56 protein-coding genes and 1 tRNA gene (2 of these 57 only partly in view) are annotated in these 54957 nt (G+C 65.4%); 28 read left to right on the plus strand and 29 right to left on the minus strand.

From position 1 onward, the window contains the following. From D1604_RS10185 to D1604_RS10195, 3 genes are all read left to right on the plus strand, one after another. On the plus strand, window positions 1-245 hold the final stretch of the coding sequence (locus tag D1604_RS10185; protein ID WP_119413190.1) for an NAD-glutamate dehydrogenase. It extends 4618 nt beyond the left edge of the window; 245 of the gene's 4863 nt are visible here — the last part of the coding sequence; its start codon lies off the left edge, out of view; it ends in the stop codon at window positions 243-245. A 311-nt stretch (window positions 246-556) separates the two neighbouring features. Then, window positions 557-1024, plus strand: coding sequence for a universal stress protein (locus D1604_RS10190; protein ID WP_024354341.1), 468 nt, complete (start codon window positions 557-559; stop codon window positions 1022-1024). 5 nt (window positions 1025-1029) lie between these two features. Continuing rightward, a complete protein-coding gene (locus tag D1604_RS10195; RefSeq protein WP_119413191.1) occupies window positions 1030-2331 on the plus strand; it encodes a PQQ-dependent sugar dehydrogenase in 1302 nt (433 codons plus the stop codon). A 22-nt stretch (window positions 2332-2353) separates the two neighbouring features. On the opposite strand, the gene D1604_RS10200 is transcribed toward D1604_RS10195, so the two are convergent. Beyond that, window positions 2354-3583 carry an argininosuccinate synthase gene (locus tag D1604_RS10200; protein ID WP_119413192.1) on the minus strand — a complete coding sequence of 410 codons (1230 nt, stop codon included), beginning with the start codon at window positions 3581-3583 and terminating at the stop codon, window positions 2354-2356. A 187-nt stretch (window positions 3584-3770) separates the two neighbouring features. Then, window positions 3771-4970 (minus strand): methionine adenosyltransferase, encoded by a 1200-nt coding sequence (metK, locus tag D1604_RS10205; RefSeq protein WP_119413193.1) that lies wholly within the window; start codon window positions 4968-4970, stop codon window positions 3771-3773. Between the two features lie 272 nt (window positions 4971-5242). On the opposite strand from metK, the gene D1604_RS10210 reads away from it, so the two are divergent. Together D1604_RS10210 and D1604_RS10215 are read left to right on the plus strand one after the other, a co-directional pair. Beyond that, entirely contained in the window at window positions 5243-6475 is a 1233-nt protein-coding gene (locus D1604_RS10210; RefSeq protein WP_233552032.1) for a Glu/Leu/Phe/Val family dehydrogenase, read from the plus strand. A 105-nt stretch (window positions 6476-6580) separates the two neighbouring features. After that, window positions 6581-6805, plus strand: a complete 225-nt coding sequence (locus D1604_RS10215; protein WP_024354336.1) for a hypothetical protein — start codon at window positions 6581-6583, stop codon at window positions 6803-6805. A gap of 419 nt (window positions 6806-7224) precedes the next feature. Here the strand turns inward: D1604_RS10215 and D1604_RS10220 are convergent, their stop codons facing one another. The 3 genes from D1604_RS10220 to D1604_RS10235 all read right to left on the minus strand — a co-directional run bounded on the left by D1604_RS10220 (window position 7225) and on the right by D1604_RS10235 (window position 9074). Beyond that, window positions 7225-7959 carry an NYN domain-containing protein gene (locus D1604_RS10220; RefSeq protein WP_119413195.1) on the minus strand — a complete coding sequence of 245 codons (735 nt, stop codon included), beginning with the start codon at window positions 7957-7959 and terminating at the stop codon, window positions 7225-7227. Continuing rightward, window positions 7949-8347 carry a hypothetical protein gene (locus tag D1604_RS10225; RefSeq protein ID WP_119413196.1) on the minus strand — a complete coding sequence of 133 codons (399 nt, stop codon included), beginning with the start codon at window positions 8345-8347 and terminating at the stop codon, window positions 7949-7951. The genes D1604_RS10220 and D1604_RS10225 overlap by 11 nt, the downstream gene beginning before the upstream one ends. Window positions 8348-8861: 514 nt before the next feature. Beyond that, a complete protein-coding gene (locus D1604_RS10235; RefSeq protein WP_024354331.1) occupies window positions 8862-9074 on the minus strand; it encodes a cold-shock protein in 213 nt (70 codons plus the stop codon). Between the two features lie 807 nt (window positions 9075-9881). Between D1604_RS10235 and D1604_RS10240 the strand changes: the two genes are divergently transcribed. After that, window positions 9882-11036: a tyrosine-type recombinase/integrase gene (locus D1604_RS10240; RefSeq protein WP_119413197.1), complete on the plus strand. Its 1155-nt coding sequence runs from the start codon at window positions 9882-9884 to the stop codon at window positions 11034-11036. A 2413-nt stretch (window positions 11037-13449) separates the two neighbouring features. Here D1604_RS10240 and D1604_RS10245 read toward each other — a convergent pair. Next, window positions 13450-14232, minus strand: coding sequence for a hypothetical protein (locus D1604_RS10245; protein ID WP_119413198.1), 783 nt, complete (start codon window positions 14230-14232; stop codon window positions 13450-13452). A 214-nt stretch (window positions 14233-14446) separates the two neighbouring features. Between D1604_RS10245 and D1604_RS10250 the strand changes: the two genes are divergently transcribed. Further along, entirely contained in the window at window positions 14447-15037 is a 591-nt protein-coding gene (locus tag D1604_RS10250) for a recombinase family protein (protein WP_233552033.1), read from the plus strand. 143 nt (window positions 15038-15180) lie between these two features. On the opposite strand, the gene D1604_RS10255 is transcribed toward D1604_RS10250, so the two are convergent. Beyond that, a complete protein-coding gene (locus D1604_RS10255; RefSeq protein ID WP_147399908.1) occupies window positions 15181-15627 on the minus strand; it encodes a hypothetical protein in 447 nt (148 codons plus the stop codon). Between the two features lie 223 nt (window positions 15628-15850). Here D1604_RS10255 and D1604_RS10260 point away from each other — a divergent pair, with 223 nt between their 5' ends. Further along, entirely contained in the window at window positions 15851-16294 is a 444-nt protein-coding gene (locus tag D1604_RS10260) for a helix-turn-helix domain-containing protein (RefSeq protein ID WP_119413200.1), read from the plus strand. A gap of 489 nt (window positions 16295-16783) precedes the next feature. Further along, window positions 16784-17977 carry a restriction endonuclease PLD domain-containing protein gene (locus D1604_RS10265; RefSeq protein WP_119413201.1) on the plus strand — a complete coding sequence of 398 codons (1194 nt, stop codon included), beginning with the start codon at window positions 16784-16786 and terminating at the stop codon, window positions 17975-17977. Here the strand turns inward: D1604_RS10265 and D1604_RS10270 are convergent. After that, window positions 17974-20883, minus strand: coding sequence for a DNA methyltransferase (locus D1604_RS10270; protein WP_158584924.1), 2910 nt, complete (start codon window positions 20881-20883; stop codon window positions 17974-17976). The genes D1604_RS10265 and D1604_RS10270 overlap by 4 nt on opposite strands. A 510-nt stretch (window positions 20884-21393) precedes the next feature. Between D1604_RS10270 and D1604_RS16090 the strand changes: the two genes are divergently transcribed. Beyond that, on the plus strand, window positions 21394-21579 hold the full coding sequence (locus D1604_RS16090) for a helix-turn-helix transcriptional regulator (protein ID WP_255413959.1): 186 nt from the start codon (window positions 21394-21396) through the stop codon (window positions 21577-21579). 114 nt (window positions 21580-21693) lie between these two features. Here the strand turns inward: D1604_RS16090 and D1604_RS10280 are convergent. The 3 genes from D1604_RS10280 to hemC form a co-directional block, all read right to left on the minus strand. Next, window positions 21694-21769 (minus strand) — tRNA-Thr (locus D1604_RS10280). 48 nt (window positions 21770-21817) lie between these two features. Continuing rightward, window positions 21818-22525, minus strand: a complete 708-nt coding sequence (locus tag D1604_RS10285; RefSeq protein WP_119413204.1) for a uroporphyrinogen-III synthase — start codon at window positions 22523-22525, stop codon at window positions 21818-21820. A 4-nt stretch (window positions 22526-22529) separates the two neighbouring features. Then, on the minus strand, window positions 22530-23474 hold the full coding sequence (hemC, locus tag D1604_RS10290) for a hydroxymethylbilane synthase (RefSeq protein WP_255413958.1): 945 nt from the start codon (window positions 23472-23474) through the stop codon (window positions 22530-22532). A gap of 47 nt (window positions 23475-23521) precedes the next feature. On the opposite strand from hemC, the gene tsaD reads away from it, so the two are divergent. The 3 genes from tsaD to D1604_RS10305 are packed head-to-tail and all read left to right on the plus strand — an operon-like array spanning window position 23522 to window position 26184. Continuing rightward, a complete protein-coding gene (tsaD, locus tag D1604_RS10295; RefSeq protein ID WP_119413205.1) occupies window positions 23522-24754 on the plus strand; it encodes a tRNA (adenosine(37)-N6)-threonylcarbamoyltransferase complex transferase subunit TsaD in 1233 nt (410 codons plus the stop codon). 42 nt (window positions 24755-24796) lie between these two features. After that, window positions 24797-25795: an NAD(P)H-dependent glycerol-3-phosphate dehydrogenase gene (locus tag D1604_RS10300; RefSeq protein ID WP_119413206.1), complete on the plus strand. Its 999-nt coding sequence runs from the start codon at window positions 24797-24799 to the stop codon at window positions 25793-25795. Then, a complete protein-coding gene (locus D1604_RS10305) occupies window positions 25795-26184 on the plus strand; it encodes a Rieske (2Fe-2S) protein (protein WP_024354326.1) in 390 nt (129 codons plus the stop codon). The genes D1604_RS10300 and D1604_RS10305 overlap by 1 nt, the downstream gene beginning before the upstream one ends. A gap of 7 nt (window positions 26185-26191) precedes the next feature. Here D1604_RS10305 and D1604_RS15810 read toward each other — a convergent pair whose 3' ends face one another. The 7 genes from D1604_RS15810 to D1604_RS10335 form a co-directional block, all read right to left on the minus strand. Beyond that, a complete protein-coding gene (locus D1604_RS15810) occupies window positions 26192-26350 on the minus strand; it encodes a hypothetical protein (RefSeq protein WP_233552034.1) in 159 nt (52 codons plus the stop codon). A gap of 82 nt (window positions 26351-26432) precedes the next feature. Then, window positions 26433-26897, minus strand: a complete 465-nt coding sequence (locus D1604_RS10310) for a phasin family protein (RefSeq protein WP_024354325.1) — start codon at window positions 26895-26897, stop codon at window positions 26433-26435. A 29-nt stretch (window positions 26898-26926) separates the two neighbouring features. Beyond that, window positions 26927-27706 (minus strand): creatininase family protein, encoded by a 780-nt coding sequence (locus D1604_RS10315; RefSeq protein WP_119413207.1) that lies wholly within the window; start codon window positions 27704-27706, stop codon window positions 26927-26929. A gap of 97 nt (window positions 27707-27803) precedes the next feature. Further along, window positions 27804-28403 carry a TetR/AcrR family transcriptional regulator gene (locus D1604_RS10320; RefSeq protein ID WP_119413208.1) on the minus strand — a complete coding sequence of 200 codons (600 nt, stop codon included), beginning with the start codon at window positions 28401-28403 and terminating at the stop codon, window positions 27804-27806. Beyond that, complete coding sequence (locus D1604_RS10325; protein WP_024354322.1) at window positions 28403-30004, minus strand: DHA2 family efflux MFS transporter permease subunit; 1602 nt, start codon at window positions 30002-30004, stop codon at window positions 28403-28405. Before D1604_RS10325 ends, D1604_RS10320 begins: the two co-directional genes overlap by 1 nt. After that, entirely contained in the window at window positions 30001-31092 is a 1092-nt protein-coding gene (locus D1604_RS10330) for an HlyD family secretion protein (protein WP_119413209.1), read from the minus strand. Before D1604_RS10330 ends, D1604_RS10325 begins: the two co-directional genes overlap by 4 nt. Before the next feature lie 95 nt (window positions 31093-31187). After that, a complete protein-coding gene (locus D1604_RS10335; protein WP_119413210.1) occupies window positions 31188-32531 on the minus strand; it encodes an amidohydrolase family protein in 1344 nt (447 codons plus the stop codon). Window positions 32532-32637: 106 nt separating this feature from the next. On the opposite strand from D1604_RS10335, the gene nth reads away from it, so the two are divergent. Continuing rightward, window positions 32638-33423, plus strand: a complete 786-nt coding sequence (gene nth / locus D1604_RS10340; RefSeq protein WP_119413211.1) for an endonuclease III — start codon at window positions 32638-32640, stop codon at window positions 33421-33423. Window positions 33424-33601: 178 nt separating this feature from the next. Here the strand turns inward: nth and D1604_RS10345 are convergent, their stop codons facing one another. Beyond that, window positions 33602-34492: an ATP-grasp domain-containing protein gene (locus D1604_RS10345; protein WP_119413212.1), complete on the minus strand. Its 891-nt coding sequence runs from the start codon at window positions 34490-34492 to the stop codon at window positions 33602-33604. Between the two features lie 124 nt (window positions 34493-34616). Here D1604_RS10345 and D1604_RS10350 point away from each other — a divergent pair, with 124 nt between their 5' ends. The 5 genes from D1604_RS10350 to D1604_RS10370 all read left to right on the plus strand — a co-directional run bounded on the left by D1604_RS10350 (window position 34617) and on the right by D1604_RS10370 (window position 37465). Next, window positions 34617-35651, plus strand: coding sequence for an adenosine kinase (locus tag D1604_RS10350; RefSeq protein ID WP_119413306.1), 1035 nt, complete (start codon window positions 34617-34619; stop codon window positions 35649-35651). 68 nt (window positions 35652-35719) lie between these two features. Continuing rightward, entirely contained in the window at window positions 35720-36439 is a 720-nt protein-coding gene (gene ccmC, locus D1604_RS10355; RefSeq protein ID WP_119413213.1) for a heme ABC transporter permease CcmC, read from the plus strand. A 10-nt stretch (window positions 36440-36449) separates the two neighbouring features. Next, window positions 36450-36602, plus strand: coding sequence for a heme exporter protein CcmD (ccmD, locus tag D1604_RS10360; protein ID WP_119413214.1), 153 nt, complete (start codon window positions 36450-36452; stop codon window positions 36600-36602). After that, window positions 36599-37162 carry a DsbE family thiol:disulfide interchange protein gene (locus D1604_RS10365; RefSeq protein ID WP_119413215.1) on the plus strand — a complete coding sequence of 188 codons (564 nt, stop codon included), beginning with the start codon at window positions 36599-36601 and terminating at the stop codon, window positions 37160-37162. Before ccmD ends, D1604_RS10365 begins: the two co-directional genes overlap by 4 nt. Window positions 37163-37231: 69 nt before the next feature. After that, window positions 37232-37465, plus strand: coding sequence for a hypothetical protein (locus D1604_RS10370; protein ID WP_119413216.1), 234 nt, complete (start codon window positions 37232-37234; stop codon window positions 37463-37465). Window positions 37466-37599: 134 nt separating this feature from the next. Here D1604_RS10370 and D1604_RS10375 read toward each other — a convergent pair whose 3' ends face one another. From D1604_RS10375 to ftsY, 3 genes are all read right to left on the minus strand, one after another. Then, entirely contained in the window at window positions 37600-38262 is a 663-nt protein-coding gene (locus D1604_RS10375; RefSeq protein WP_024354312.1) for a MarR family winged helix-turn-helix transcriptional regulator, read from the minus strand. Window positions 38263-38531: 269 nt separating this feature from the next. Next, the gene (locus D1604_RS10380) at window positions 38532-39176 is read right to left on the minus strand and encodes an inner membrane-spanning protein YciB (protein WP_024354311.1); all 645 of its coding nucleotides are present in this window, start codon (window positions 39174-39176) and stop codon (window positions 38532-38534) included. A 3-nt stretch (window positions 39177-39179) separates the two neighbouring features. Further along, window positions 39180-40115: a signal recognition particle-docking protein FtsY gene (ftsY, locus tag D1604_RS10385; protein ID WP_119413217.1), complete on the minus strand. Its 936-nt coding sequence runs from the start codon at window positions 40113-40115 to the stop codon at window positions 39180-39182. 154 nt (window positions 40116-40269) lie between these two features. Between ftsY and D1604_RS10390 the strand changes: the two genes are divergently transcribed. The 3 genes from D1604_RS10390 (at window position 40270) to D1604_RS10400 (ending at window position 43371) form a co-directional block, all read left to right on the plus strand. Beyond that, entirely contained in the window at window positions 40270-42321 is a 2052-nt protein-coding gene (locus D1604_RS10390) for an NAD(+) synthase (protein WP_119413218.1), read from the plus strand. Window positions 42322-42478: 157 nt separating this feature from the next. After that, on the plus strand, window positions 42479-43084 hold the full coding sequence (locus tag D1604_RS10395; protein WP_119413219.1) for a DUF4168 domain-containing protein: 606 nt from the start codon (window positions 42479-42481) through the stop codon (window positions 43082-43084). Window positions 43085-43146: 62 nt separating this feature from the next. Further along, entirely contained in the window at window positions 43147-43371 is a 225-nt protein-coding gene (locus D1604_RS10400; protein ID WP_024354307.1) for an alkylphosphonate utilization protein, read from the plus strand. A gap of 166 nt (window positions 43372-43537) precedes the next feature. Here the strand turns inward: D1604_RS10400 and D1604_RS10405 are convergent, their stop codons facing one another. The 3 genes from D1604_RS10405 to D1604_RS10415 all read right to left on the minus strand — a co-directional run bounded on the left by D1604_RS10405 (window position 43538) and on the right by D1604_RS10415 (window position 46107). Next, window positions 43538-44431: an alpha/beta fold hydrolase gene (locus tag D1604_RS10405; RefSeq protein WP_119413220.1), complete on the minus strand. Its 894-nt coding sequence runs from the start codon at window positions 44429-44431 to the stop codon at window positions 43538-43540. 63 nt (window positions 44432-44494) lie between these two features. After that, entirely contained in the window at window positions 44495-45001 is a 507-nt protein-coding gene (locus tag D1604_RS10410; RefSeq protein ID WP_119413221.1) for a D-glycero-alpha-D-manno-heptose-1,7-bisphosphate 7-phosphatase, read from the minus strand. Next, window positions 44998-46107, minus strand: coding sequence for an AGE family epimerase/isomerase (locus D1604_RS10415; RefSeq protein ID WP_119413222.1), 1110 nt, complete (start codon window positions 46105-46107; stop codon window positions 44998-45000). The genes D1604_RS10410 and D1604_RS10415 overlap by 4 nt, the downstream gene beginning before the upstream one ends. A 200-nt stretch (window positions 46108-46307) precedes the next feature. Here D1604_RS10415 and D1604_RS10420 point away from each other — a divergent pair, with 200 nt between their 5' ends. Both D1604_RS10420 and D1604_RS10425 read left to right on the plus strand, forming a co-directional pair. Continuing rightward, complete coding sequence (locus tag D1604_RS10420) at window positions 46308-47468, plus strand: DegT/DnrJ/EryC1/StrS family aminotransferase (protein ID WP_119413223.1); 1161 nt, start codon at window positions 46308-46310, stop codon at window positions 47466-47468. Between the two features lie 5 nt (window positions 47469-47473). After that, window positions 47474-48406 carry a Gfo/Idh/MocA family protein gene (locus D1604_RS10425; RefSeq protein ID WP_119413224.1) on the plus strand — a complete coding sequence of 311 codons (933 nt, stop codon included), beginning with the start codon at window positions 47474-47476 and terminating at the stop codon, window positions 48404-48406. Window positions 48407-48520: 114 nt separating this feature from the next. Here the strand turns inward: D1604_RS10425 and D1604_RS10430 are convergent, their stop codons facing one another. Then, complete coding sequence (locus tag D1604_RS10430) at window positions 48521-48976, minus strand: MaoC family dehydratase (RefSeq protein ID WP_119413225.1); 456 nt, start codon at window positions 48974-48976, stop codon at window positions 48521-48523. A gap of 66 nt (window positions 48977-49042) precedes the next feature. Beyond that, window positions 49043-50017: a threonine ammonia-lyase gene (locus D1604_RS10435; protein ID WP_119413226.1), complete on the minus strand. Its 975-nt coding sequence runs from the start codon at window positions 50015-50017 to the stop codon at window positions 49043-49045. Window positions 50018-50074: 57 nt separating this feature from the next. On the opposite strand from D1604_RS10435, the gene glpK reads away from it, so the two are divergent. The 3 genes from glpK to D1604_RS10450 are packed head-to-tail and all read left to right on the plus strand — an operon-like array spanning window position 50075 to window position 52954. Then, window positions 50075-51661, plus strand: a complete 1587-nt coding sequence (gene glpK, locus D1604_RS10440) for a glycerol kinase GlpK (protein WP_233552036.1) — start codon at window positions 50075-50077, stop codon at window positions 51659-51661. Then, window positions 51661-52137 carry an Rrf2 family transcriptional regulator gene (locus tag D1604_RS10445; RefSeq protein ID WP_024354298.1) on the plus strand — a complete coding sequence of 159 codons (477 nt, stop codon included), beginning with the start codon at window positions 51661-51663 and terminating at the stop codon, window positions 52135-52137. The genes glpK and D1604_RS10445 overlap by 1 nt, the downstream gene beginning before the upstream one ends. 10 nt (window positions 52138-52147) lie before the next feature. Beyond that, complete coding sequence (locus tag D1604_RS10450; RefSeq protein WP_119413227.1) at window positions 52148-52954, plus strand: SDR family NAD(P)-dependent oxidoreductase; 807 nt, start codon at window positions 52148-52150, stop codon at window positions 52952-52954. A gap of 3 nt (window positions 52955-52957) precedes the next feature. Here the strand turns inward: D1604_RS10450 and D1604_RS10455 are convergent, their stop codons facing one another. After that, window positions 52958-53656 (minus strand): MarC family protein, encoded by a 699-nt coding sequence (locus D1604_RS10455; RefSeq protein ID WP_003167964.1) that lies wholly within the window; start codon window positions 53654-53656, stop codon window positions 52958-52960. A gap of 97 nt (window positions 53657-53753) precedes the next feature. Between D1604_RS10455 and pyrF the strand changes: the two genes are divergently transcribed. Next, entirely contained in the window at window positions 53754-54485 is a 732-nt protein-coding gene (pyrF, locus tag D1604_RS10460; RefSeq protein WP_119413228.1) for an orotidine-5'-phosphate decarboxylase, read from the plus strand. Window positions 54486-54569: 84 nt separating this feature from the next. Here the strand turns inward: pyrF and D1604_RS10465 are convergent, their stop codons facing one another. Continuing rightward, on the minus strand, window positions 54570-54957 hold the final stretch of the coding sequence (locus D1604_RS10465; RefSeq protein WP_119413229.1) for a hypothetical protein. Its footprint extends 443 nt past the window's final position; only the last 388 of its 831 coding nucleotides appear in the window; the start codon falls outside the window, past its right edge — the gene reads right to left on this strand; the stop codon is at window positions 54570-54572.

Consider the following 54957-nt stretch of genomic DNA (forward strand, 5'->3'; position numbering starts at 1 on the left):
AGGACCTGATGACCGAGCAGCAGCAGCTGGCCCGCGCCGTGGCCACCGCCTCGGCCCAGGCAGCCGGCGCCGGCGAGGACAGCGCGGAACAGGCGGTCGACGCCTGGATCGGCGCCCGCATGGATCAGGTGGAGGCCCTGCGCGGCTCGGTCGACGAGATCGAGACCTCGGGCTCCGGCTGGACCTTCGCCAAGCTGACCATCGCCAACGGCGCCATCCGCGAGGTGCTGGCTTCGGCTTCTTAAGCAAGGTGACGCCGGGCGAGAGCCCGGCGTCACGCGCTACGCTCGCGACGCGGTCGCTCGCTGCTTGAGCGCTTTTTGAGGCGCTATCGCTCGCCGCGCGGCGGCTTGCTGCTTGAGCGCTGTTTGTGCGCTATCGCTTGCCGCGCAGCGGCTCGCTGCTTGAGCGCATGAGGCGCTTGGACAGAGGCCGCGGCGGGGTGGACTGCAATCAGGGCCCGCTCGTTTCGTCGTCTGGCGAGGCGGGCGGGCCTTGGCGTTTGGGGCGGGGTCGGTTTAGGTGGCGCCTTGCTGTTCAGTGAACCGGAGGGCCCATGCCCAGGAAGTTCCTCGTCGTCGTAGACGACAGTCCCGAGCTGGGCGCCGCCCTGGCCTACGCCTCGCGGCGGGCGCGCTCGACCGGGGGCCATGTGGTGCTGCTGCGCGCCCTGCCCGGCGGATCGGACGAGCACTGGTCCGGCGTCCGTGATGAAATCCGCCGTCAGCAGCGCGAAGAGGCGGAAAGCCTGCTGACCCGGCTTGGCGAGAAGGTGGCCGAAACCTCGGGCGCCCCGCCCGTCTATCTGATTGAGGAGGGCGATCCCCAGGCCGCCATCCGCAAGGCTGTCGGCGACGACCCCGACATCAAGATCCTGATCCTGGCGGCCGGGGCCAATGGGCGCGGTCCCGGCCCGCTGATCTCGGCGGTGCTGAAACAGGGCGCGGCCTTCACCGGCCGCAAACTGCCCGTCACCATCGTGCCCGGCGAACTGACCGACGAAGAGATTCAGGACCTGGCCTGACCGTCATGAAAATCCGTCTGATCGCCGCCGCCCTTCTGTTGTCTCTGGCGGCGTTCGCGCCTGACGCCCGGGCGCAGTCGGGGGCGCGAAGCTATGCGGTCCAGGGCGACTGCGACGGCCGCCCGGCGACGCAGGTGCGGATGTCGCCGGGTTATTGTCTGGGGCTGGTCTGGCAGGGAGGCGGGCAGGACGGCCCGCGTATGCCGCGCGGCCTGATGCCGCTGGAGAACGGCGACTGGCTGGTCACCGATCTGGGCGCGTGGGAGGCGGGCAAGGGGGCGGTGTGGCGGCTGTCGTTCGCGGCGGACGGCGCGGCGCGCTGGCGACGGCTGGCGGGCGGGCTGTCCATGCCGCACACGGTGAAGCGCGGGCCGGACGGGCGCATCTATGTGTCCGAGATGAACCGCATCCTGACGCTGGACCCTGACGCCGCCGATGCGCAAGCGAGCGTCCGCACCGTCATCGGCGACCTGCCGGACAACCGGCTGCACGACAATCGCCACCCCCTGTCCAGCTTCGTCTTCGACGGGAACGGCGACCTGCTGGTCAATGTCGGGGCGCTCAGCGACCGCTGCCTCGACGCGGCGGGCAAGCCTAAGGTCGATGCGCGCGGCGCCTGCGTCGAGGACGCCGCGACGGCGCAGGTGCGGCGCCACGCCTATCTGGGGAACGGCCGCTGGGCTGAGGACAGCAGCGTCTTCGCCTCAGGCTTGAGGAACTCCATCGCCCTGGTGCGGCACCCGTCGGGCACGGTGCTTCAGGCCGAGAACTCGGTCGATCTGGAGACGCCGGATCATCCCTATGACGAGATCAACGTCCTGACGCAGGGGCGCCATTACGGCTGGCCCTATTGCGTCGATCTGGTCACGCCCCTGCCGGGCTGGCCTGCGCGTCAGGCGCGCTGCAATGAGCGCGAGAAGCCGATCGCCCTGCTGCCCCCGCACGCGGCGCCGCTGGATCTGATCTACTATGAGGGGGCGATGTTCCCTGAGCTTCAGGGGCGGCTGCTGATGACCTGGCACGGTTTTCGCCGGACAGCGGGCCGTATCGTGGCGGTCGAGACGGACGAGGCGGGACGGCCCCTGACCGATATCGGCGGGCGTTACGCCATCTATCCGCGCGGCGCCCTGCCCTACCCCGCTGGCGCGCCCAGCGTGAACGGCAAGGTGCTGACGCCGGGCTGGGACAGGATCGCCGGCCGCCACCCGCGCGGCTCTCCCGTGACGATGGCGACGGCGCCGGACGGCTCCATCTGGGTCACGGATGACAGAAGCCGGGCGATCCTGAGAATCGCCCGGCCCCGGTAGGCTTGGGTTTTAAGAGGGCGGCTCAGCCCTTCTGGCCGTCCCGCTTGGCCAGGACGCGCAGGCGCAGGGCGTTCAGCTTGATGAACCCTTCCGCGTCCTTGTGGTCATAGGCCTGAACGCCTTCCTCGAAGGTCACCAGATCCTGATCGTACAGGCTGTTGGGGCTCTCGCGGCCGATGATGGTGACGTTGCCCTTGTAGAGCTTGACGCGAACCACGCCCGAGACCTTCTGCTGGCTGTGGTCGATGGCGGCCTGCAGCATCTCGCGCTCCGGGCTGAACCAGAAGCCGTTGTAGATGAGCGAGGCGTATTTCGGCATCAGCTCGTCCTTCAGGTGCATGGCGCCGCGATCCAGCGTGATCGATTCCATGCCGCGGTGGGCGGCCAGCATGATCGTGCCGCCGGGGGTCTCATAGACGCCGCGCGACTTCATGCCGATGAAGCGGTTCTCGACCATGTCCAGACGGCCGACGCCGTTGTCGTGGCCCAGCTGGTTCAGCTTCGTCAGCAGGGCGGCGGGCGACAGAGCCTCGCCGTCGATGGCGACCGGATCGCCCTTTTCATAGGCGATGGTGATGATGGTCGGGGTGTCCGGCGCGTCTTCCGGCGCGATGGTGCGCTGGTGCACGAACTCGGGCGCCTCGACGGCCGGGTCTTCCAGCACCTTGCCCTCGGACGAGGAGTGCAGAAGGTTGGCGTCCACCGAGAAGGGGGCCTCGCCGCGCTTGTCCTTGGAGATCGGGATCTGGTGCTTCTCGGCGAAGTCCAGCAGGGCCTCGCGGGACTTGAAGTCCCATTCGCGCCACGGGGCGACGACGCGGATGTCGGGCTCCAGCGCATAATAGCCCAGCTCGAAGCGGACCTGATCGTTGCCCTTGCCGGTGGCCCCGTGACAGACGGCGTCGGCGCCGACCATGCGGGCGATCTCGATCTGGCGCTTTGAGATCAGCGGACGCGCGATCGAGGTGCCCAGCAGATACTGGCCTTCATAGACGGTGTTGGCGCGGAACATCGGGAAGACGAAGTCGCGCACGAACTCTTCGCGTAGGTCGTCGATGAAGATATTCTCGGGCTTGATGCCCAGCTTCAGCGCCTTTTCCTTGGCGGGGGCCAGCTCCTCGCCCTGCCCCAGATCGGCGGTAAAGGTCACCACCTCGGCGTTATATTCCGTCTGCAGCCACTTCAGGATGATCGACGTGTCCAGCCCGCCCGAATAGGCGAGGACGACTTTCTTGGGGGCGGGCTTGCTCATCGGTCGGGAATTCCTTTCAACAGGATGCGTATCGGCGCATTCGGCGCGCTTAAAGGACCAGACGCGCCGTGATGCAAGGGCATGATTGCGGCGCCGCGCCTCGAACTGCCGCTCTAAGCAGAAAGGGCGCCGCGAGCCAGCCCGCAACGCCCTTATTTCAGGCTGTTTTTTCAGCCGTTTAGCAAGTTCAGGCGGCCAGGGCTTTGAGCGCGTCCACCAGGTCGGTCTTTTCCCACGAGAAGCCGCCGTCGGCGTCCGGCGTCCGGCCGAAGTGGCCATAGGCGGCGCTGCGGCGATAGATGGGCTTGTTCAGGCCCAGATGCTCGCGGATGGCGCGCGGCGAGGCGCCGCCGATCAGCTTGGGCAGTTCGCGCTCCAGCACCGCCTCGTCGATCTTGCCCGTGCCGTGCAGGTCGACGTGGACCGACAGGGGCTTGGACACGCCGATGGCGTAGCTGATCTGGATGGTGCAGCGGTCTGCCAGACCCGCCGCGACGACGTTCTTGGCCAGGTAGCGGCAGGCATAGGCGGCCGAGCGGTCCACCTTGGTCGGGTCCTTGCCCGAGAAGGCGCCGCCGCCGTGCGGGGCCGCCCCGCCGTAGGTGTCGACGATGATCTTGCGCCCGGTCAGGCCCGCGTCGCCGTCCGGCCCGCCGATGACGAAGGTGCCGGTCGGATTGATGTGCCACTCGGTCTCGGCGGTGATGAAGCCGTCCGGCAGCACCTGTTCGACATAGGGCTTCACGATGGCTGCGACCTGATCCTGGCTCAGGTTCGCCTTGTGCTGGGTCGAGACGACGATGGAGGCCGCGCGCACCGGACGGCCGTTTTCGTAGTGCAGGGTCACCTGGCTCTTGGCGTCGGGCTCGAGGCCCGGCTCCTTGCCCGAGTGGCGGGCTTCGGCCAGGGCTTTCAGGATGTTGTGGCTGTAGGCCAGGGTGGCCGGCATCAGTTCAGGCGTCTCGTTCGAGGCGTAGCCGAACATGATGCCCTGATCGCCTGCGCCCTCGTCCTTGTCTTCGCCGGCGTCGACGCCCTGGGCGATGTGGGCCGACTGTGGGTGCAGGTGGTTCTGGAACTCCAGCGTCCGCCAGTGGAAGCCGTCCTGCTCATAGCCGATGTCGCGCACGACGCCGCGCACCGTATCTTCGATTTCCTGTTCGACGCCGGGGGCCCAATTGCCCTCCGTGTCCATGATGCCTTCGCCGCGGATCTCGCCGGCCAGCACCACCAGATTGGTCGTCGTCAGGGTTTCACAGGCCACCCGCGCCTCGGGGTCCTTGGACAGAAACAGGTCGACGATGGCGTCCGAAATCTGATCGGCGACCTTGTCAGGGTGGCCTTCCGAAACGCTCTCGGAGGTGAAGAGGAACGACGAACGGGCCAAGGCAGGCTCCTGGGGTGAGGGCAGGTCCGCCAGACATATAAAGATATGCTTATACCTGCAAGGCGACTTTAGCCTGTCGGATCGGCCTGTTCCAATCATCCTGAGGCTGACCTGGGATTTCGCAAGCGCACGCTTGCTATTGCGCTGCAGCATTTCATGTGGCAGCAAAATCCGCTCTTCCTTAGGAAGTAGACCTGTTCCGCCTTTGGGGCCGGGTTTATGCCTATACATTTGGAATAATCATGCCGAATCCAAACATCCTAGACGCGGCCTTGACCCGTCTCGACGAGGCCGCCCGCCACGTGCAGATCGATAGCGATGTGCTGGAGAAGCTGAAATATCCGCGCGAGACCATGAAGGTCCGATTGCTGATCCGTATGGACGACGGGTCGCGCAAATCCTTCCTGGCGTGGCGTTGCCGCTATGACGACACGCGCGGTCCGACCAAGGGCGGCATTCGTTTTCATCCCGACTCAACGGTCGAGGAGGTCGAGACCCTGGCCTTCTGGATGACGGTGAAGTGCGCCGTGACCAATCTGCCCTACGGCGGCGGCAAGGGGGCGGTGCAGGTCGACCCCAAGAGTCTGTCCAAGGCCGAGCTGGAACGGCTGTCGCGCGCCTATGTCCAGGCTTTCGCGGGCATCATCGGCCCGGATCGCGATATTCCGGCCCCCGACGTCTACACCAACGCCATGATCATGGGCTGGATGGCCGATGAGTACGCCTCCATCCAAGGGCAGGCGGCGCCCGCCGTCATCACGGGCAAGCCGATCGCCCTGGGCGGCTCGGTCGGGCGTGAGGACGCCACGGCGCGCGGCGGCTTTTACCTGACCTGTCATCTGACCGAGCGGCTGGGCCTGCCGACCGAAGGCCTGCGCGTGGCGGTTCAGGGCTTCGGCAATGCGGGCCAGCACGTGGCGCGCCTGTTCCGCAGCATCGGCGCCAAGATCGTCGCCGTGTCGGACTCGGGCGGCGCCGTTCATGCGGCCTCCGGCCTCGACGTGGACGCCCTGCTGGCGGCCAAGGCGGCTGGTCATTCGGTGGTTCAGGCTGAACACGGCGGCAAGGTCATTTCGCCGGATGAACTGATCGCTGTCGAATGCGATGTCCTGGCGCCCTCGGCGATGGAGGACATGATCCACGACGGCAACGCGGGCTCGGTCCGGGCCAAGGTCGTGCTGGAACTGGCCAACGGCCCGATCACGCCCGAGGGCGACCGCATTCTGGCCGAAAAGGGCGTGATCGTCCTGCCGGACATCCTGGCCAACGCCGGCGGCGTGACGGTGTCCTATTTCGAATGGGTCCAGAACCGCCAGGGCTATTACTGGACGCTGGACGAGGTGCAGTCGCGGCTCAAGTCCATCATCGAGACTGAGGGCGATGCGGTATGGTCCATCGCTGAGGACAAGGGCGTCACCTTGCGAACAGCGGCCTATATCCACGCGCTTGGCCGTCTGGCGGGCGCGATCGAGGCGCACGGCACCCAGCAGTTCTTCACCAGCTAGATAGTATCGTCGACCCTCAGACTTCGCCAAAGCGTCGCATTTCCAACGGCTTCTCCGTCATCTTCCTTCGGCAAGAGGGCGGCGAGCCATGGTTGGGGCCACGCGATGGATGTCTTCTACTGCCTGATCCACACGCCGGAGGCGATCACGCCCGAGCTGTGCGTGCTGCCCGGCGCCACCGAGGTCGAGGCCGTGCGCGGCCTGACCGAGGTTGCGCGCGACTGGCCCCGTCTCGAACGCATCGACCTGTATCGCGGCAATCACGAGGTCCGCAGCTTCGCGCCCAGCGACCTCGCCCCGGCCTGCCTCGTCCGCACCCTCGCAGCGTGATGTGCAGGCATGCGCCTGCGCTGTTCATCTAGCGTACGTTTCGACCTGAAACGCCGCCAGCAGCGTCGTTCACGTCTTTCTAGAATGGATGAACGGTCCAGGCGGCGCCTGCGAAGCAAGACACGCTCAGAAAGATGAGGAAGATCTCAAAGGGCGACAGCCTCCAGATAGAGGGCGCGTGACGGGCTTTTGCGGACATGGCGGCCTCATGGTTTCCAGAATAATCCTGAGTCCCGCCCCGGTTGCGCCCCTGACGGATAGCGGTTGGCCCTAGAGGCTGCGCCAATGCGCATCTGTCGGTTGGTCTTTTGTTCCCAAGGGCTCCATCCGCGACCCTTGCAGTGATGTCGGCCCCAGCCCCCCTCAACCGGCGCGCGGACATTGATCGGAACCCTGTCGCCGCGTCTCCGCCGCTCCGATCAGGCCAGATCGCGTATGCGCATGACGCCGCTGCTGCTGGTCTGGACCTCAAACCGTCCGGTCCCGCGAATGAGATCGGACAGTTTGGGGTAGCCGTATGTTCGCTGGTCGAAATCCGGGTAGGCGTTGCGGAGACGGTTGCCGAGACCGCCCACGGCGACCCACCCGTCTCCATCCTCGTCCATATCCGCGATCACGGTCGCGATCAGTCGCGCAGCTTCCGCCGGCCTCCGCTTGCTGTCGCTGGAGCGGCGCACGGTTTTCGATGGATCGACATCCCCGTCGCCGGGAAGGCTCAGATTTTCAGTATAGATGAAGCGAGTGCAGGCCTGACGGAAACTCTCGGGAGTCTTCTGTTCTCCGAATCCATAGACGTCGACGCCCTCTTCGCGAATGCGCGATGCAAGGCGGGTGAAATCAGCGTCCGACGAGACCAGGCAAAAACCGTCGAACCGGCCGGAATGCAGGAGATCCATGGCGTCGATGACCAGCGCGATGTCGCCCGAGTTCTTGCCCTTGGTGTTGGCGAAATTCTGCTGGGGCTGGATGGCGAACCGCGCGAGCACCTTCGTCCAGCCAGCAATCTGAGGACTGGCGAAATCGCCGTAGATGCGTCGCGCCGATGCTTCGCCTAAAGCGGCGATCTCGGTGAATAAGGCTTCAGCGATTTTCGGAGAGGCGTTTTCAGCGTCGATCAGCACAGCCAGCCGGGGAGCCCGGCCTTCAATCGCCATGGGGGGTATCCGCCTTTGCCTTGGAGCGCGGCTTCGCGTCGTCTGCCGCCCGTCGGGCGGAGAGGTGATCTGGCAAACGCGACGGCGGAGGCGCGTTCAAAGCCTCGGCGACGCCTGAGAGGAAACGGAGCCGCCGTTGGGCCGCCAGCGCTGGATCGTCCCCATAACGCATCGCGCGGCCGTCGACACGGCCCGCCTCGTCTCGAACTCGACGGACCAGGGCGGCGAGATGCCCCTTGCTTTTGCGGTCATCCATGACGACTGCATGGATCCGGGCCTCGGTCAGTCGTCGTTGCAAAGCAGCGTCAACATCCTGGCCCAGACCCGATCTCACGGCCATCTGGACAAAGTCCTGCGCGTACAGGCGCACGAAACTCTCTTCGATCATCCAGGGTCTTTCGAAAACGACGGCAAGGCCGTCTGGTGTCCTGACACAGGCGAGGTCGCCTTTCTTCTGGGCGCGCGGGCTGTCTTCACCGCAGCCGGTTTGGGACCAGCGGCGCGCCTGGCGGCCTCGGCGTCAATAAGCGGAAGAATGTCGGATGCAGCCGCGATCTGGGGCGGCAGACCATGCAGAACCAACCGTTGCGCATTGACGCGCAGAGCCGACAGATCCGTATCGCTCATTAAGGGAAGTTTCTCAGCCAGAGGCGACACAGGCGCCTCCTTCCGCCAGAGGCTCGGGGCGACGCGTCAAGCGCCACCCCTTCAACTGGTTGAAGCCGATCTCGACTCTGACTTCATCCCCCAGGACACTGGTCTTTAGCGGTCGATTAAGGCTGGGAAGAACGGTGATGGTATGGCCGTTTTCCAACCGGACCCGACGCGCTCCCAGCGGAAGCAGGCCAGTCACGACCCCGTCGAAGGCGATCCTGCCATCACGAAAAGTGACGATGTCGCCTCTAGGCCGCCACCACAAGGCGGGCTGCGGATTCCTTACCGCTGCGGGAGTCCAGTTCGACCTCGAAGTCGAGCTTCTGCCCCTCATTGAGAGAGGAAAACTCGGAGGCTTCTACCGCGGAAGCGTGCACGAAGACGTCCTTGCCTCCATCGTCAGGCGCGATAAAGCCGTAACCCTTGGTTGAATTATACCATTTTACTGTGCCGGTAGCCATTTTCAGACCTCCTATAGCGTTGGCGGCAGAGAGAGCCTCTGAAGCCTGTCGGGTCTGGATGGGATCGGCTTTTGAACCTCTATGCGTCGTGCAGAAAAGGGCAGCAGCGTTACGCAAGAAGATCGACATGTTTGATGTGGGGACGGATCACCATCAACGCAAGGTCGGGACGATAATAATCGAAACAGGCTCACGATGAGGGCCCGCCGTTGACCAGCGGGCCTCGAATTATTTTGACTGCTTTGATCCGACGGCTGCCTTGTCGACCAAGTTCTTCACGCTTGGATTGGAAACATTGGTCTTAGGTTTGGCCTTCTTCGGCTTTCCTTTGGATTCTTTCATCGTTCTTGGCCTCTCATGTGCCCGGAGACCCTAACAGGCCAAGCCCCGGCAAATGAGGCCGCAACCCGCTATCCGCGGAATATGACCGTCCTCGCCCTAGACGCGCTCCAGATACCGAAACGACCGCAGGACAGCAGCGTCGACGCCTGCATGATGGCGTGAGGATATCCACGCAACTCCCAAGCGGAAGCGCCTTCCGGCTTATCCCGGCCGGGCGTCAAAGCTAGCGGTGCTCTGGAAAGGTGGTGCCGCTTAGGTGACTCGAACACCTGACCCCCTCATTACGAAGACGAGGTCAACGCTACGTCCATGTACGGTCAGGTTCGGAAAATTCTTTCTAATCAAAGTGGTTATCGTTTCCGTCTACGGTGGTTTACGGCCTAGTTCGTCCCGCTACCGGTTCCGCTGCTTCCATATTGCTTCCACGGAAGCGTCAGAATAAGCGGGCTCCATAAGGAGTTACCGATGACCAAAAGAAAAGGTGTCCGACTAACCAAAACCAAGATCGATCAGGCCCCGCTTGGTGCGACGGTCTGGGACTCTGAGGTTCGTGGCTTTGGCGTGCGCACAACGCCTTCCGGAGTCCGTGCGTACATCCTTCAGTATCGCACCCATATGGGGGAACAGGGCAAGCTGACGTTGGGACGCTTCCCGACGATGACGGTAGATGAAGCCCGAAAGCTCGCGAGGGAGCATCGGGTAGCCATCGACAAGGGCGGTAACCCTAGCCGCGAACGCCGAGAAAGTCGCGAAAGCCCTACGTTGGCAGACTACGCGACCAACTACTGTGAGGTCTATGGACCGCAGAAAGGTCTGAAGCCGAACACTCTCAAGGAGGCGTCTCGCGTCCTCGCTTGGTACGCTCTCCCTCGCTACGGACGTAGAAAGATCGCCGAGCTGTCGAGCGCCGACGTGAGGGCCATGATCGGCGCTGCCCGGGAAAAATCTGGCGCTGGACAGGCAAATCGTTTGCGGGCCGTCCTAAGCAAGATTTTCAATCTGGCGATCGCCGATGACATACGCACCAGCAATCCCTGCAAAGGGGTTGAGAAATGTCCAGAGAATGCCCGGTGGGAATATCTTCCCCCTGAACACGTTCGTCGGCTTCTGAACGCATGTGATGCCTATCACGATCAAGAAGGGGCCAATGCGATCCGGATTTTGCTCTTCACGGGTGCCAGGAAGAGCGAGGTGCTGCGCGCGGAATGGTCTCAGTTCGACCTCGAAAAGGGATACTGGAACAAGCCATCGTCGCATACGAAAGTGAAACGCTTGCACCGTTTAGCGCTCGCGCCCGAGACGGTTGCGATCCTGCGCAATATGTACGCTGCGCGGCGATCAAGCTTCGTGTTTCCTGGAGTTGATGGCTGCAAGCCGAGGCATGACATTAAGCGTCCTTGGAAGGCGATCCTCGAGTCCGCTGGTGTAGGGCATTATAGGGTGCATGACCTTCGTCGAACGACGGCAAGCTTCATGCTGTCTACCCAGTCCGACCTAGCAACCGTGGGTAAGGCGCTGGGCCACACACAGGCGCAGACGACCATGCGTTACGCGACCCTCTTCCAGTCCGTTCAAAGAGATGGGTCGGAACGAGCCGTACAAGCGATGCTGCGCGACTGAACGCGTGGGGAAAACCGAAGTCTCAGGAATACAAGTGCCTATAGGACCGGGGTCCTCATCGTTCTCCGGACCGGATAGGCTGAACCCTTATACAAGGGGTAAGGGTTCGATGATGCCTCCAGAGCTTGTTCGGAAGCCTATACCAATCCGAACAAATCAACCCTCAAAAAACGGCTTCCCTAAAGGTTTGATCCGCCCGACATCGCCAAATGCCCGCCACGCCGAGAATTCTGTAAAGCGGGTGTATAAGGCAAGCTTCGGCTCAACCTAACAAATCATATACGCGACGTTCGGATGCCTTCGCGGTTATCCGGAGCCGACGTCGAGGTGATTGCGTCTAGCGATCCTTCGAAGGCCCGTTACTGGTTAGCGGGTAAGGGTTCTCTTTCTTATGATGGACGATTTTTTGCTTCAGGTCTGATGGACCACACACATACCCCCAGTGGAGTCAGAAAACTAAGCCCCGAAAGGAGCGATCCCTCCGCCTTCGTGGGCCGCGCCATCAAGCGCGCAAAGTTCTCAGGCGGCGCTAAGGCTGAAGCGGGGTATCGACGGGTGGCGTTAGACGCCGCAGTGGCGAGCAAGCATCCGCGTGGTCGGTCGGAAAAGTCGAGGGCGGCATGGCGCAACGATCCCCTCAGGGATGAAGAAATATTCAATGTTATCAATAAGTCATTGAGGGGGAGGCAGCCAATCCGGCTGACTAGAAGCTCTTCTGATCTAGTTTGCGCCGCGGAGAAAAATCTTAAAGAAGCTAAGCGAGCAGGAAGACGTATTATTGCGGAAGTCGGGGTCCCTCATTGGGATCACGCTAGCGAACTGCTGAAAATGCTTGGGTGGGGATTGGCCTCCCAGGATCTCGGCGCAACCCCCTTCACTCTTCGACTTTCAAGGGACGTGATTGCTGCAGGCATGGCTTCTCCCCGAGGGCTCGCCCGGTATTTGCAAGATAGGATCAGCAGGCACTTGCGTCATCGCCTGCCCCAGGAAGAACCAACCTTTTGGTTTGTGGTCGAGCAGGGTTTCGGGGACGAGCCGCACCTACACGGCGCCATTCTTATCCCCTCTGGTCGGGAAGATGTCGTTCGCAGTGCTTTGCGGGCGGCTGGTGGTTGCTGGCAAAATCCGGCCAGGCAATGTTCGTTCGGAATGCGGGGTAATCTGCCTAAGTGGGTCGGATATTGTACGAAATGGCTCTGGCGCTCCAAATGCATAATGGGCGGTAAAAATCTGATTGGGGCTACCCAAAGTATCCGTCGCGCTTCGAAGAAAAGCTATCAAGAATCCAGGGCTAATCGCGCCGTGCTCTATCCATAATAGTCGCCACCGAATGTTGCGGTTCGAGGAATATAGGATCGCATAGACCGTTCTTAATTTCTAGATATTGAATTGCCGGACGATAGCTAAATACTGCTTCTTTATTTGGGAGGCTAAGATGGCGCGTAGGGGGAATTGTGTGACGCCCGACCAGAAAGCGGCACTGGCGTTCGAATCGGCGAAGCGCCCCTGGATCAGGGCTGGCCCCAGCTGTTTGAGGTATGCGGTAGCAGGCGGGCTCCAAGCGAGCGTTGTCCGCAAAAAGGCAAGCGAACTGTCTCGAAAAACTGGGTGGGAGTCTGGCGTCTACGTCTTGGTACGTTGTCCTCCCAATATAGGAGATAGGGCGGTGGTTCGGGCCGCTCTCCGATTAGAAGCAGATATTCTGTACATAGGTCTATCAGAGACTAAGTGGCAAACGCGCCTAGCATTGTTGTCATCGGGGCTATCTGGAGGCTCAATGAGGCACGATGCCGCGAGGCGAATAGCTCGCGCCAACATCGATCCCGATGAGATCCGACTAATTTTGATCTCCTTCTCTCCTGCATTTTCCCTCGAATCTTTCCTGATCAATGAGTACGTCGGTCAGATGCAGGACTATCCTGTTTTTAACTTTGCGCGAGGGTGCAGAAGTCCGACAAAAGTACTGAAAACTGGCACGCGCATTAGATGGCCCTTATTATTCGCTTGTTTGCGGCTTAGGGCGTCGCCTGAGGATGAGATTAGCGCGCGGAATGCGGCTATCCTGCAATCTGAGCATTTAGTGGCGCAGCTCATAGCCGACAGGCGAAAAGGAGCGTCTCTTCGTGCAACCCGTTGATGCGGCAATATGTATTACTGCCGCGCTGCTCTTGATCGCGATCCTTGTCGCGTATCGCACGCACAAGGCCGATGAGCGGCGCAGACAGCAGTCAGGAAGGTCTATACGCGAACGTCATCGTTACCGAGGAAGGCTTAAGCTGCAAGTAAGTCGGCGCGGGCTGGCAAGGGGTGCGCGCTCAAGGGGCAGGCGATGAAACGGTCGGGCGATATTCGAGGCGGATCGAAAGCGAACCTTCGTCAGACGCTAGGTCTGCTTTGCTGGAGCCCTTCGGGTCTACCCAAACCAGCCATTTGATGTACCGGCGCGCGCCATCGGTTCGGACCAGTTATGTTTGCAGATGGCGTTGGGATCGAACTGCGCTGCCTCCAGCGTTGTTAGCAGCGATGGATGGTGCTCTTTGATGGCGGCCCAAGTGTTTAAGTATTTCTCTCTAACATATTGGTCGAGAGTCACATCGGTCATGTGATGGTGAATATTGCGGAGATAGATGACGTCGTAGGCTAGAAGCCAATCTAGGTCGGTTCCCTCGACAACGCAGGTGGGCAGCGGATACGTCGTGTCAGGCGAACTGATTTCGTCTAGCCGCTGCATTACGTGGACGAAGTGGCAGTCGTCATCAAACGGCGTTGTACGGAAAATATCGGAGTAGGCAACGAGGCGATTAGCCATGAACACGCCCATAGCCTTGATCGTCTTTTCCTTCTGGTAACACTCAACAAGAGCCTCTCCGTAGTAGGCCTCGAAATGCTCCTTCTTCGTGTGGGTGAAGTCACCCATCGTAAGGTAGGCTCGGAAATGCCGGTCGATGCCAACGAAGCGGTAGAAGAGGTCTTGGGCAAACTCGATCAACCACATCACAGCCTGCGACTTGGCGCTTAGCCATCCTTCACCAGCGTAGACCAGCATGGTGTCCGAGAAGACGATCACGCCGAAATCACGATCTTGGTGGACGTTTAGGTGGTCGATTCGGTCGAAGATGTCCGCCATCGCTTTGTCGTCGCGAACAAGGCCGCTGAAACCGAGGATGTCGACGTATAGAAAGAGCTTTTCTGACATTAAACTCGCCACTTTATCACCGCCGCTAACGAGACTTCGTTAGCCACGCCTCATCAACCGCCATGCATTCGGTGCCGTCAATGGGATAACCTATTCGACTTTCCAGGGGCTGTGGCTCGAAATCGATCGAAAACGATACAGATATGAAAGTTGTATCGAAATATAGCTAGACAGCAGTTTCGATACATCTTATTTACCGATACAGGTTTTCGATATGGAGTTGGTAGTGGCAAGGACGTTTGCGTATTGCCGAGTGAGCACCTCGGACCAAACCACCGACAACCAAATCAACGAGATTACGGGCGCTGGCTTCAGCGTCGAACCGAAGCGGATCATTACGGAGACCATTTCCGGCTCTGTGGCGTCTATGGAGCGCCCTGGATTTTCCAAACTCATTGACCGCCTGGAAGATGGCGACGTTCTGATCGTGACCAAGCTGGATCGCTTGGGCCGAAATGCGATGGATGTGCGAGCAACGGTTGAACGCCTAGCCGCTTCTGGCGTGAGGGTGCATTGTCTCGCTCTCGGTGGTGTGGACCTGACCAGCGCAGCAGGAAAAATGACGATGGGTGTCATTGCCGCTGTAAGCGAGTTTGAGCGCGATCTTCTGATTGAGCGGACGCAGGCTGGATTGAGCCGCGCCAGGGCTCAGGGACGCACCCTGGGGCGTCCACCGGCATTATCTGAGGCACAGCAAGCTGAGGTGCTCAAACTACGCTCAGAAAATCATAGCCTGGGTGCTCTTGCTGCCAAGTTCGGCGTGTCGCGCGCCGCCATCCAAAGGATTGAGAAGAAGCAAGCTTAGTCTAAGCGCTCTTGCCGCTAGGTTCAGCGCGCTTGGTGCCCGTTCTTCAAGGCAGTAAACAAGGCAGCAAACACCCCCGGCTCAATCATCCCGCCACCGCAATGGCGTGGGCTAAGCAGGGCCGGCAAGCCCTGCCAATCACGTTAGTTGAAGATAGTGGGCGGCTCTCCCTGAGGGGCTCCTCCGTGCCGCCCAATCAGTTCTTCGAGGGTCTGCCCTTCGAAGCCGCTGAACCACTCTTCGAGGTTTCCGCTACTTGGATTGAAACAGCAGTCCAACCCATACCAAAGGCGGCGCACGTCGTCGGCGCTCGGATCGCCTTTCCTTTCGAGATAGAGCACCCACCGCTCCACTCTGTCCCGCTCAGCCTTCAGAAGCTCTTGCTCGTTATCGTCGCCGTTCGACGAACCGACGTTTGATGTCCAGGCCCGCCATGACAGGGCTTGGAGGACATCGTCATCGGGATAGCTGTCTTCTAGATAGGTCAGCAGCTCATCTAACTGTGCCAGCCCGGTTTCCCGTACGCTCAAGCCGATGCAGGTCGCGACTTCATTCCTCAGTTCGGCCAAGGCGGCTTCAGGTTTATTCATACATGTAGGACCCCGCTCTCTCAGCGCCCACCATGGCCGCTTCCCGAAAGCCGCTAATCATTTAGGTCACAGGTCGCGAAAGATCGCATGGCCAATTTGCTCACTTAACTTATTGAAACTAATAGCTTTTGTTAAGCGGCCCTGATCCAATCAACGCCGTTGACGTGACCGAGCGAGAAATTTATACGTCAATGACGCACGTCACGGCTAAAAGTTTCTCGGAATGACGGACTTCAGCGGCAAACTCGCCAACCTCCCACAGGAAGAGCGAAGCACCATCCTCGCTGACATGGTGGAAAAAATGGCCCGCGAACGCGCCATGGAAATCGCTGGGCGGCTCCTAGATATTCACCCGGCGTTGGTCGAAAATTATTTCGTCAAAGCACGGCTTCGTGCAGCGCTGGAAGACCACGATCTGCGCGAGGATGTGGCCATTCCTGACCTCTCGCCCGATGATATCCGGGGCATCAGAAAAGCGATTTCTAGATCGCTCAAAGACTTTCAATCCAAGTTCGGCATCCCAGCACGAACTATGGAGGGATGGGAACAAGGTAGGCGCAAACCTGATGCGGTCGCGCTCATTCTGTTGCGGATCATTGAGGCAGACCCTAGCGCCGTTCGGAACGCTCTTACGGGCAGAATGGGGACATCGCCAATCGTTCGATAATCGATGGCTGCGCACTGATCCAGCGCTCACGGCACCGTCAGACCGCCGCCGCTGCGGCACTCGCAAGTTGTTGTGACGAATCAAACGGCGCAGTTGGCTGGGCGCTCGTGGTGCTGGTCATAGAACCGCGACCGGTGCTCAAGCTGTCGGCGAGGTGCGGAGCGTATGATTTCTGACATCGTTCCGGTCATCTGTCGGTCAGGAGGTCGCTGGTCGCGGGTCTGCGGGCCGGGGATTTCGATTAGCTTGGACTCCCAAACCTAAAAGATTTTGGGAGACTTGGAGCACTGGAAGCCAAGGGGCATCTGTGTGAGGCAGATTTGGGAATACGCGAGACCCTCACTAGACCACGGTCATGTGAGATCAAGCGCGAGCGTGAGCCCTAGCAAGCCAACAGCGATGCTTTTGCCACAATGACGCAGCTCAGCCGACCTTGAAGGGGGATGGCGCTTCGGTCGCCACAATAGTAGGCATCAACCGGGGGACGAAATGCCTACTATCAGATTGATCAAGCCACGCGACCAAGCCACCGGCAAAAATAGGCTTCTTCACGAGCTCAAGGCCGACCTTGCCGATCCCGGTTTCGAAGACCTCAAGATTGTTGTAGCTTACGCAAAATCGGGCCCAATCCTCCGCCTCCAACAAGCCTTCGCCGCGCTAAGAGGACGAGGAGGCAAGATAGAAGCGATCATTGGCATTGATCAACAAGGCACGAGTCGCCAAGCCTTGGAGTTAGGGCTTGCGCTGTTCGATGCGACTTATGTCACTCAAGAGAGAGGGATCACCTTCCACCCGAAGGCCTATATTTTCTCGGGAAGCGAAAAGGTTCGGATGTACATTGGGTCCAGCAACCTAACCGTTGGTGGAACCGAGACTAACTTCGAAGCATCAGCGGTCGTCGATTTGGACCCAGCGACTGAAGGGGCCACTGTAAATGAGCTCATGGAGCTCTGGACCGACCTCCTGCCTGTTAACTGCCCTGCGACGCGAAAACTCGACCTAGCTGCCCTCAATAGCTTGACCGCTCAAGGCTTTGTGCTTCCCGAGCGTGAAGTGCAACAGCGGACAGGCAAGGCAAAAAAAGGAACTCCCCTCGTCCCCAAGAGCGGCCTTCTGCTACAGCCTCCCACACCGCTTCCCAAGTCAGCGATGAAGCCTGGGCAACCGACTCCTGGCATAGCCACGAAAAGGGGAACGGCGTCCGCTCCTACGGGAACGGCAGTCGCGGGGATCGCGATGCAGATCACGCCACACCACAACGGCGAAATCTTTCTAAGCAAGATGGCCGCGAACGAGAACCCCTCGTTCTTCGCCTTCCCGTTCAAGGGCGTGACCGTTCCCAAAACAGCCACGGGCAAGCCATATCCTCAGCGCCTGCCCGATCCTGTAGTGAATATCGACGTGTACGGTGCCATGGGAGCGCTCACGTTGAGTTTGGCATCATACAGCCTCAACACCGTGTTCTATTCTCCTAAGAGCGAAATCAGAGTCACCGCATCCCCGCTGGTGCCGAAGGTCCCTCCATATTCCATCATGGTTATGAGGCCTGGAGCGACCGAGGGTGTGGACTACGATATTGAGATACACACGCCAGATAGTCCGGAGTATCCTAAATGGCGTAGCGTCTGCACAACGGCGATGCCTGGTGGGGGCAAGCCTCCTCGATGGTACGGGTGGTTCTAGACCTTCTCGAAGATTAGGACCTCATTCTTCGTAATCGCATTTTTCAGATGCAGCATTCGCTCGGTCGTTACATCGATCTCGATAGGCGTCAGAACCTTCAATCCGATATGTGCGGCCACCGCACTGACATGATCGCACGTGGCTATTTGCGTCCACGTCTCGCCAACCTTGGTGCGGCTGTCACCAACGACGTAGTAAGCGCGCGCGCCCACCTTAAGAACCCGCTTAACTTGTTTCAGTGTGTTTTGGATGTCGATGAAATACCTCCAGAGCAGCGCTGGCATATTGTCTCTTCGGAAACCGACACCTGCAACGCTATTTCCTTCAGATATATAACGCAAAGCTTTGATCATCTCGGCTGGAAGTTGAGCCTCAGCTGATTCTGAGTGAAGTATTTGCTCAAGGCGAACCTTATCTGATCGCTTGATCTCGCGTGATCCGGTGAGGCGCGCTTCGATAACAGATCGCTCGCTGGTCGGAACTCCCAGCACCGCAAGAATCGATAGGCGGTCAGTATCGATGTAAGGCAAGGCTGTAGCGTATGGCGGGCTAGTCACAACGCAATCGACGCTGTCGTCCACAAGCCCCATTTCGCGCAGACACGCTTCATCGCGAGAATCTCCCTCGCGAACGACTGGAGCAAACTGACGACCTGGAGCGCGAGCCTTCACCCTCCAGTATTTCTCTAGGCGGCGCGCTTGCAAAGACAGGCTCGAACGGAAGAGCTCCATCACTGGAGCATCTTCGAGCGGCTCCTTCCTCCTGCGTATCCGGAGATCAGACGGCTCCTGCTGGGAAATGTCCCGAATGATGCTGCTCACTACGACCTCGAGAAAATCGACCAACGTCGGCTCTCCGAAAAGCCGGATGTGGCCCAGCAGCCAATTGAGCTTGTCCAGAACCGGCGACGGGAACCAGCTTTCAAGCTCGACCAGATTGGCTTCAGAGAAATGGTCCCGGGCCGTAGGAAATACTCGTTGCTTCTCGGTCGCGATCATCAACGACGACATCGCGCCCCTTACGAGTTCCCGGTCCAACTGCAGCACGCCTGTTTTAGCGTGCGCGATCTTGGCGGCCAGCGGATTCATGTCCACGCCGTAGGACTTATAGCCGTTTAGAAAGCCCTCGAGTGGAACGGTGCCGCTTCCGCAGTACGGATCGAACACGACCGAGCCGATGCTGCACCCGCCCGCATTCAGGAGGCTTTTTGCAAGTTGGGGGTAGAACTTGCCCTTGTATGCATGGAGCCCGTGGGTGGCGTACTTGGGGTCCTTCCTAGTGGTCGGGTCGCTGTCCCCGTTCTCGAGAACGCTCTGCCACGTTTCCTGGGGGGACGCCTGACCGCCGCCGATCCGGTAGGTCTTCGAGAAAGCAGCTCTTCGCGCGTTCCAGAGGGCTGGCTGAGCAGCAGAAGAAACCAAGGTTTTAGCCGCACTTTCCGCCCCTACCGGAAGCCCGAGGGCTCGAAGTTCCGCGACTCGAAGATCAGCTTCATACGGCCACATTTTGTAAGCAGGCGGCTCGAAGACAATCTTCGCTGGCTCATTGGGCTTCCGCAAAATGAGGAGTTGCTCCGATCTCGCGCGTCGCGCCGCTGCGCTGAAAGACCGCTTCGTCTGATGGATGGGACGATCAATGATCCCTGCGACCTCGAAGCCAAGCGTCCGGCCCGCCTCAGCAAGCTCGGTGGCCGTAGAAAATGTTTCACCTTTGAAGACTGCATCACCGACGACGAGCACTGCGAAGCGGCCCGGCTGCAAAGCGCGGAAGCAACCTTTCAGCACCTTCGACATGTCGTCCCGGTATTCCGCGAAGTCGGTCCCCTTGCGTTGGTGCTTCAGGTGGGAACCTATCTCGAGCGCGCCGAAAGACCTTGGGTCGTGTCCCAGCCAAAAAAGGCGGAAGCGGTGGTAAAGGTGATAGTCCGTGGCATTGGGGTACGGGGGGGATGTCACGATCAAATCGACCGAACCCTCCGCCACGGAGGTGTCGAGTACGCTGCGGGAGTCCCCTTCCAAGAAGGTAGCTTGGGTTCCCAACAGCGAAGCACGTCCGGCCTCCAGCCGCTTAACTATGAGCTTAAGCGACTCTTGATACGCTTTAAGCACAAACGTTGGGGCGAGCTCTTTGTCATGCGCAACATACCGAGTTTCAGAATCTTGATTGGATACCCGGGTCACGATCCGCGACAGCGCAGCTAGAGCTACATCCCTCGCTTCCGCCTGCGTAATCTCGCCGATCAAATGTCGCAGCAACGCGAGCTCGCCAAGCGCCGCAATGCAAAACCATTTATGGAGGTTCGGAATGTCAGGTATGTGAGTGGAATGCTTCGCGATGAGACTTTCGCTCCAGCTCCGGCTCTTGCCGTGACCATTGGAACGATAGCCGTCCACAGCCGTCTGAAGCTCTGCCAAAGACGCTAGGGCTTCCTCGCGTAACGCAAGAGTTTTCACCCGGCCTACCATTGCGGAGAGAGGGTTCGCATCTACGGAAATGGCCCTTCTTCCCAGCCGAACGGCCTCGACCGCGGTGGTTCCGCTACCGCCGAAGGGATCCATCACGACGTCCCCTGGCAATGACAAAGCGCTGATTGCCTTTGCCGGGATTTGCGGGGGAAACTTCGCAGGATATGGATGCAGATCGTGGGTGAGGTACCGCGTATCCTCATCAGTGAAAGCCCAGTCGAGCGACTCCAAGCGCTTCAGAACGGCGGCGCTATCAAGAAGATCGTCTATCGATTTGGGCTCGTTCGGCGGTGCCGCCGCAAGATGGGCAGCGAGAGGCACCGCGTCATCGATCTGATTTTCGATCCAGCTGGAGAAGCTTTCGCCACTAATGTCTAGCTGCTCGGCCAGCGCCGCCTTCCGCACATCGGTTGTCTCAACGACAATACGCTCGCGAGCCATATCTGCATCCTTGTACATTTTTGCAGATTCTAACTCGCCGCGCCGCTGGAGCCAATGCCGCCTGTTACATTTTCCAAGCCTAGCGGTTGTTACGCGCACCTGTTACGCATAACCTCCAAATCGCTGCCAGACTCGGTATCGCGCCCTGATATTCCGTAAGGATTTGGCGACTTGGTAGAGCCTCCCTTTAGCTCAACCTCGCGCTAGGTGTGGAGATGGCCACGAGGCTGACCAGCTGGGCGTGATCTCCACTTTGTTTAATCCAAACTCGCTGGTCGTTGGCGGACGGATTGGTAATCGTGCAGGCCCCGATTGCCCATGTTTTTGCCTCAATCAGCGCTAAAAGCGTCGGTGCCAGGTAAAAGCTGGTTAACCAGAAGGCGGTGTCACCGAGCACCGTAGGCCCGCTCGATAAGCGCGCCGGACAGGGCGAACCTACGCTCTGTTGGACCTACCTAAATGTCTCTAACTTACCCTAATGTCGGCGGTGCCTTCGGCGCCCTTGAAACCATGTCCACGAAACAAGCTGGTCGCCTTCTCGGTCTCTCACACCGGACCCTTGAGGATTGGCGTCTCAAAGGCTTGGGGCCGCGTTTCCTAAAGTTGGGACGAAGGGTTCGATATCGGCTGGCTGATATCGCCGCGTATCAAGATGGTTGCACTTTCGCGAACACGGGCGAGGCTTTGGCAGCCTAAGTTCCTGTGGAAAACTGTGTCAGCGCGGTCTGCTTCCATCTTGCTTCCGCAAGTTGGGGCAACGCGCTGCCCACACATGCGCCTTCCTTAGCGCGTTGATATCAAAGGAAGAAATGGTGCCGCTTAGGTGACTCGAACACCTGACCCCCTCATTACGAATGAGGTGCTCTACCAGCTGAGCTAAAGCGGCTCCGGCGTCGCCCGCGTCATGGAGGCGCGAGCGAGCGAGGAGGGCTCTTTATACGGGCGCGGCGGGCTTGCCAAGAGCCGATAGCATCGCCGGTTCGTCGGGGGCGGCGGCGATGCGGATTTCGGCGAAATCGAACGGATGCAAGGGCGTGGCGGCGGCTTCGGAGATGCAGATGGCGATACGGCCGGAAGAGGCGGCGCGCGGCAGATTGGCCGCCAGGATTGTAGCAAGCGCGCGGGCGGCGCGGGGGGAGTGGAGCATCACAGCGTCGAAGGTTGCGGGCGCCGGGGCGTGGGTCTCGAAGGCGGCGTAGACGGGCAGGCGCTGGACCGGGCGGTCGGGCAGCAGGGCGGGCAGGTCGCCGGCCGGTTCGCGCGCGCCGGGGGCCAGCAGGGGACCGGGCGGGGCTTCGGCCGCGATCAGGCGGGCGAGGGCGTGGATGTCGCCTGCGGCCGAGCGCACGTCGGCGAAGCCTGCGGCGCGGGCGGCCTCGGCCGTCGCGTCGCCGACGGCGAAGACGGGGTGGTCGCGAAAACGCGGGGCCAACGGGGCGAAGGCCTCGACGCCGTTGGGGCTGGTCAGGGCGAGAACGGCGACGGCGGCCGGGTCAGGCGCGGCGTCGAGGGCGCCGGGCAGGGGCGCCAAGGTCAGCAGGGGGACGACGAGCGGGGTGAAGCCGAGGGCTGTCAGACGGTCCGCTGTGCGGGCGGCGCCCGGTTCGGCGCGCGTGACCCAGACGCGACGGATCGGCGTCATCGCTCTAAAGCGCGATCTTCTGGTCGCCGGCGACGGCCTGAATCTGGCCGCCGAGGTCGAGGCCGAGGGCGCGGGCGGCGGCGTGATCGGCGTCGGCGGCGATGTCGCCCGAGCGGGTCCAGCGGCCCGCGCCGTTGGGGCTGAGCATTTCGGTGCTGAGGTGCAGGCGGTCGTCCGCGATGTGGGCGTAGGCGCCGATGGCGGTGCGGCACGAGCCTTCCAGCGCGGCCATGGCGCCGCGCTCGGCGGCGACAGCGAGGGCGGTGGGGGCGTGGTTGAGGGCGCGGGTCCAGGCGGCGTTCACGTCGCCCTCGCGCGTCTGCAGGGCCAGGGCGCCCTGACCCGGCGCGGGCAGGAAGGCGTCCAGCGGCAGGCGCTGGCGGATGACGTCGTCGAGGCCCAGGCGGTTGAGGCCCGAACAGGCCAGCAGGATGGCGTCGAAGTCGCCGTCGCGCAGGCGCTTCAGCCGGGTGTCGACGTTGCCGCGCAGCATCTCGATGTTCAGGTCGGTGCGCAGGGCCAGGGCCTGCGCCTGACGACGCAGTGAAGCGGTGCCGAAACGGGCGCCCTGCGGCAGGTCGGCGAAGGTCGCGTAATGGTCGCTGATGAAGGCGTCGCGGGGGTCTTCGCGCTCTGGCACGGCGGCGATGGCCAGACCGGGAGGCTGTTCGGCAGGGACATCCTTCATCGAGTGGACGGCGACGTCGACGCGGCCGTCCAGCAGGGCCTCTTCGATCTCCTTGGTGAACAGGGCCTTGCCGCCGACTTCCAGCAGGCGGCGATCCTGGATGCGGTCGCCGGTGGTGACGATCTCGACCAGGGGGACAAGAGCTTCGATCTCGGGATCGGGCACGCCGAGCGCCCGGCCGATGGCGCGCTGCATCATGCCCGACTGGGCCAGAGCCAGGCGCGAACGCCGGGTGCCGATGCGCAGGAGAGGTTGAGTCACGTCGAGACGCCGTTGCGAAAGGGGGGGCGGGTCGCTAACTCCGCCCAATGAAGATGGACGCGGACTATAGCAGGGCGACGGACGGGGCAACCGGAGCGACCCTCACCGTGCTGGGCCTGGAGACCAGTTGCGACGAGACCGCCGCCTCGGTGGTGCGCCTGTCGGCGGCGGGCGCCGAAGTGCTGTCCAGCGTCATTCACAGCCAGATCGATGATCATGCGGCCTATGGCGGGGTGGTGCCGGAAATCGCCGCCCGCAGCCATGTGGAGATGATTGACGGGGTGACGCGCCGGGCCATGAGCGAGGCCGGGCTGGACTGGAGCGCGCTGGACGGCGTGGCGGCGACGGCGGGGCCGGGTCTGGTCGGCGGGGTCATGGTGGGCCTGTCCTACGGCAAGGCGGCGGCGCTGGCGCGGGGGCTGCCGCTGATCGCGGTCAACCATCTGGAAGGCCATGCGGTGTCGGCGCGGTTGGGGGCGGAGACGACCTATCCCTTTCTGCTGCTGCTGGTGTCCGGCGGGCACTGTCAGCTGCTGGAGGTGCGCGGCATCGGCGACATGAGCCGTCTGGGCACGACCATCGACGACGCGGCGGGCGAGGCCTTCGACAAGATCGCCAAGGCCATGGGGCTGGGCTATCCGGGCGGACCGGCGCTGGAGAGGCTGGCGGCGTCAGGCGATGGCTCGCGCTTCGAGCTGCCCAGGGCGCTGCTGGGGCGCAAGGACTGCGACTTCTCCTTCTCGGGGCTGAAGACGGCGGCCTCGCGACTGGCCCAGACCTGCGAGACGCAGCAGGATCGGGCCGATCTGGCCGATGCGGTGCAGAAGGCCATCGCGCGCCAGCTGGCGGAGCGGACCGAGCGGGCGATGAAGGTCTATGCCGAAGCGCATCCGGAACTCGCCAACGGCGCCCTCAAGCAGCCGAGCGCCGCGCGCGAGGGGGTAGGGCTTGACCAAGACGCCCTCAAGCAGCCGAGCGCCGCGCGCGAGGCGGTAGGGCGCAAGCTATTTGTGGTGGCTGGCGGGGTCGCGGCGAACAAGACGATCCGGCGGACGCTGGAGGATCTGGCGACGAAATACGGCTTCGCCTTCCTGGCGCCGCCGATGGCCTATTGCACCGACAATGCGGCGATGATCGCCCTGGCGGGGGCCGAGCGGCTGGAAAAAGGGCTGACGTCCGACATCGATGTCGCCGCCCGGCCGAGATGGCCTCTGGACGAGACGCGCGCCAGCGTTGATCCTGTGCACAAGAAAACGGGCCGCAAGGGCGCCAAGGCTTAAAGCGGCTTGGCTCCCGGCGGGGGTCGGGGGACCGGAGAAGACATGGAATTCCATACGGCAGGCGTAATTGGCGGCGGCGCCTGGGGCACGGCCCTGGCGCAGAGCGCGGCGGCAGCAGGGCTGGCGGTGGTGCTTCAGGCGCGTGAGGCCGAGGTGGTCGAGAGCATCCGCACGAGCCGGGTCAACGAGGCCTTCCTGCCGGGGGTCGAACTGGATTCGGCCATCAACGTGACTTCCGATCTGGCGGATCTGGCCGACTGCGACCTGATTCTGGCCGTGCCGCCCGCCCAGCATATGCGGGCGACGTTGCAGGCCTTCGCGCCTTATGCCCGGCCGGGCCTGCCCATCATCCTGTGCTCCAAGGGCATTGAGCGCGGCTCGTTGAAGCTGATGACCGATGTGCTGGCCGAGACGATCCCGTCAGCCACGGCCGCTGTGCTGTCGGGGCCGAGCTTCGCCGCCGAGGTGGCGCGCGGCCTGCCCAGCGCCGTGACCCTGGCCTGCGCCGATGCGGCGATGGCCGAGGCCCTGGCGGGCGCCCTGTCGGGGCCGGTCTTCCGGCCCTACTACGCCGACGACCTGATCGGGGCCGAGACCGGCGGGGCGCTGAAGAACGTCCTGGCCATCGCCTGCGGCATCGTCGAGGGCCGCGAACTGGGCCGAAGCGCCCACGCCGCCGTCATCACCCGCGGCTATGCCGAGATCGTGCGCGTGGCGACGGCGCTGGGCGGCAAGGCCGAGACGGTGGCGGGCCTGTGCGGCGTCGGCGATCTGGTGCTGACCTGCTCCAGCCCCCAGTCGCGCAACATGAGCCTGGGCCTGGCGCTGGGGCAAGGTTTGAGCGTTGAGCAGGCGCTGGCCGGTAAACGCTCGGTAGCCGAGGGCTATGAGAGCGCGCCCGCCGTGCGCGAGCTGACCCGCAAGCTGGGCGTCGACACGCCCATCTGCGAGGCGACGGCGGCGGTGCTGGCGGGAGAGCTGACGGTGGATCAGGCGATCGAGAGCCTGCTGACCCGCCCGCTGAAGCCCGAGCGCGAATAGTGACCGAAGAGGTTCCGGCGCCGGAGACGCAGGAGCGCAAGCGGGTCTGGAAGACGCCGCCGAACGTGGCCCTGTGTCTGGAGGCGGACATCGCCGATCCTGGCTCGCGCGGCTTCGTGCTGCAGATCGGCGAGGCCTTCTTTCACGGCTTCGTGGTGAGGAAGGACGGTCGGGTCGCGGGCTGGGTGGATCGCTGCCCGCACGCAGGCTTTCCCATCGCGGTGGAGCTGGATCGTTATCTGACGCCGGACGGGTCGCTGATCCTGTGCGGCTGGCACGGGGCGGCGTTCGAGCCGCTGTCGGGCGCCTGCGTCGCCGGGCCCTGCGCGGGCGGCAAGCTGGCGCCCTGGCCGGTCGAGGCCCGGGATGGGGTTATTCGGACCGCGTAAGCGCGGCCTATTCCTTCGGCACCAGCTTGGGGTCCTTGGTGAAGGCGTCGTCGACCTCGTCCTCGGTGATCCGCTTGGACGGATCGCCCGGCTGGTTGAGGTTCTGTTCCTCGGTGCCGTCGCCCATCATGCCGGGGTGAGGGTCCTTGGGGTCTTTCTCGGCCATCGTGATCTCCTTTGCATGGCTGCAAAAGCAATCCGGGGATGGAGCAGGGCGTTCCATCACGCCCGCGCGAGCTAGGAGATGCCTAGCGTTTCAGGCGTCGCGCGTTAGCCGTGGCCTTGGCGTGGACCGGCGCCAAGGCCTGTCCCTGCGCCTTCAGCGCCGCGCCGTAGAAGGCCCAGCCGTCGCTCATCGCCCGGCTCCACGCGCCCATCGCCCAGTCTGTCTGGGCGGCGGCGAAGGCGAAGGGGGTGTCGGCGCGCGCCAGTTTGGCCATGCAGTCGGCGGCCTCCGCCCCCTCGCGTGCGGCCACGCGGCCCGCCCGTTCGGCCAGATCCATCGCTCCGGCATAGGCGGCCCCGGCCGAGGCCGCCATGGCCTCGACCTTCTCGGTTCCCATGCGGCCCAGTTCGGCGTGGTCGGCGCGCAGCGGATTGGCCATCGCCTCGCCCATGATGCCTAGCCGCCGCGTGATCACGGCGGCCGAGGCCTCGGCCAGTTCCTGACCGGCCTGGGCGTTGCGCAGGGCGTTGCGGGCGGTCTTCTGCATGGGGCTCATGCAGCGACCCTGAGCCTGTTTCAGGCGACCGGCAAGACTTCCTGTGCGAAGTCGGTCAGATCGCGGATCAGGGCCGGGACGGCGGCGTCGATGATGCGCTGGCCTTTTTCCGGGGTCGCCTGCGCCGGGTCCGAGCCGATGCGGCCGTCGGGGAAGCGGGCGCGATAGTCGTTGGCGTCGCGGATCGGGCCGAACGGGGCGATCTTCGGCTCATAGTCGGCGGTCTTGATCCGGCCGGGATAGCCCGCCTGGGTCACAGCGATCTCGGACGGGGTGGCGTGGCTGCCGTGGCCCGTCGGGAAGATGTCCTCGCACAGCTTCTGCACGCCCGGCAGGTCCCACCAGTTGCGCAGCTTCAGCACGAAGGGCGGGCGCTCGGCCCAGGGCTCGGGCGTGAAGGACCAGTCGGCGTAGATTTCGGCGAAGGCGGCTTCGATGGTGGCGACGTTGCCGCCGTGGCCGTTCAGGAAATAGATGCGCTCGAAGCCGTGGCGGGTCAGCGACGACACCCAGTCGGCGATCGCCGCCATGAAGGTCGACGGGCGCAGGGTGATGGTGCCGGGAAAGGCCAGGTGGTGCTGGGCCATGCCGATGTTGAAGGTGGGCGTGACGACAAGGCTCTCGTCGCCCTTCTCGGCCGCGTGGGCGATGATCTCGGGGCACAGCCAGTCGGTGCCGAGAAGGCCCGTCGGGCCGTGCTGCTCATTGGAGCCGATCGGCACGATCACCGTCTTGGACAGCAGGGCGCCGGACTTCAGGCGCTCGTCGATCTCGGGCCAGGACGACAGGTGGATCAGCATGGGAAACGGCTCCGGCGGGCGCAAGGGAAAGGATTGAGGGCGGCTTTACGCTGATCCGCCTTCAGGGCCAACTTCAGGGCTAATCAGGCGCGGCCGTCTATTCCGGCGCGAAAGCGCGGACGAAACGGCGCGCGACCTCGCGCGCCCTGGCGGGCAGGTCGGCGATGTCGGGATGCGGCAGGCCCAGCACCGAGCGCAGATGGCCGTGGCCCAGCGCCATGCCGGTGAACATTTCGGCGGCGGCCAGGGCGTCGGGGACCGCCAGCCGCCCCGCCTCGTCCTGCGCCTTCAGCCAGGCGGCGATGCGCCGGACGCTCTCGCCCGGACCGGCGTCATAGATGGCGCGCGCCAGCTCCGGCGCTTCGGGCGAGACCAGGGCCACGCCGCGCAGGGAGGCGCCCTTGCCGCCCGTGCAGATCTTGCCGATCAGGGTCTCGGCGATGGCGGCCAGCACCGATTCGGGCTCGGCGCCTGAGGTCAGGGGCGCGGTGACGGCGTCCGAGCGCTGGGCCGCCAGCGCCCGACCGATCTCGGTCTTGGTCGCAAAGCGATTGTAGAGGGTCTGTTTCGAGACGCCCGCGCGCCGGGCGATCTCGCTCATCGAGGCCTTGGCGCCCTTTTCGACGAACAGGCCTGAAGCCGCCTCCAGTATGGCCTGGCTCTTCTGTTCGTCGATCTGGCCGCGGGCGCGGGGCATCAGTGAACGTCCGAGGAAGCGGCGGCGGGATTGGGCTTGGCCGGTTTGGACAGCAGCGTCAGGAATCCGGCGCAGGCGCAGCCGACGGCCAGCAGGGCGAAGGCGTCGCCGAAAGCCAGGGTCGTCGCCTGTTTCTGCAACATCCCATAGATCGCCTTCATCGCCGAGGCCTGCGGGTCGATGGAGCCCGAGAAACGCACGGCCATGCCGGCGATCATGTCGCGGACTCCCTGATGGGTCTGGTCGATGGCGCTGGTCAGCTCGGCCATGTGCAGGGCGGTGTTCTGGGTCAGGGAGGTGTTGAGGATGGCCAGGCCGAAGGCGCCGCCGACGTTGCGCGCCAGGTTCACCAGGCCCGAGGCGTTCTTGACCATATGCGGGGGCAGGGTGGCCATCGTCACCTGCTGCGAGGCGATCATGGCCAGCATGACGCCGGCGCCGCGCATGGCCTGGACCCCGGCGAACTCCCAGAAGCCCCACTGGTCCGTGACGATGCGGGCGTCCCACATGCCCCAGGCGGCCAGCATGAAACCGACGAACATCAGGATGCGCGCGTCGACCTTGCGCACCAGCCGCCCGGCGAAGGGGGCGGTGGCGAACATGGCCAGACCAGACACGATCATGGTGGTGCCGACCTCGGCCGCCGAATACTCGCGCACCCGACCCAGAAACAGCGGCAACAGGAAGGTGCCGCCGAACAGGGCCGCGCCGACGATGAAGGTCATCAGCACCCCCACCACGAAGTTGCGGTTGCCGAAGGCGCGCAGCTCGACGATGGGATTGCGGTAGGTCAGCGAGCGCCAGATGAAGGCCGGGCCGCAAATTCCCGCAATGATGCTGAGCAGCAGGATGTTGTCGTCCGCGAACCAGTCCTCCTTGGCGCCTTCCTCCAGCACGAACTGCAGGCTCATCAGGAAGGCGGCCATCAGGCCCAGGCCCCACCAGTCGAACCCCTTGGCCAGGCTGGGGTCGCCCTTGTCGAAATGGGCGTAGCGCCCGACCAGGAACAGGACGATCACGCCGGGGAAGACGTTGATGAAGAACAGCCAGTGCCAGCTCAACTGCTCGGTCAGATGGCCGCCCAGGGTCGGGCCGACGGTCGGGGCCAGGGTGACGATCAGCCCCATGATGACGCTGGCGGTCACGCGACGTTCGGGCGGGAAGGCGGTGAAGGCCACGGCGAAGACGGTGGGGATCATGGCCCCGCCGACAAACCCCTGCAGAGCGCGGAAGAGGATCATCATCTCGATGGACGACGACAGGCCGACCATGACGCTCATGATCAGGAAGCCGGTGCAGGAAGCCAGGAAGACGATCCGCGTGCCCCATAGCCGCGACAGATAGCCCGACAGGGGGATCATCACGACCTCGGGGATCAGATAGGCGGTCTGGATCCAGCTGATCTCATCGGCCGAGGCGCCGACCCCCGCCTGAATCTGCGGCAGGGAGGCGGCGACGATCTGAATGTCGAGAATGGCCATGAACTGGCCGATGACCATGCCCGCGAAGCCGAGCAGCAGGGCCGTCCAGTTGATCTCGGGCTGGGCGCCCGGTGCGGTCGTTGACGGCGCCGGGGCCGATGACGCGGCCGCGTCGGTCACGGGGCGGGACTCGTATTGGCGGCTTCGGCGAAGGCGGCGCCGCCCTGGCTCTTCAGATCGACCTTGACCTCGACCGACAGGCCGGGGCGCAGGATGATCGGCTGGCCCCTGTCGTCGCGCTCGACCGCGATGCGGACCGGCACGCGCTGGGTGATCTTGGTGAAGTTGCCGGTGGCGTTCTCGACCGGGATCAGGGCGAACTCAGAGCCGGTGGCCGGGGCGAAGCTGTCGATACGCCCTTGCAGCGACCGGCCGGGGAAGGCGTCGGCCTTGATCTCGACCGATTGGCCCAGCCGCATCCGTCCGACCTGCGTCTCCTTGAAGTTGGCGACCACATAGGCATCCGTTAGCGGCACCAGGGACATCAGCTGGCCGCCCGCCTGAACGACCTGACCCACGCGCACGCCGCGCGCGCCGACGACGCCCGCCACCGGGGCGCGGATCACCGTGCGCTCCAGCGTCAGCTGCGCCTGCTCGACCAGGGCGCGCGCCTGCTCCACGGCGGCCACGCTCTGCTGGCGCGACGAGCCCAGCACGGCGGCGGTGCGCTGCTGGGCGGTCAGGGCGGCCTGGGCCTGGGCGACCGAGGCGCTGGCGGTCTCGGCCGAGGCGCGCTGGGTCTCGATACGCTGCTGCGACACCCAGCCCTGATCGGCCAGCTTGCCGTAGCGGTCGACCTCGGCGCGGGCGAGATTGGACTGGGCCTGGGCCTGGGTCACGGCGGCGGCGCGGGCGGCGATGTTGGCCTGTTCCTGTTCGGCGCGGGCGTCGACATTGGCTACGGCGGCGTCCAGCGCCGCCAGATTGGCCTGGGCCTGAGCCAGGGCGGCGCGGGCGTCCGCATCATCCAGCTGGACCAGAATCTGACCGGCCTCGACGCGCTGGTTGTCCTTGACCAGGACCTCGACCACCTCGCCGCCGATGCGGGGACTGACAGCCACGGTGTCGGCCTGGACGAAGGCGTTGTCGGTGCCTTCCCAGCGCTGCTTGCCCTGCCACCAGACGACGCCTCCGACGATGAGGCCAAGGCCGACGACGCCGGCGACGATCAGGGGCAGACGCTTCTTGAGCGGGGCGGGGAGGGCCATGGGGGAGACAGCTCGCTTGGAATTTCGCGCGTAAAATGGACGGCGGCGTCCAGAATACAAGGGCGAACTGCGTAAAAATGTCGCAGAGGAGGCGTTCAGTCCCGCGCCGGCGCGAAATCGGCGCGCTCGAACCGCTGTCCCCGTTTCACGGTGAAGACCAGACGGCGCAGATTGGCCACGTCGGCGGACGGATCGCCCGCCACGAAGATCATGTTCGCCAGTTTGCCCGCCGCCAGCGTCCCCATATCGGCTTCCTGATTCAGGGCGCGGGCGGCGGTGGCTGTGGCGGCGACGATGACGTCGCCCGGCGTCATGCCGACAGCGTTCTGCAGCAGCTCCATCTCTTCCAGCAGGGCGGGCCAGGGATCGGCCTCCGGCGTTTCTCCGTCGGTGCCGGCGGCGATGGCGACCCCGGTGCGATAGGCCTGACGGGTCAGGGCGAAGACCATCGGCCCCGAACAGATCGGCTGGCGGGCGCCCGGCCGGTCTGAGACGGCGCGTTCCTGATCGGCGTAGACCCAGACGGTGGCGTCCAGGACGATCCCCTTGTCGCGCATCTGGTTCAGCAGGCCCTGCACCACCGGATTGTCGCCATTGAGGAAGGGGGCGCGGTCGATCGGCGTGCGGCTGGCGTAGCTCTGGGGGCGATCGGCGGGCGCCTGGGCCTGGTGGGCCAGGATGCAGGCGTGGGACATGACGTCGGGACCGGCGTCGATCACCTCCTGCGGCGTCGCCGGATAGACCATGGCGTGGGTCCAGACCGGAAGGCCCTGGCGATGGGCCTCGGCCGTGATCGCGCCGATCCGCTCCGCCGGCAGGTCGGCGTAGATCTTGATTCCGGAGGCGGAGGTTCCGCGCGCCATGGCGACGGCCAGGGGCAGGTCCGTCTCGGTGGTGATCGCCTGCATCCAGGGCGTTCGGCCCGGAATCTCGCCCGCCGTCACAGCCCTGGTGCGCGGGTCGTTGAAGAAGCCTTCACCCGCCATGAGGGCGGCGTAATAGATGTCGGGCGACGGAACCTCTCCTACCCGCGCCTGACGCGCCAGTTCGCCGACGGAGCGCAGGTCGTCGGCCATGCCGCGAACGGCGGTGACGCCCGAGTAAAGCCAGCGCCGCATGTGGACATGCGCCCTGTCGGCGTTCGGCGGAGTGGCGATATGCACATGGCTGTCGATCAGGCCGGGCAGGACATGAAGGCCGGAGACATCGACCCGTTCGGCGCTTGACGGCATGGCGTCGGCGTCAGGCTGGATCGCCAGGATGCGTTCGCCCTGAACAAGGATTGTGGTTCCGCGGCGCGGCGCGGCGCCTGTGCCGTCGATCAGGACCGCGCCGTGATAAGCGATGACGGGCGTGTCGGCGGCGGGGGTCTGGGCGGACGCCGACACGGCCAACGCCAAAAAGGCCGCTGCCGTCAGCGCGCGCGATAAATGGATCATGACCGTCTTTTCCCCTTGTCCCTGTTGCGGCTTGGGGGAAGGCGCTGCGGGCGTCAAGCGGCCCACCCCCGTTGACGAGGCGTCCGTGGAAGGCGAAGCCAGACGCATGACTGGCCGAAAATCGACCCTATCTGCGCCCGCCGCCCGCCCGCGCGCCGCGTCCCGCACCGCCAAGGCCGCCCTGACCCCGCCGCCGGGCAAGCGCTCGCGTCAGCCGAAAAAGGCGCCGGTCGGCGCGATCATCAGCTGGCCGCCGGACGAGGATCGGGTGGAGGAAATCTTCGTCCGCCTGTCGGGCGTCATGCCGGACCCGAAGACCGAGCTGGATTTCGTCAATCCCTATACGCTGGTGGTGGCGGTGGCCCTGTCGGCCCAGGCGACGGACGTGGGGGTCAACAAGGCGACCAAGGTCCTGTTCGCCGTCGCCGACACGCCGCAGAAGATGCTGGCTCTGGGCGAGGAGGGGCTGATCCCCCTGATCGCCTCCATCGGCCTGTATCGGACCAAGGCGAAGAACGTCATCGCCGCCGCGCGGATGCTGGTCGAGAAACACGGCGGCGAGGTGCCGCTGAACCGCGCCGACCTTCAGGCCCTGCCCGGCGTGGGGCGCAAGACCGCCAGCGTGGTGCTGAACGAACTGGGGATCGAGCCGGCCATTGCGGTGGACACCCACGTCTTCCGCGTCTCGCACCGGCTGGGGCTGGCCAACGCCGCGACGCCGGACAAGGTGGAGGCGCAACTGCACCAGGTGGTGCCCGAAGCCTGGCTGCCCAAGGCGCATCACTGGTTGATCCTGCACGGCCGCTACACCTGTCTGGCGCAGAGGCCGAAGTGCGGCGCCTGCGTGATCTCGGACCTGTGCCCGTCGCGGGCCAGCTTCATGGGGGTGTAATCGTTTCTCTTCCGTCATCCTCCGGCGAGCGGAGCGAGACCGGGGGACCCAGCGGCGCCGAAGGCGATCTTCCCGTCAGCGCCGCCTCTGCCTTTTTCGCGCTCACGCGCGCCGCTGGGTCCCCCGGTCTGCGCCGCTGCGCGGCTTGCCGGAGGATGACGGAAGTGGAGTGCTAGCGTCAGCGCTCCAGCCGGGCCCGCACCGCTTGGCCGAAGCGGGCTCCGGCTTGGGGCGCGGCGGCCAGGTAGAAGTCCGGCTCGATCAGCTCCGCCTCCATCAGCACCCAGTCGCCGCCGTCGTTCAGGGTCATGTCGATGCGGGCGTAGAGCAGGTCCTCGCCGATGGCGACCAGGGTGCGCTCGGCCAGGTCCAGCGCGCCCTGCGGCGCGACGTCCAGCGCCTGATACTGACCGCCGTACTGGGTCTGGATGCGGAACTCGCCCGCCGCGCCGGGGCGCTTGTTGACGACATGGCTCAACTCTCCGCCGAAATAGAGCAGGGAGGTCTCGCCCTTGGTCTCGATAGCCTTGAGGTAGGGCTGGATCATCGTGCCGCCGACGGGGGCGTTGGCCAGGGCCATGTCCAAGGGCTCGCCCGCCGTCACCCGCAGGGTGCGCCAGGCGCCGCCCGAGACGGTCGGTTTGACGATCAGGGTCTCGGCGCCTATCGCGGCGAAGGCGGCTTCCAGAACCGTAGCGTCCACATGGTCGGCGAAGATCGTCCGCGGGACGGCGACGCCCTTTTCCGACAGGCGGGCCAGATAGCGCTTGTCGGCGTTCCAGCGCAGGGTCTGGGCGGGATTGGCCAAAGGCGCGCCCGCCTCGGCCCAGGTCGAGCAGGCCTGGAGCCACCTGTCGTGGTCCTGATGATAGCCCCAGACAAGCAGCGGCAGGACCAGGGGAAAGTCCATCAGGGCGCGGGCGTTCTCGACATGGTCGGTCCACGGCGTCGGCCGCGCCGTGATCCCCGCCGTCGCCAGCGCCTCGCCCAGCCGGCCCAGCACGCCGGGCCACAGGGTCGAATAGGTGGGATCGGCCGGATCGGGGGTCAGGACGGCGACGTCGGTCATGGCGCGGCTCCGCAAGCCCCGGCGAGGGGCGTCTGCAACAGGTCCGACGGCTTTAGGCCGGTTTTTGCTCGCGGCGAAGGTCTGAAGTCTGGTGCGCGGCCGTCTGCCCCGCTATGGGGCGCGGATGACCCAAGCCCTGCCCGCCTTCGCCCAAAACACCCGCTTCGACGTCTGCGCCCTTGGCAACGCCATCGTTGACGTCCTGGCGCCGTGCGAACCGGCCTTCCTGGAGGCCAAGGGCCTGGTCCCCGGCTCGATGCAACTGGTCGACGAGGAACAGAGCGCGACCCTGTATGACGCCATGGCGGCGGGGGTCGAGGCGTCCGGCGGTTCGGCGGGCAACACCGTCGCGGGCGTCGGCTCGTTCGGCGGGCGCGCCGCCTATATCGGCAAGGTGGCTAAGGACACGCTGGGCGAGGTCTTCAGCCACGATATCCGCGCCGTCGGCGTCCACTTCGATACCCCCGCGCTGGAAGACGGCGCCGGAAACGGCTTCGGCACGGGCCGTTGCCTGATCAACGTCACGCCGGACGGCCAGCGCACCATGTGCACCTTCCTGGGCGCCGCCAACCAACTGACCACGGCGGACGTGGACGCGAGCGTGATCGGCGACAGCGCCATCGTCTATCTGGAAGGCTATCTGTTCGACCCGGCCCCGGCCCGCGCCGCCTTCGAGGCCGCCGCCGCCGCCGCCCATGCGGCGGGCCGCAAGGTCGCCATCACCCTGTCCGACAGCTTCGTCGTGCATCGCTGGCGCGCCGAGCTGCTGGAGTTCATCGAGACCTCGGCCGACATCGTCCTGGCCAATGAGGCCGAGCTGCACGCCCTGTTCGAGACCGAGAACTTCGACCATGCCGCCGCCCACCTGGGCCGCATCGTCGAGGTGGCGGCCGTGACGCGCGGGGCCGCCGGTTCGGTACTGTTCCGTGGCGACGAACGGGTCGAGGTCGAAGCCTATCCGGTCGAGAAGGTCGTCGACACCACCGGCGCCGGCGATCAGTACGCCGCGGGCGTGCTGCTGGGCCTGTCGCGCGGCCTGTCTCTGGCGCAGGCCGGGGCGCTGGGCTCGCTGGCGGCGTCGGAGGTCATCGGCCACTGGGGGCCGCGTCCGATGGTCGGGCTGAAGGATCTGGCCGCCCGGCACGGCCTGAGCCTTTAAGGCAGCGACAAAGGGCAGGATGCCGCGCCCGCTTGCCGTGGGGCGCGGGGCCGCGTAATCGGCTGCCCATGTTCGGCCTCGCCAATCCCGACCGTTTCATGCGCTTCACCGGCCCGCTGGTCCCGGTGCTGTGGGTCTGCGCGCTTGGCCTGCTGCTGCTCGGGACCTGGTTCAGCTTCACCGCGCCCGCCGATTATCAGCAGGGCGACACCGTCCGCATCATGTTCATCCACGTCCCGGCGGCCAGTCTGGGCCTGATGGCCTACGGGGCGCTGGGCGTGTCCAGCTTCTTCGCCCTGGTGTTCCGCCATCCGCTGGCCGATGCGGCGGCGCGGGCGGCCGCCGTGCCGGGCGCGGCCTTCACGGCTCTGGCCCTCGTCACCGGCTCCCTGTGGGGCCAGCCGATGTGGGGGACGTGGTGGGTGTGGGACGCGCGCCTGACCAGCGTGCTGGTGCTGTTCCTCTTCTACCTCGGCTACATGGCCCTGCGCGCCTCGATCGACGACGAGGCCAAGGCGGCGCGCGCGGCGGCGGTCCTGGGCCTGGTGGGCCTGATCAACCTGCCGATCGTGAAGTTCTCGGTCGACTGGTGGAACACCCTGCACCAGCCCGCGTCGCTGCTGCGCTCGGGCGGGACCAGCGTGGACCCGGTCTTCCTGCCTGCCCTGCTGACGATGATGGCGGCCTACGCCGTGCTGTTCGGCGCGATCTGGCTGACGTCCATCAGGACGGAGGTCCGGCGCCGTCGTGTTCTGACCCTTCGCGCCCGCGCGGCGCTGGAAGCCTGAGGAGTTCGCCATGCCTGATCTGGACATGAGCCCCTATGGCGCCTTCGTCTGGCCCGCCTGGGGCATCAGCGCCGTGGTGCTGGCCGCCCTGTCGGCTCGCGCCCTGATCGCCGCCCGTCGCTGGAAGCGCGAGCTGGACCGGCTGGAGGCCGAGCGCAAATGAAGCGCTGGCTGGCCCTGCTGCCCATCGTCGTTCTGGTCGCGCTGGGCGTCTTCCTGATGACGCAGATGGACCGAATGGCGGGCGACCCCGCCGCAGGACCGACCTATCGTCCCGACGCCCTCGTCGGTCAGCCGATCCCCGAGGCGACGGTTCTGCCAATCCTGTTGGAGGGCAAGGCGAGCGATGACCTTCTGGATCTGAAGACGGCGGGCGTGGGCAAGCCGATGATCGTCAACGTCTTCGCCAGCTGGTGCGCGCCGTGCCGTCTGGAGCATCCGCAGCTGATGAAGCTGAAGGCGCAGGGGATCGCCGTGGTCGGCGTGGCCTATAAGGACGATCCCGTCGCCACCGACGCCTTCCTGCAGGAACTGGGCGATCCCTATCGTCTGGTGCTGGTTGATCGCGAGGGCCGGGCCGGGCTGGATATGGGCGTGTCGGGCGTGCCGGAAAGCTTCGCCGTGGACGCCTTCGGAACCATCGTCGCCAAGTCCTCGGGGCCGGTGCTGACGGACGCTGACCTGAAGAAACTGACCGACGCCCTGAACGCGCCCACGCGTTGAGCGGATCACCCGAAACAGGGTGAATCGAGCGTTAACCATATTTAGACGAAGGGCGGGCATCCTCGTCCCATGTCCGCGATTTCGTCCGAGCGGCCGGCCTTTCCGCCTCAGGCGGGCGGCGCGGCCCATGCCCTGAGAACGGCCCAGTCGGCCTTCTTCCGTCAGGCCATGGGGCTGGCGGCGCCGGTTGCCGCTGAGACAGAGACGGCGCGTCCCGTGGCGACTGTTTCTGCGCCGGTCGAACAGGCGGCGCCGAGCGCGCGCCTGCAGCGCCCCGGCTCCCTGCTCGACATTCGGGTTTAGGCAGCCTCAATATCCGCTTATCCCGGCGGACGCCGGGGTCCAGGGCTTTGGCCGCAAATATCCGCTTTTCTGCCGTAGAGCGCGTGGCTCTTACTGGGTCCCGCCTCCGCGGGGATGAGCGGGATAGGAAGACCTCAGCCTTCAGCCGCATCCTTGAGCGGGACCACGACGGCGTCAGCGGCGTCATCAGCCTGCGGTTGATCTGCGATTACCTCGCCCTTTTTCTTCTTCTTGCCGCGACCATCGCTCTTGCCGTCGCCCTTGCGCGCGGCCTTTTCCGCCTTCTTGGCTTCCTTGGCGGCTTTCTTCGCGGCCTTGATCTCGGCGCGAGCCTGTTCGGGAACGGCGTCGGCGGCGTCGGACAGACTGCACAGCAGGTCCAGGAAGCTGTCGCGTTTGGATTTGGGCAACAGGGCCATGATCCGCTTATCGGCGACCTCGACGCGCGGGCGAGCGGCCAGCAGGGCGGCCTCGCCCTCGGGCGACAGGCGCACCGCCTTGGCGCGGGCGTCCAGCGTCGAACGCTCGCGCTCCAGCAGGCCCTTGGTCGTCATGCGCGCCACCAGGTCGGCCAGGGTCGAGCGGTCGATGCCGGTGGCCTTGACCAGATCCGTCTGCGTCAGGCCCGAACGGGCGGCCACGGCCTCCAGCACGGCGAACTGGCGCTGGGTCAGGCCGTCCGGCCCGGCTTCCTCGGCGTAGATGTCCAACGCCAGCTGCAGCGCCCGGTGCATCAGGTGGCTGGGGGATTCCGCCAGCCCGCCCTTGATCTTCGCCTGCTTGCCCGACTTGATCATCGTCTTCATTCCCGAACAGCCTGATACCGGCCGTGGCCGGATGATGCTGCAACAGCTAACAGCCGCCCTTAACGCTTTAACGACGCAAACGCTGACGGTTTGAAGACATTTAAGTGGGCCTACCGCGCGTTCGCGCTACTTGAGGCCGTTGTTGGCGGGCCCGTCGGGCTTCGCCCTACTTGAGGCCCGGACATGGATGAGGGAGTCCCTCTATGCCTCCGTCATCTTCAGGCTTGACCCGAGGATGACGGTGAGAGGCGGGGCGGCCGTCAGAGCCCCGTGTCGGGCGAGATAGGGCCGGGCTCTTCGTCCTTGATCATGTTCTTCATGATCAGCGGCACCTGCGACAGGCCGAACACCGAGGCGGCGATCCACAGCACGCCGCGGAAAGCGGTCCAGACGCCGTTCGGATCGGGCGTGCCAAGGTTCAGGGCCGACCAGATGGCGGTGACGGCGGTCGGGCTGCGGAACACCTCATTGGCGATGGCGACGGCCAGGAAGTAGAGGCCGTAACGGAAGGTCAGCTTGCGCCAGGCTTCATCCGTCACCTTGAGGGCCGAGCCCAGCAGGGCCTTGAACGGCGACTTCTTCAACGGGATGGAACCCAGCAGGACAGCCGCCAGCAGGCCGTTCTGCACCGTCAGTTTCAGCTTCACGAACAGGTCGTCGTCGGTGACGATGGTCAGCACGCCGAACACCAGGGCGAAGCCGCCGGTGATCAGGGGCATGGGCGCCAGGCGGCGCTCCAGGATGAAGCCGACGGCCAGTGCGATCATCGAGGCGATGACCAGCACCCAGGTCGCCTTGATCATGTCGCGGGTGATGAAATAGGCGGCCATGAAGGCGACCAGGGCGCCGAAGTCGACGGCCTGACGGATCCATTGCGGACGTTTGCTCTGGGTCGTTTCACTCATGGATCAGTCCTCAAGCCCGACCAGGGATCGGGAAAACGCGCGGGCGTCGAAAGGTTGCAGATCCTCGACCCCTTCGCCGACGCCGATCAGCTTGATCGGGGCGTCCGAGGCCTGGGCCACCGGCACCAGGACGCCGCCGCGCGCGGTGCCGTCCAGCTTGGTCATCACCACGCCCGAGACATAGGCGGTGCGGCCGAAGATCTTTTCCTGCTCCAGCGCATTGCGGCCGACGGTGGCGTCCAGCACCAGCAGGGTCTCGTGCGGGGCGTCGGGGTCGACCTTCTTCAGCACGCGCACGATCTTTAGCAGTTCGTCCATCAGGGTGGACTTGTTCTGCAGCCGCCCGGCCGTGTCGATCAGCACGACGTCGAAGCCTTCTTCCTTCGCCTTGGTGAAGGCGTCGAAGGCCAGCCCTGCGGCGTCGGCGCCGTCGCGGCGGCTCTCGAAATGAGCGCCGGCGCGGTCGGCCCAGACCTTGAGTTGCTCACGGGCGGCGGCGCGGAAGGTGTCGCCGGCGACGATCATCACCTTGGCGCCCTTGGCTGTCAGGTCCGAGGCGATCTTGCCCAGCGTCGTGGTTTTGCCCGAGCCGTTGACGCCGACAAACAGGACCACATAGGGCTTGGGCCCGCTGAGAGGATCGAACGTCGCCTGGCGCGGCGTCAGTTCGGCGGCCACGGCCTCGGCCAGCGCCTCCTTGACCTCGCGCTCGTCGGAGGTCTTGCCGAAACGCAGGGCCCGGAAGCGCTCGACGATGCGGGCCGAGGCGGCGGGGCCGAGGTCGCTCTCGATCAGATGCTCCTCCAGCCGCTCCAGCGCCTCCTCCGAGAGGGGCTCCTTCGCGAAGGTCGAGACGACCTGATCGGTCATCTGCTTGGAGGATCGGGACAGACCCGCGCTCAGCCGCTGAAACCAGCCTTTTTTGGGCGTATCGCTCATGCGCAGAGCCTTAGCCGAGAGCGGTTCTCAGGTCACTATAAACCGCAGTCCTTGGGCTTCACCGCGCAACCCTATATTGATCGCGCAGGCTGTAGGGTCTGTGCCTGTGGCTCTCACTGGGTCCCGGCGTCCGCCGGGATGAGCGGAAAGATTGATGGCGAAGTCCGAGACGCATCCCTTCCACGCCCCGAGCAGCCACGGCTTCGTGCGCGTCGCCGCGGCGACGCCTGTGGTTCATATCGCCGACCCGGCCGCCAACGCTGAAGAACACGAACGGCTGATCCGTCAGGCGGGGGCGCAGAGCGTGGACCTGCTGATCTTCCCCGAACTGTCGCTGAGCGCCTACGCCATCGACGACCTGCACATGCAGGCGGCCCTGCTGGAAGAGGTCGAGCGCCAGATCGCCCGTCTGGCCGGGGTCGCGGACGAAGCGGGCGTCATCGCCGTCATCGGCGCGCCGATCCGCAACGGGGACGCCCTGTTCAACTGCGCCGTGGTGCTGGGCGGGGGCGAGGTGCTGGGCGTGGTTCCCAAGACCTATCTGCCCAACTATCGCGAATATTATGAGAAGCGCTGGTTCGCGCCCGCCGCCAGCCGCAGCGAGGACGCTGTCCTGTTGAACGGTACGAGCGTCGACTTCGCGCCGGGCTTGATCTTCGAGGCGAACAATCGGCCGGGTTTCGTCTTCGCGGTCGAGATCTGCGAGGACTTCTGGGCGCCGCAACCGCCCTCGACGCGGGCGGCGCTGGCGGGCGCGCGCATCCTGTGCAACCTGTCGGCCTCCAACATCGTCATCGGCAAGGCGGACGAGCGCGCCCTGCTGTGCGCCAGCCAGTCGGCGCGCACCCTGTCGGCCTATGTCTTCGCCGCCTCGGGCTGGGGCGAGAGCACCACCGACCTGGCCTGGGACGGTCAGGCGACGATCCACGAGTTGGGCGCGCGGCTGGCCGAGGGCGAGCGGTTCGCGCTGGAAAGCCATCTGACCGTCGCCGACGTGGATGTGGAGCGCATCGGTCTGGACCGCCTGCGCAACGGCACCTTCGCCGACTGCGCCCGGATCGAGGGCGAGGCCGCGACGGTGGTTCCGTTCGAGGCGGTGGAGGGGGCGAGCGGCGCTCTGATCCGTCCGCTGGACCGCTTCCCCTTCGTTCCAGACGATGCGGCGCGTCTGGATCAGGACTGTTTCGAAGCCTTCAACATTCAGGTCCAGGGCCTGATGCGGCGGATGACGGCGACAGGGTCGAAGACGCTGGTGATCGGCGTCTCGGGGGGGCTGGATTCGACGCAGGCCCTGCTGGTCGCCTGTCGCGCCTTCGACCGGCTGGAGCTGCCGCGCACCGGCATCCTGGCCTTCACCATGCCGGGGTTCGCCACTTCGGACGGCACCAAGTCGAACGCATGGGCGCTGATGAAGGCGCTGGGCGTGACGGGGGCTGAGATCGACATCCGTCCCGCCGCCGAACAGATGTTGCGCGACATCGGCCACCCCTTCGCCGATGGCCAACCGGTCCACGACATCACCTTCGAGAATGTGCAGGCGGGTCTTCGGACCGACTATCTGTTCCGTCTGGCCAATCAGAACAACGGCTTCGTTCTGGGGACCGGCGACCTGTCGGAACTGGCGCTGGGGTGGTGCACCTATGGCGTCGGCGACCACATGAGCCACTACAACGTCAACGGCGGAGTGGCGAAGACTCTGATCCAGCACCTGATCCGCTGGGTGGCCGAGCGCGGCCTGGTGGGCGAGGCGGCGGTTCCGACCCTGCACGCCATTCTGGCCACGGAGATTTCGCCGGAGCTGGTTCCTGCGGGCGCCGACGGGGCGATCCAGTCGACGCAGTCCATTGTCGGCCCCTATGCGCTGAACGACTTCTTCCTGTTCTACATCAGCCGTTTCGGCCTGAAGCCGTCGAAGGTCGCCTATCTGGCGCATCAGGCCTGGGGCGACGCCGCGCGCGGAGACTGGCCGCAGGGCCTGCCGGAGGCGGAGCGGGTCGCCTACGACCTGGCGACCATCAAGGGGTGGTTGAGGAAGTTCCTGATCCGCTTCTTCCAGACCAGCCAGTTCAAGCGCTCGGCCGTGCCGAACGGGCCGAAGGTGGTCACGGGCGGGTCGCTGTCGCCGCGCGGAGACTGGCGCGCGCCGTCGGATTCCTCGGCGCGGGTGTGGCTGGACGAATTGGACGCCAATACCCCTGAAGGTTGAAAGCGCCGTTTCGGGGTTTACCCGCCTGCATGACGCGGGTTAGCGTTTCGACCTCCCCGCCCTCTGTGAGACTGACATAGCCCGGTCGTGCGGGAGAGCCCGGACCTGTCCGGGTCAGCCTTGGGGCTGAGCGTTCGGGACTGAAGAAGGATACGCCATGCGTTTTGCAACGGCCGCCGCCCCGACCGCCATTCTGGCCGCTCTATTTCTGACCGCCGCGCCCGCTCTGGCGCAGGACGCCGCTGAACCGGCGCCCGCCGCCGCGCCCGCCCCGACCGGCGAACCCACCGACGCCGAACTGGCTCAGTTCGCCGCCGCCATGAAGACGGTCCAGAGCGTGGCCGCGTCCGTCCAGAACGGAACGCCCACCGAGGAGCAGCAGGCCCAGATGGCCGGCGCCGTGCAGAACTCGGGCCTGGCCGTCGAGCGCTTCAACGCCATTTCCGCCGCCGTTTCCGGCGATCCCGTCCTGCAGGCGCGCGCCGCCGTGGCCGGCGCCGCCCCGTCCGCGCCGGGCTCGGTCGGCGCGGGCGTCACCGATGCGGAAGCCGGTCAGTTCGCCGTCGCAATGGCCGAGATTTCCGGCATCGCCCGCGCCCTGAACGGCGCCCAGCCGAATGAGGAGCAGCAGGCCCAGATGGCCGCCGCCATCCAGAACTCGGGCCTCGATATCGAGCGTTTCAACGCCATTTCCGCCGCCACGGCCCAGGACGAGCACCTTCAGGCGCGCATCGCCCTTGCCCAGGCGCGTCAGGGCGAATAGGCCCATGGGGACGGGCCGTCGCGGATGCGGCGGCCCTCTCTCTATTTCAGGCAGGACCGATCATGAGCGACGACGTCACCAAGGACACCAACGGCAACATCCTGTCGGACGGCGACAGCGTGACCCTGATCAAGGACCTGAAGGTCAAGGGCTCGGGCGGGGTGACGCTGAAGCGCGGCACGATGGTCAAGAACATCCGCCTGACCGGCGATCCCGAAGAAATCGAAGCCAACGTCGAAAAGGTGCGCGGCCTGGTCCTGCGCACGGAGTTCGTCAAGAAGGCGTAATTTAAGGGGCCTATCGCGCTTCGCGCTACTTGAGGCCGCGGGCGCCGTCATCCTCGGGCTTGACCCTAGGATCGGCCTGACCGTCCGGGCGACCGACGATGCGTTGAGCGCGCCGTTTCCTTTGATCCACGGGTCAAGCCCGAGGATGACAGCGGATAGAGAGGTCTCAGCTCACGCCCGCCAGAAACTCGAAGATGGCCGCGCGCGCCTCGGGCTCGTCCAGCATGGGGGCGTGGCCGACGCCGGGAACCTCGGAATAGGCCATGGCGGGCGCCGCCTTCCTCATCTTGTCGGCGATGGCGGGGCTGAGCAGGTCGGACGTTCCGCCGCGCACCAGCAGGGTCGGCTTCTTGCGCGCCAGGGCCCGGAATGCGGGCCACAGATTGGGGACCAGGGCCTTGGACCCCGCCGCCTTGATCGGCGCCGAGATGTCGGGATCGTAGTCCAGCACCGGCGACCCTTCCGTCCCTTCGCGGAAGATGCGGCGGGCGAAGGCGGCCCAATCGGCCTCCGTATAGTCGGGGAAGGCCGTCTCATTGATGCGCCGGGCGTAAGCCGTGGCGTCGTCCCAGCTCTCGATCACGACCGGCTGGCCGGTATAGGCGGCGATGCGGGCCAGACCCTCCACCGCGACCTCGGGACCGACGTCGTTCAGGATGGCGGCGGCGATGGCCTTGGGCTTGATGGCTGTCAGCGCCAGGGTGATCAGCCCGCCCATGGAGGTGCCGAGGAAGACCGCCTTCTCGATCCCTGACTGCTCCATCAGCGCGACCACGTCCTTGGCATAGACGTCGGGCGTATAGGTCATGGGATCGGGCGCCCGGTCCGACTGGCCGCGCCCGCGCACGTCGACGGCCAGCACGCGGCGACCGCCGTGGGCGATCAATCCGGCGATTACCCCGAAATCGGCGCTGTTGCGCGTCAGGCCGTGGATGGCGATGACCGGCAGGCGCGCCGGCCCCTCGGCCGGGGCGTAGTCGCGGGCGTAGAGGTTGAGGCCGTCCGGCGAGATCCAGCGCCGCTCGACAAAGCGGTCGGCCAACGGGGTGGTCATCGGCATGGGGCGTCTCCCAACAGTCAGTCTACTGCGGACGACGTTAATTCATCGGATGCAGAATAGCGATCAGTCGGGCAGCAGATCGCGCATGAATTGATCCAGGTCGCCCTCGGTGAAGCGGTGACCCGCCACGCCTGCACGCCGCGCGGCCTCCATGTCCGACGGCTGGTCGCCGATCATCAGCGAGCGGGACAGGTCCAGATCATGTTCGGCCGCGGCCCTCAACAACATGCCGGGGTTGGGCTTGCGGTCGGGATGGTCCGGGTGGCGATAGCGCTCATCCGCCGCCTCGGCGTGGAAGGGACAGGCGTAGACGGCGTCGATGCGCCCCCCGCCTTCGGACAGCCGCTGGACCAGCTGGCGGTTGAACTCATGCATGGTCTCTTCGCTGAACAGGCCGCGCGCCACGCCCGACTGGTTGGTGACGATGACGGTGACATAGCCCGCTTCGTTCAGCCGCTTCACCGCCTCGGCGGCGCCGGGGATCAGCACCAGCTGGTCAGGTCGATGCGGATAGCCGCTGTCGATGATCAGCACGCCGTCGCGATCCAGAAAAGCGGCGGGTCGGCTCATGATGGCTCCGTCAGCAGGGCCGAAAAGGCCGTCATCAGATGATAGAAGGTCGAGGCGGGCACGGACTCGTCCTGCGCGCGCCCCTCGGCGTCGAAGGCGTCGAACCAGAGGCCTGGAATATCGGTGGCCAGATGGGTCGCAAACAGGCGATCCAGTAGTCGGACCGCCCTGTCCTGATCGCCACGCAGATGCAGGGCCCGCAGCAGTTCGGTCTGGGCCCACAGACGCACGCCGCCGTCGCGGACCTGTCCGATCCGGCTGATCTCGCGCACGGCCAGACCATCGGCGCGAACCCCGCAGGTCAGGGCGCTGGTATAAAGCGCGCGCGCCGCTGCGCTGTGATCCGGCAGGCCGAGGCGCGTCGCCCGGTCCAGCAGCCAGACCCATTCCATGTGGTGGCCGGGCTCGATGCACTGGCCTTCGCCGCCCGGACGCACGCTCCAGTCGCGCCCATAGAACTCGCCCAGCATCAGGTGTTCGCGGTCGAAGAAGCGTCGGTTGAACAGGTCCAGCACCGACCGGGCCGCCGTCTCGAACGCAGGATCAGGCGCCGTCGCCTGCCAGGCCAGCAGGGCCTCCAGCATGTGCATGTGCGGGTTCTGGCGGCGCGGCAGGACGGGCGGCAGGGCCTCCTGCCAGCCGCCGTGTTCACGGTCGGCCATCTGGGCCTCGATGGCGGCCAGGGTCTCCAGCGCCAGAGGCCGCGCCCGCCCGTCCTTCAGCACCCGATGCGCCCCGGCCAGGGCGAACAGCACGAAGGCCAGGTCATACAGGTCCGGCGTGGCGTCGATGACGGCGCCTGCGTCGTCGGTGGCGCGCACCCACAGGCCATCGTCGCGGCGGGCGCCGTCGATCAGGGCGTCCAGTCCCGCGCGGGCGATCGCCCCGCCTTCGGTCCAGCCCAGCGCCGACGCCTCGGTGAAGACATGGATCTGGCGCGCCTGAACCCGTGTGCGACGCGTAACGCCCGTGATGGCCCGCCCGTCGAAATCCAGCTTCTCAAAGAAACGTCCGTCGGCGTCGACCCCGGCCTGCGCCCACAGCGGCAGGGCCTGACCGAACAGCCAGTCGCGAACCTGGTCCTTGGCGGCGGGATCGAAGCGCATGACCCCGGCTTAGGCGGCGCCCATGGCTTTGCCAAGCCGCCCTTTCGTTGCATCGCGCAACGCGAAGTGACCCCGGGGGGTTTGTTCAGCACCCCGCCGCTTTGGTAGGACGCAGACTGACACAGACGACCCGCCTTCGCGTCCGCGCCCCGGAAGACGATCTCCCGCCGCGCCGGCCCCATCGAGAGAGCGATATCGCAATGACCATCCCCTTCATTGACCTTCAGGCCCAGCGCCTTCGCCTCGGCGGCAAGATCGAGGCCGCCGTTCAGGAGGCCGTCGTCGGCGGCGCTTGGGTCATGGGCCCGCAGGTGCGCCAGTTCGAGGCCGACCTGGCTGCCTTCGGCGAGGCGAAACATGCCTTGGGCTGCGCCAACGGCACCGACGCCCTGGCCCTGCCGCTGATGGCCTGGGAGATCGGGCGCGGCGACGCCGTTTTTGTGCCCAGCTTCACCTTCGCCGCCACCGCTGAGGTCGTGCCGTGGTTCGACGCCGAGCCGGTCTTCGTCGACGTGGACGCTGACACCTACAACATGGACCCGGCGGCTCTGGAGCGCGCCATTGAAGGCATCAAGGCTGAGGGGCGCCTGACCCCGCGCGTGGTCATCGCCGTCGACCTGTTCGGCCAGCCCGCCGACTATCCGGCCATCAAGGCGATCTGCGACAAATATGAGCTGAAGCTGATCTCGGATTCGGCGCAAGGCTTCGGCTGCACCATCGACGGCGAGCATCCGCTCAAATGGGCCGATGTGACCACCACCAGCTTCTTCCCGGCCAAGCCCCTGGGCTGCTACGGCGACGGCGGGGCGGTGCTGACCAATGACGACGAACTGGCCCAGCTGATGGATTCCATCCGCATTCACGGCAAGGCGGTCGGCGTCGATCTGAAGGACCGGACCTTCGACCACGACCCCAAATATCTGAACATGCGCATCGGCCTGAACAGCCGTCTGGACACCATTCAGGCCGCCGTTCTGATTGAGAAGCTGAAGGTCTTCGCGCAGGAGATCGAGTGGCGCAACGCCGCCGCCGCCTACTACAATGAGGGCCTGCGTCCCCACTTCGCCAAGGTTCCGGACGTCCCGGCGGGCAACGTCTCCAACTGGGCGCAATATACGGTCGAGCATTCGGACCGCGACGCTCTGGCCGCCCATCTGAAGGAAGAGGGCGTGCCGACGGCGGTCTATTATCCGATCCCGCTGCACCTGCAGCCCGCCTATGAACATTACCCGCGCGGCGCGGGCGGCCTGCCCGTCACCGAACGGCTGAAGGATGTGGTCATCAGCCTGCCGATGCACTCTGATCTGGATGCGGACACCCAGGACCGCATCATCGCCGCCGTCGCCAGCTTCAAGGCCTGATCCGCATGACCCTCCACCAGACCCCCCTCAAGATCGGCGTCGCCGGCGCCGGCGTCATGGGCCGCAACCACGCCCGCGTTCTGGCCGAGCTGCGCGACGTCGAGCTGACGACGGTGTTCGATCCCGACGCAGTGACGGCCGAGGGCGTGGCCGCCGCCTATGGGGCGACCGCCGTGACGACCGCCGAGGCCTTCGTCGCCGCCGGTCTGGACGCCGCCGTCATCGCCACGCCGAACCGCTATCACGCCGAACTGGGCGTGGCCCTGCTGAACGCTGGGGTCCATGTGCTGGTCGAAAAGCCGATCGCGGCCACGGTGGCTGACGCTCAGGCCATGATCGATGCGGCCAAGGCGAATGACCGCGTGCTGATGGTCGGCCATGTCGAGCGCTTTAACCCGGCAGTCGAGACGGTCAAGCGCGCCATCGACGGCGACGAGATCATCTCCATCCAGATCACCCGCGTCGGCCCCTTCCCGCCGCGCATGGGCGAGGTCGGAGTGGTCATCGATCTGGCGGTGCACGACATCGACATCATCCGCCATCTGACGGGGTCGGAGATGACCGAGGTCCAGTCCCTGCTGGGCCACACCCACGCCTCACGCGAGGATTCGGCCCTGCTGCAGTTCCGCATGGACAATGGGGTGATCGCCCACATCACCACCAACTGGGTCACGCCCTACAAGACCCGCGTGCTGCAGGTGGCGACCAAGAGCCGCTTTATCGTCGCCGATCTGATCACCCGTCAGGTGACCGAATTCTTCGGCCAGCAGCCGGACGGCTCCTATTCGACGCGGATGCTGAACGCCTGGCCCGCCGAGCCGCTCAAGAAGGAGCACGAGGCCTTCATCCACGCCATCCGCAACGGCGAGACGGCGGCCGTCAGCGGCGAAGATGGTCTGCGCAATCTGGAAGTGGCGCTGAGGTGTCTGGGGGAGTGAACGCCCCTACATTTCCGCTCACCCCCGCGGACGCCGGGGCCCAGTGAGAGCTGCAAGCGCGGCGCTTGAGGCCAAAGGACTGGATCCCGGCGTCCGCCGGGATGAGCGGGACGTTTAAGCCTTCACCACCTGCATCGTCAGCCACTCGGCGATCAGGGCGGGCTTGTCGCCGCCTTCGATCTCGACGGTCAGTTCGTGCTTCAGCAGCCACCGGCCGCTGCCCTTGTCCTCGGCCGACAGCAGTTTGAAGCGGCCGCGCACGCGCGATCCCGACGGCGCCGGGGCGAGGAAGCGCAGGCGGTCGAAACCGTAGTTCACCCCCATGACCAGATCATCCAGCGGGGCGACCGCATCCATGCTCATGGCCGAGGCGAGGCTGAGGGTCAGGAAGCCGTGCGCAATCGTCCCGCCGAAGGGCGTCGCCTTGGCGCGCTCGGGGTCGACGTGGATGAACTGCTCGTCCTCTGTCAGGCCGGCGAAGGCGTCGATGCGCGCCTGATCCAGCGCGAACCAGCGGCTGACGCCGACTTCCTGATCGATCAGAGATTGAAGTTCGCTGACCTTGGTCATGGATGACGCTCCCCTTACAGACGAGCGTCAGCTTAGCCGCTAGCCCCTCGCTCGCGCCAGAGAGGTTTAGCCCTCGAATCGGCCCTCGATGATGGTGCTGAACAGGCCGGGGTCGATATTGCCGCCGGACAGGACGATGCCGGTGATCAGGTCTTTGGCCTCGACCTTGCCCGACAGCAGCGCCGCCAGAGACACAGCGCCGCCCGGCTCGATGACCAGCTTCAGCCAGCGGAAGGCGAAGCGCATGGCCTCGGCGACCTCGGCGTCGGTCACGGTTGCGGCGCCCGCCAGGCGTTGATTGATCGGCCAGGTCAGCTCGCCCGGCATGGGCGCCATCAGGGCGTCGCAGATAGAGGGCGCGCCTTCGGGATGGCCGACGCGGATTCCGGCCGCCAGCGAGCGGCGGGTGTCGTCGAAAGCGTCGGGCTCGACCACGATGACGCGGGTGTCGGGGCTCTGTTCAGCCATGACCAGATTGATCCCGGCGACCAGCCCGCCGCCCGAAGCGCCGCACAGAATCTGATCCATCGGCACGCCTGCCTGCTCCAGCATCTCCAGCCCGACCGTGCCCTGCCCCTCGATGATGAAGGGATCGTCGAATGGCGGGACCAGCACGGAGCCCCGCTCGGTCGCGATCTCGGCGCCGATGGCCTCGCGGCTCTCGGTCCAGCGGTCGTAGAAGCGCACCTCGCCGCCGAAGGCGCGCACGCCCTCGACCTTCACCGCCGGGCTGTCGGACGGCATGACGATCAGGGCGGGCGTTCCGACGGCTTGGGCGGCGGCCGCGACCCCCTGCGCGTGGTTGCCCGAAGAATAGGCGACCACGCCGCGCGTCTTCTCTTCGTCCGTCAGGCGGCTGATGCGGTTATAGGCGCCGCGGAACTTGAAGGCGCCCGCGATCTGAAACGTCTCGGCCTTCATCAGGACGCGGCCGCCGACAGCCTCGTTCAGGGCCGGATGCTCGATCAACGGCGTGCGGACGGCGGCGGGGGCGATCTGGCGGGCGGCGTCGACGACGCCTTCGATGCTGGGCGTATGCATGGATTTCCTCTTACGGAGAGACGCAGCCTCTGCATAACTGCCAGAATGCACACAAATATGATCCTCGCCATCGACCAGGGCACGACCTCGACGCGAGCGATTGCGTTTGAAGTCTCGCCCGAAGGGGCGTTCAGCGCTGTCGCCGTCAGCCAGATTGAGCTGGCGCAGCATTTCCCGCACTCGGGCTGGGTCGAGCATGACGCGGCCGAAATCTGGCGGGCGACTTTGCAGACCTGTCGCGAAGTCGTCAGAAAGGCGGGCGGCGTCGGCCGTTTCGCCGCCATCGGCATCACCAACCAGCGCGAGACCTCGGTGATCTGGGACGCGGCGTCCGGCGAGCCCCTGCATCGCGCCATCGTCTGGCAGGACCGGCGTACGGCCGAGGCGACGGGCAGGCTTGCGGCTGAGGGGCATGAAGCGAAGGTGCAGGCGGCGACGGGCCTGATCCTCGACCCCTATTTCTCGGCGTCGAAATACGCCTGGCTGCTGGACGCCGTGCCCGGCGCGCGCGAGCGGGCGGAGCGGGGCGAGGTCAAGCTGGGCACCATCGACGCCTGGCTGATCTGGAAGCTGACCGGCGGAAACAGCCACGTCACCGACGCCACCAACGCCAGCCGCACCAGCCTGATGGACCTGACGACCCGCGCGTGGCGGCCGGACCTGTGCGAGCTTTTCGGCGTGCCGATGGAGGCCCTGCCGGAAATCCGCGACTGCGACGCCCTGCTGGGGAAGGCGGACCCGTCGCTGTTAGGGCGCGCCCTGCCCATTCATGGTTCGGCGGGGGACCAGCACGCGGCCCTGGTCGGGCATGGCGCGCTGACGGCGGGAGACGCCAAGATCACATACGGGACAGGCGCCTTTCTGGTCGCCAATGTCGGCGATGCGCCGGTCGCCTCGACCTCGCGCCTGCTGGGGACGCTGGGCTATGCGGCTGGCGGCGAAGCGGCCTATGCGCTGGAGGGGTCCATCTTCTCGGCCGGGTCAGCGATCCAGTGGCTGCGCGACGGGCTGAAGGTGCTGTCGGATTCGCGCCAGTCCGAGGCTGTGGCCCAGTCGCTGACGGATAACGGCGGGGTCTATCTGGTCCCCGGCTTCACTGGTCTGGGCGCGCCGTGGTGGGAGCCGGAGGCGCGTGGCACGGTCGTCGGTCTGACGCGCGATAGCGGCCCGGCGCATATGGTCCGCGCGGCGCTGGAGAGTCTGGCCTACCAGACCCGCGACCTGCTGGACGCCTTGAAGAAGGACGGCGCGCCGCAGCTGAAACGGCTCAAGGTCGATGGCGGGGTCACCGCCAACGCCTTCGCCATGCAGTTCGTCGCCGATATCTGCGAGGTCGAGGTCGAGCGCCCGGCCTTCCAGGAAATGACGGCTATGGGAGCGGCGCGCCTGGCGGCCTATGGCGTGGGCCTGACGTCCGCGCTGTGGACCGCGCCTGCTGAGTCGCCCGCTGTCTGGACGCCGGACATGGACGAGACTGAGAGGGCGCGGCTGCGGAAGGGATGGCGCGGCGCGGTGCGGGCGGCCGTGGCGGCGGCGCGCGCTGAGGATACGGACCCGGCCACAATCTACAACAGTTATTATTGCAGATTGATTTGTGAAACAGGCGTGGAAGGCCTACCTATCGGTCTGGAGCATGAACACTGATGTCTGACAGCCAACGTTTTCCCGTCGCCGCCCACGCCCTGGCCTATCTGGCCCACAAGGGCGCCTATGCGGCGACCGAGGCCGAGCCGAGCGCCGTCCTGGCCGCCTCGGTGCCGACCAATCCGGTGGTGATCCGTCGGGTGACCGCCCTGCTGGCCAAGGCGGGACTGATCGCGACGCGTCCGGGCGCCTCGGGCGGGTCGTGGCTGCTGCGGCGCCCTGAGACCATCTGTCTGGACGAGGTGTTGCGGGCGGTGAACGGTTGCGCTCATCTGGGCTCTCCGCCTGCGGGGGCCAAGGGCTGCCCGATCGGCGAACATATTCCGCGTCAGGTCGCCAAGGCCCTGACGGCGGCGGACCAGGCGGCGGGCGCGGCCCTGTCGAAGATCACCATCGCCGACCTGCTGGAAGAAGACCCTGAGGTGCTGCGCGCCTTCGCCCCGCATCCGTCCTGTCCCAACGCCGACGCAGCCTGACGAGCCGTCCGTGGGGGAGGGGCGCCGCACCATTCTGATCACCGGCGCCTCGGCGGGCATAGGGGCGGCGCTGGCCCGAGTCTGCGCCGGGCGTGGCTACGACCTGATCCTGACCGCCCGTCGCGAAGGGCCGCTGCAGAGCCTGGCCGAGGAACTGAGCGCTGCGTACGGCGTCGCGGTCGCCGTCATTCCCGCTGATCTGGCTGACCCTGACGCGCCCGTCCGTCTGGTCGAGGCGATCACCGTGCGGGGCCTGGCCGTCGACGGCCTGATCAACAACGCAGGCTTCAGCCGCACCACAGGCTTTCTGACCACGGACCCGGCCGACCACGCCGCCATGGTCCGCGTTATGCTGAGCGCGCCGGTCGAGCTGTCGCGTCTGCTGCTGCCGGGCATGGTCGCGCGCGGATGGGGCCGGGTGCTGAACGTCGCCTCCCTGGCCGGACAGATGCCCGCGACCGGCGGCGACACCCTTTACGGTCCGATCAAAAGCTTTCTGATCAAGGCGTCGCAGGGGTTGTGGCTGGAGATGCGGGGGACCGGCGTGCATGTCACCGCCCTGTGCCCCGGCTACACCTATACGGAGTTCCACGACGTCAACAGCTCGCGCGAGCAGGTCTCGGCCGCCTATCCCCGTTGGATGTGGATGGACGCCGATCGCGTCGCGCGCATCGGCTGGGGCGCGGTCGAGGCGAATCGTCCGCGCGTGACGCCGGGCGTGATGAACAATGTGCTGGCGGCGCTGGGCGGAATTCTGCCCGACACGATGGCGCTGAAGATGGTCGGCGGCCACGCCAGGCGTCTGGACCGGCTTTAGCGATTACTGGCCGCCCGCCGGATAGGGGGCGGTGACTCCGGCGCTGAACATGCCCGGCAGAGCCTCGCCCAGACCCATCAGGATGAACTGGATCGCCAGGGCGCACAGGATCAGGCCCAGCACCCGCACGACGATGGCCATGCCCACGTCGCCGAGGATGCGGCTGATCGGCCCAGTGGCCGAGAAGCACAGGAAGGTGACGACGCAGGCGGCGATCATGGCGACCAGGGAGGCCAAGGTCCCGGTGAGGCCCAGCTTGGCCGCCTCTCCGGCGTTGATGATCACGGCCGAGATGGCGCCCGGCCCGATCATCAGGGGAATGGCGAAGGGCACGATCAGCCGCTTGAAGCGGCGCTTGGCGTAGCCGCGCACATCCTGGGCGTCCGTTACGGCGTCGGCGTCGGCGAAGATCTTCAGGAAGTCCTCGCGCGCCATATCCAGACCCAGCAGCAGCAGCAGGATGCCGCCCGCGATGCGGAAGGCGGCCAGCGAAATGCCGAAGAACTGCAGCAGGCCCAGGCCGGTGAAGAAGAAGAAGCCGAGGAAGACCACGGCGAACAGGCAGATCATGGCCGAGACGCTGATCCGCTGACGCAGGGAAGCGCCCGCCGTGGCCGCCGCGAAGATCGGCACATTGCCGATGGGGTCCAGCAGGGCGAACAGCGCCACGAACAGGTTGACCCCCAGATCGACCGCGTTCATTGCTGCACCTTGCCCTGAAAACCCGCCGCGCGACCGCGACTCCTCGCCCCACCTATCGGGGCATCCGCGCGCGCCTGCAAGCCGCCGAGAGCTGGAAATGTCCGCAGACCGACCCAATCGTCCCTTCGATCCGCGCGTGATCTGCGCCCTGGACGTGCCGACGACGGATGAGGCGCGGGCTCTGGTCGAGCGGATCGGCGATGCGGTCGGCTTCTACAAGGTTGGGCTTCAGCTGTTCGCTTCGGACGGCATGGCGCTGGCGCGCGAGCTGAAGGCGTCGGGTGCCCAGGTGTTTCTGGACTGGAAGCTGCACGACATCGGCGCGACGGTGGAGAAGGCGGCGGCGGTGCTGGCGAACGCGGGCTGCGACCTGCTGACCGTCCACGCCCGGCCCCAGGTGATGGCGGCGGCGGCGCGCGGGGCGGCGGGCTCGGACCTGAAGATCCTGGGCGTAACCGTCCTGACCAGCCTGACCGACGATGATCTGAGGGCGGATGATCACAGTTTGTCGACCGCCGAACTGGTGGAGCTGCGGGTGCGTCAGGCGCTGGAGGCGGGCGTCCACGGCGTCGTCTCCAGCCCGCATGAGGCGGGGCGGGCGCGGCAGATTGCGGCTGAAGCAGGCAGGGGGGACTTCCTGATCGTCACGCCGGGCGTGCGGCCTGCCGGGGCGGCGATGGACGATCAGGCGCGCGCGGCGACCCCGGCCAGCGCGCTGGAGGCGGGCGCCACCCATCTGGTCATCGGCCGTCCGATCACGGCGGCGTCCGACCCCCGCGCAGCGGCTCAGGCGATCACTCAGGAGATCGCATTGGTCGCAGGCGTTTGATCGCCTGAAGAGATTGATCGCTAAAGGGATCGTGCTTCACGTGAAACAGAAAGGGCGGCGTCCGCAGACGCCGCCCTTGTCGTATCAGCCGCGTTCGCCGCGTTCCTGGCGGTAAGGCCGCTCGGTCGGCGACGGCGGAGGCGGCGGGGCCGGCGGCACGGCGTAGTAGCCCTGATCGAAGTTCACGACCGGCGGGGCCGTCTCGACGCGTGGCGGTTCGACATAGACGTCGGGCCGGGCCACTTCGACATGGGCCGGGGCGACGCGCACGTCGGCGGCGGCCACATGCACCGGCGGCGGGGCCACGTGGACGCGGGCCGGTTCGACGTAGACCGGGGCCGGCTGCACATAGATCGGCGGCGACTCCACATAGACGGGCGGCTGGGAGACGTAGACTGGCGGCTGGCTGACGTAGATCGGCTCGGAGCGGTAATGCACGGGTTGAGGCGGCGGGCCGCAGCGGCCGCAGTCC

Origin of the sequence: Brevundimonas sp. LPMIX5, assembly GCF_003576505.1 — a bacterium.
GTDB classification, from domain to species: domain Bacteria; phylum Pseudomonadota; class Alphaproteobacteria; order Caulobacterales; family Caulobacteraceae; genus Brevundimonas; species Brevundimonas naejangsanensis.

Coding starts and splice junctions, on each gene's coding strand:
- D1604_RS10190 (WP_024354341.1), top strand. CDS start 557: ATGCCCAGGAAGTTCCTCGTCGTCGTAGACGACAGTCCCGAGCTGGGC.
- D1604_RS10195 (WP_119413191.1), top strand. CDS start 1,030: ATGAAAATCCGTCTGATCGCCGCCGCCCTTCTGTTGTCTCTGGCGGCG.
- D1604_RS10200 (WP_119413192.1), bottom strand. CDS start 3,583: ATGAGCAAGCCCGCCCCCAAGAAAGTCGTCCTCGCCTATTCGGGCGGG.
- D1604_RS10215 (WP_024354336.1), top strand. CDS start 6,581: ATGGATGTCTTCTACTGCCTGATCCACACGCCGGAGGCGATCACGCCC.
- D1604_RS10220 (WP_119413195.1), bottom strand. CDS start 7,959: ATGGCGATTGAAGGCCGGGCTCCCCGGCTGGCTGTGCTGATCGACGCT.
- D1604_RS10225 (WP_119413196.1), bottom strand. CDS start 8,347: ATGATCGAAGAGAGTTTCGTGCGCCTGTACGCGCAGGACTTTGTCCAG.
- D1604_RS10235 (WP_024354331.1), bottom strand. CDS start 9,074: ATGGCTACCGGCACAGTAAAATGGTATAATTCAACCAAGGGTTACGGC.
- D1604_RS10240 (WP_119413197.1), top strand. CDS start 9,882: ATGACCAAAAGAAAAGGTGTCCGACTAACCAAAACCAAGATCGATCAG.
- D1604_RS10245 (WP_119413198.1), bottom strand. CDS start 14,232: ATGTCAGAAAAGCTCTTTCTATACGTCGACATCCTCGGTTTCAGCGGC.
- D1604_RS10250 (WP_233552033.1), top strand. CDS start 14,447: ATGGAGTTGGTAGTGGCAAGGACGTTTGCGTATTGCCGAGTGAGCACC.
- D1604_RS10255 (WP_147399908.1), bottom strand. CDS start 15,627: ATGAATAAACCTGAAGCCGCCTTGGCCGAACTGAGGAATGAAGTCGCG.
- D1604_RS10260 (WP_119413200.1), top strand. CDS start 15,851: ATGACGGACTTCAGCGGCAAACTCGCCAACCTCCCACAGGAAGAGCGA.
- D1604_RS10265 (WP_119413201.1), top strand. CDS start 16,784: ATGCCTACTATCAGATTGATCAAGCCACGCGACCAAGCCACCGGCAAA.
- D1604_RS10270 (WP_158584924.1), bottom strand. CDS start 20,883: ATGGCTCGCGAGCGTATTGTCGTTGAGACAACCGATGTGCGGAAGGCG.
- D1604_RS16090 (WP_255413959.1), top strand. CDS start 21,394: ATGTCCACGAAACAAGCTGGTCGCCTTCTCGGTCTCTCACACCGGACC.
- D1604_RS10285 (WP_119413204.1), bottom strand. CDS start 22,525: ATGACGCCGATCCGTCGCGTCTGGGTCACGCGCGCCGAACCGGGCGCC.
- tsaD (WP_119413205.1), top strand. CDS start 23,522: ATGAAGATGGACGCGGACTATAGCAGGGCGACGGACGGGGCAACCGGA.
- D1604_RS10300 (WP_119413206.1), top strand. CDS start 24,797: ATGGAATTCCATACGGCAGGCGTAATTGGCGGCGGCGCCTGGGGCACG.
- D1604_RS15810 (WP_233552034.1), bottom strand. CDS start 26,350: ATGGCCGAGAAAGACCCCAAGGACCCTCACCCCGGCATGATGGGCGAC.
- D1604_RS10310 (WP_024354325.1), bottom strand. CDS start 26,897: ATGCAGAAGACCGCCCGCAACGCCCTGCGCAACGCCCAGGCCGGTCAG.
- D1604_RS10315 (WP_119413207.1), bottom strand. CDS start 27,706: ATGCTGATCCACCTGTCGTCCTGGCCCGAGATCGACGAGCGCCTGAAG.
- D1604_RS10320 (WP_119413208.1), bottom strand. CDS start 28,403: ATGCCCCGCGCCCGCGGCCAGATCGACGAACAGAAGAGCCAGGCCATA.
- D1604_RS10330 (WP_119413209.1), bottom strand. CDS start 31,092: ATGGCCCTCCCCGCCCCGCTCAAGAAGCGTCTGCCCCTGATCGTCGCC.
- D1604_RS10335 (WP_119413210.1), bottom strand. CDS start 32,531: ATGATCCATTTATCGCGCGCGCTGACGGCAGCGGCCTTTTTGGCGTTG.
- nth (WP_119413211.1), top strand. CDS start 32,638: ATGACTGGCCGAAAATCGACCCTATCTGCGCCCGCCGCCCGCCCGCGC.
- D1604_RS10345 (WP_119413212.1), bottom strand. CDS start 34,492: ATGACCGACGTCGCCGTCCTGACCCCCGATCCGGCCGATCCCACCTAT.
- D1604_RS10350 (WP_119413306.1), top strand. CDS start 34,617: ATGACCCAAGCCCTGCCCGCCTTCGCCCAAAACACCCGCTTCGACGTC.
- ccmC (WP_119413213.1), top strand. CDS start 35,720: ATGTTCGGCCTCGCCAATCCCGACCGTTTCATGCGCTTCACCGGCCCG.
- ccmD (WP_119413214.1), top strand. CDS start 36,450: ATGCCTGATCTGGACATGAGCCCCTATGGCGCCTTCGTCTGGCCCGCC.
- D1604_RS10365 (WP_119413215.1), top strand. CDS start 36,599: ATGAAGCGCTGGCTGGCCCTGCTGCCCATCGTCGTTCTGGTCGCGCTG.
- D1604_RS10370 (WP_119413216.1), top strand. CDS start 37,232: ATGTCCGCGATTTCGTCCGAGCGGCCGGCCTTTCCGCCTCAGGCGGGC.
- D1604_RS10375 (WP_024354312.1), bottom strand. CDS start 38,262: ATGATCAAGTCGGGCAAGCAGGCGAAGATCAAGGGCGGGCTGGCGGAA.
- D1604_RS10380 (WP_024354311.1), bottom strand. CDS start 39,176: ATGAGTGAAACGACCCAGAGCAAACGTCCGCAATGGATCCGTCAGGCC.
- ftsY (WP_119413217.1), bottom strand. CDS start 40,115: ATGAGCGATACGCCCAAAAAAGGCTGGTTTCAGCGGCTGAGCGCGGGT.
- D1604_RS10390 (WP_119413218.1), top strand. CDS start 40,270: ATGGCGAAGTCCGAGACGCATCCCTTCCACGCCCCGAGCAGCCACGGC.
- D1604_RS10395 (WP_119413219.1), top strand. CDS start 42,479: ATGCGTTTTGCAACGGCCGCCGCCCCGACCGCCATTCTGGCCGCTCTA.
- D1604_RS10400 (WP_024354307.1), top strand. CDS start 43,147: ATGAGCGACGACGTCACCAAGGACACCAACGGCAACATCCTGTCGGAC.
- D1604_RS10405 (WP_119413220.1), bottom strand. CDS start 44,431: ATGCCGATGACCACCCCGTTGGCCGACCGCTTTGTCGAGCGGCGCTGG.
- D1604_RS10410 (WP_119413221.1), bottom strand. CDS start 45,001: ATGAGCCGACCCGCCGCTTTTCTGGATCGCGACGGCGTGCTGATCATC.
- D1604_RS10415 (WP_119413222.1), bottom strand. CDS start 46,107: ATGCGCTTCGATCCCGCCGCCAAGGACCAGGTTCGCGACTGGCTGTTC.
- D1604_RS10420 (WP_119413223.1), top strand. CDS start 46,308: ATGACCATCCCCTTCATTGACCTTCAGGCCCAGCGCCTTCGCCTCGGC.
- D1604_RS10425 (WP_119413224.1), top strand. CDS start 47,474: ATGACCCTCCACCAGACCCCCCTCAAGATCGGCGTCGCCGGCGCCGGC.
- D1604_RS10430 (WP_119413225.1), bottom strand. CDS start 48,976: ATGACCAAGGTCAGCGAACTTCAATCTCTGATCGATCAGGAAGTCGGC.
- D1604_RS10435 (WP_119413226.1), bottom strand. CDS start 50,017: ATGCATACGCCCAGCATCGAAGGCGTCGTCGACGCCGCCCGCCAGATC.
- glpK (WP_233552036.1), top strand. CDS start 50,075: ATGATCCTCGCCATCGACCAGGGCACGACCTCGACGCGAGCGATTGCG.
- D1604_RS10445 (WP_024354298.1), top strand. CDS start 51,661: ATGTCTGACAGCCAACGTTTTCCCGTCGCCGCCCACGCCCTGGCCTAT.
- D1604_RS10455 (WP_003167964.1), bottom strand. CDS start 53,656: ATGAACGCGGTCGATCTGGGGGTCAACCTGTTCGTGGCGCTGTTCGCC.
- pyrF (WP_119413228.1), top strand. CDS start 53,754: ATGTCCGCAGACCGACCCAATCGTCCCTTCGATCCGCGCGTGATCTGC.